Annotated in this window: 46 protein-coding genes (1 of these 46 running past the window's edge); 14 read left to right on the top strand and 32 right to left on the bottom strand. The window is 65.4% G+C overall.

What is annotated here, in order from left to right:
- Window positions 1-593: the 3' portion of an N-acetyl-gamma-glutamyl-phosphate reductase gene (gene argC, locus G486_RS0119295; RefSeq protein ID WP_027017010.1), read on the top strand. 340 nt of this gene lie to the left of the window's left edge; 593 of the gene's 933 nt are visible here — the last part of the coding sequence; its start codon lies off the left edge, out of view; the stop codon is at window positions 591-593.
- A gap of 328 nt (window positions 594-921) precedes the next feature.
- A complete protein-coding gene (gene cycA / locus G486_RS0119290; RefSeq protein WP_027017009.1) occupies window positions 922-2,337 on the top strand; it encodes a D-serine/D-alanine/glycine transporter in 1,416 nt (471 codons plus the stop codon).
- Window positions 2,338-2,619: 282 nt separating this feature from the next.
- Here cycA and G486_RS0119285 read toward each other — a convergent pair whose 3' ends face one another.
- The 4 genes from G486_RS0119285 to G486_RS0119270 all read right to left on the bottom strand — a co-directional run bounded on the left by G486_RS0119285 (window position 2,620) and on the right by G486_RS0119270 (window position 5,864).
- Complete coding sequence (locus G486_RS0119285) at window positions 2,620-3,090, bottom strand: FKBP-type peptidyl-prolyl cis-trans isomerase (RefSeq protein WP_027017008.1); 471 nt, start codon at window positions 3,088-3,090, stop codon at window positions 2,620-2,622.
- A gap of 113 nt (window positions 3,091-3,203) precedes the next feature.
- The gene (locus G486_RS0119280) at window positions 3,204-4,277 is read right to left on the bottom strand and encodes a pirin family protein (RefSeq protein ID WP_027017007.1); all 1,074 of its coding nucleotides are present in this window, start codon (window positions 4,275-4,277) and stop codon (window positions 3,204-3,206) included.
- Window positions 4,278-4,415: 138 nt separating this feature from the next.
- Window positions 4,416-5,138, bottom strand: a complete 723-nt coding sequence (locus tag G486_RS0119275; protein ID WP_027017006.1) for a glutathione S-transferase C-terminal domain-containing protein — start codon at window positions 5,136-5,138, stop codon at window positions 4,416-4,418.
- Window positions 5,139-5,294: 156 nt separating this feature from the next.
- Entirely contained in the window at window positions 5,295-5,864 is a 570-nt protein-coding gene (locus G486_RS0119270) for a DUF1439 domain-containing protein (RefSeq protein WP_051303696.1), read from the bottom strand.
- 287 nt (window positions 5,865-6,151) lie between these two features.
- Between G486_RS0119270 and G486_RS0119265 the strand changes: the two genes are divergently transcribed.
- Window positions 6,152-6,784, top strand: a complete 633-nt coding sequence (locus G486_RS0119265) for a DUF924 family protein (RefSeq protein WP_027017004.1) — start codon at window positions 6,152-6,154, stop codon at window positions 6,782-6,784.
- A gap of 33 nt (window positions 6,785-6,817) precedes the next feature.
- Here G486_RS0119265 and G486_RS0119260 read toward each other — a convergent pair whose 3' ends face one another.
- From G486_RS0119260 to G486_RS0119250, 3 genes are all read right to left on the bottom strand, one after another.
- Window positions 6,818-7,894 carry an acyltransferase family protein gene (locus G486_RS0119260; RefSeq protein WP_027017003.1) on the bottom strand — a complete coding sequence of 359 codons (1,077 nt, stop codon included), beginning with the start codon at window positions 7,892-7,894 and terminating at the stop codon, window positions 6,818-6,820.
- A 435-nt stretch (window positions 7,895-8,329) separates the two neighbouring features.
- Complete coding sequence (locus G486_RS22865; protein ID WP_034388494.1) at window positions 8,330-9,133, bottom strand: tRNA-uridine aminocarboxypropyltransferase; 804 nt, start codon at window positions 9,131-9,133, stop codon at window positions 8,330-8,332.
- 66 nt (window positions 9,134-9,199) lie between these two features.
- Window positions 9,200-9,805 carry a class I SAM-dependent methyltransferase gene (locus tag G486_RS0119250; RefSeq protein ID WP_027017002.1) on the bottom strand — a complete coding sequence of 202 codons (606 nt, stop codon included), beginning with the start codon at window positions 9,803-9,805 and terminating at the stop codon, window positions 9,200-9,202.
- A gap of 197 nt (window positions 9,806-10,002) precedes the next feature.
- Here G486_RS0119250 and sbcD point away from each other — a divergent pair, with 197 nt between their 5' ends.
- Window positions 10,003-11,289: an exonuclease subunit SbcD gene (sbcD, locus tag G486_RS0119245; RefSeq protein ID WP_027017001.1), complete on the top strand. Its 1,287-nt coding sequence runs from the start codon at window positions 10,003-10,005 to the stop codon at window positions 11,287-11,289.
- A complete protein-coding gene (locus G486_RS24735) occupies window positions 11,286-14,735 on the top strand; it encodes an AAA family ATPase (protein WP_027017000.1) in 3,450 nt (1,149 codons plus the stop codon). Before sbcD ends, G486_RS24735 begins: the two co-directional genes overlap by 4 nt.
- Window positions 14,736-14,905: 170 nt before the next feature.
- Here the strand turns inward: G486_RS24735 and G486_RS0119235 are convergent, their stop codons facing one another.
- From G486_RS0119235 to G486_RS0119215, 4 genes are all read right to left on the bottom strand, one after another.
- Window positions 14,906-15,295 (bottom strand): VOC family protein, encoded by a 390-nt coding sequence (locus G486_RS0119235; protein ID WP_027016999.1) that lies wholly within the window; start codon window positions 15,293-15,295, stop codon window positions 14,906-14,908.
- Between the two features lie 270 nt (window positions 15,296-15,565).
- The gene (locus tag G486_RS22860; RefSeq protein WP_211233817.1) at window positions 15,566-17,377 is read right to left on the bottom strand and encodes a DEAD/DEAH box helicase; all 1,812 of its coding nucleotides are present in this window, start codon (window positions 17,375-17,377) and stop codon (window positions 15,566-15,568) included.
- Between the two features lie 473 nt (window positions 17,378-17,850).
- Complete coding sequence (ycaC, locus tag G486_RS0119220; protein ID WP_027016997.1) at window positions 17,851-18,480, bottom strand: isochorismate family cysteine hydrolase YcaC; 630 nt, start codon at window positions 18,478-18,480, stop codon at window positions 17,851-17,853.
- A gap of 67 nt (window positions 18,481-18,547) precedes the next feature.
- Window positions 18,548-19,453, bottom strand: coding sequence for a pirin family protein (locus G486_RS0119215; RefSeq protein WP_027016996.1), 906 nt, complete (start codon window positions 19,451-19,453; stop codon window positions 18,548-18,550).
- Between the two features lie 122 nt (window positions 19,454-19,575).
- Between G486_RS0119215 and G486_RS0119210 the strand changes: the two genes are divergently transcribed.
- Window positions 19,576-20,487 (top strand): LysR family transcriptional regulator, encoded by a 912-nt coding sequence (locus G486_RS0119210; RefSeq protein ID WP_084455451.1) that lies wholly within the window; start codon window positions 19,576-19,578, stop codon window positions 20,485-20,487.
- Here G486_RS0119210 and G486_RS0119205 read toward each other — a convergent pair.
- On the bottom strand, window positions 20,465-20,986 hold the full coding sequence (locus tag G486_RS0119205; RefSeq protein ID WP_027016994.1) for a glutathione peroxidase: 522 nt from the start codon (window positions 20,984-20,986) through the stop codon (window positions 20,465-20,467). The two genes, G486_RS0119210 and G486_RS0119205, sit on opposite strands and share 23 nt — an antisense overlap.
- Before the next feature lie 214 nt (window positions 20,987-21,200).
- Between G486_RS0119205 and G486_RS22855 the strand changes: the two genes are divergently transcribed.
- Window positions 21,201-23,675 (top strand): transglycosylase domain-containing protein, encoded by a 2,475-nt coding sequence (locus tag G486_RS22855; RefSeq protein WP_051303695.1) that lies wholly within the window; start codon window positions 21,201-21,203, stop codon window positions 23,673-23,675.
- Between the two features lie 505 nt (window positions 23,676-24,180).
- Here the strand turns inward: G486_RS22855 and G486_RS0119190 are convergent.
- The 12 genes from G486_RS0119190 to G486_RS0119130 all read right to left on the bottom strand — a co-directional run bounded on the left by G486_RS0119190 (window position 24,181) and on the right by G486_RS0119130 (window position 36,925).
- On the bottom strand, window positions 24,181-24,903 hold the full coding sequence (locus tag G486_RS0119190; protein WP_027016993.1) for a type 1 glutamine amidotransferase: 723 nt from the start codon (window positions 24,901-24,903) through the stop codon (window positions 24,181-24,183).
- A complete protein-coding gene (locus tag G486_RS22850; RefSeq protein WP_084455449.1) occupies window positions 24,900-26,321 on the bottom strand; it encodes an amidase family protein in 1,422 nt (473 codons plus the stop codon). Before G486_RS22850 ends, G486_RS0119190 begins: the two co-directional genes overlap by 4 nt.
- Window positions 26,318-27,484, bottom strand: coding sequence for an ABC transporter substrate-binding protein (locus G486_RS0119180; protein ID WP_027016992.1), 1,167 nt, complete (start codon window positions 27,482-27,484; stop codon window positions 26,318-26,320). Before G486_RS0119180 ends, G486_RS22850 begins: the two co-directional genes overlap by 4 nt.
- A gap of 210 nt (window positions 27,485-27,694) precedes the next feature.
- On the bottom strand, window positions 27,695-28,405 hold the full coding sequence (locus tag G486_RS0119175; protein WP_027016991.1) for an ABC transporter ATP-binding protein: 711 nt from the start codon (window positions 28,403-28,405) through the stop codon (window positions 27,695-27,697).
- Entirely contained in the window at window positions 28,398-29,177 is a 780-nt protein-coding gene (locus tag G486_RS0119170) for an ABC transporter ATP-binding protein (RefSeq protein WP_027016990.1), read from the bottom strand. Before G486_RS0119170 ends, G486_RS0119175 begins: the two co-directional genes overlap by 8 nt.
- Entirely contained in the window at window positions 29,174-30,133 is a 960-nt protein-coding gene (locus G486_RS0119165; RefSeq protein WP_027016989.1) for a branched-chain amino acid ABC transporter permease, read from the bottom strand. Before G486_RS0119165 ends, G486_RS0119170 begins: the two co-directional genes overlap by 4 nt.
- Window positions 30,134-30,376: 243 nt before the next feature.
- Window positions 30,377-31,234, bottom strand: coding sequence for a branched-chain amino acid ABC transporter permease (locus tag G486_RS0119155; RefSeq protein ID WP_027016988.1), 858 nt, complete (start codon window positions 31,232-31,234; stop codon window positions 30,377-30,379).
- 72 nt (window positions 31,235-31,306) lie between these two features.
- A complete protein-coding gene (locus G486_RS0119150; RefSeq protein WP_027016987.1) occupies window positions 31,307-32,485 on the bottom strand; it encodes an ABC transporter substrate-binding protein in 1,179 nt (392 codons plus the stop codon).
- A 51-nt stretch (window positions 32,486-32,536) separates the two neighbouring features.
- On the bottom strand, window positions 32,537-33,790 hold the full coding sequence (locus tag G486_RS0119145) for an NAD(P)/FAD-dependent oxidoreductase (RefSeq protein WP_034388482.1): 1,254 nt from the start codon (window positions 33,788-33,790) through the stop codon (window positions 32,537-32,539).
- A 14-nt stretch (window positions 33,791-33,804) separates the two neighbouring features.
- Window positions 33,805-34,128 carry a 2Fe-2S iron-sulfur cluster-binding protein gene (locus G486_RS0119140; RefSeq protein ID WP_027016985.1) on the bottom strand — a complete coding sequence of 108 codons (324 nt, stop codon included), beginning with the start codon at window positions 34,126-34,128 and terminating at the stop codon, window positions 33,805-33,807.
- Between the two features lie 17 nt (window positions 34,129-34,145).
- Window positions 34,146-35,585, bottom strand: a complete 1,440-nt coding sequence (locus G486_RS0119135) for a glutamine synthetase family protein (protein ID WP_027016984.1) — start codon at window positions 35,583-35,585, stop codon at window positions 34,146-34,148.
- Between the two features lie 11 nt (window positions 35,586-35,596).
- A complete protein-coding gene (locus G486_RS0119130; RefSeq protein WP_027016983.1) occupies window positions 35,597-36,925 on the bottom strand; it encodes an aromatic ring-hydroxylating dioxygenase subunit alpha in 1,329 nt (442 codons plus the stop codon).
- Between the two features lie 307 nt (window positions 36,926-37,232).
- On the opposite strand from G486_RS0119130, the gene G486_RS0119125 reads away from it, so the two are divergent.
- Window positions 37,233-37,988 carry a GntR family transcriptional regulator gene (locus tag G486_RS0119125; protein ID WP_034388479.1) on the top strand — a complete coding sequence of 252 codons (756 nt, stop codon included), beginning with the start codon at window positions 37,233-37,235 and terminating at the stop codon, window positions 37,986-37,988.
- A 136-nt stretch (window positions 37,989-38,124) separates the two neighbouring features.
- Here the strand turns inward: G486_RS0119125 and G486_RS24370 are convergent, their stop codons facing one another.
- From G486_RS24370 to G486_RS0119100, 5 genes are all read right to left on the bottom strand, one after another.
- On the bottom strand, window positions 38,125-38,295 hold the full coding sequence (locus G486_RS24370; RefSeq protein ID WP_169728627.1) for a hypothetical protein: 171 nt from the start codon (window positions 38,293-38,295) through the stop codon (window positions 38,125-38,127).
- A 361-nt stretch (window positions 38,296-38,656) separates the two neighbouring features.
- Entirely contained in the window at window positions 38,657-39,412 is a 756-nt protein-coding gene (locus G486_RS0119115; RefSeq protein WP_027016981.1) for a tyrosine-protein phosphatase, read from the bottom strand.
- 84 nt (window positions 39,413-39,496) lie between these two features.
- Window positions 39,497-41,134, bottom strand: coding sequence for an acyl-CoA dehydrogenase family protein (locus G486_RS0119110; RefSeq protein ID WP_027016980.1), 1,638 nt, complete (start codon window positions 41,132-41,134; stop codon window positions 39,497-39,499).
- 208 nt (window positions 41,135-41,342) lie between these two features.
- Window positions 41,343-42,587: a branched-chain amino acid ABC transporter substrate-binding protein gene (locus tag G486_RS0119105; protein WP_027016979.1), complete on the bottom strand. Its 1,245-nt coding sequence runs from the start codon at window positions 42,585-42,587 to the stop codon at window positions 41,343-41,345.
- A gap of 348 nt (window positions 42,588-42,935) precedes the next feature.
- Window positions 42,936-45,863, bottom strand: a complete 2,928-nt coding sequence (locus tag G486_RS0119100; protein WP_027016978.1) for a DNA topoisomerase III — start codon at window positions 45,861-45,863, stop codon at window positions 42,936-42,938.
- A gap of 120 nt (window positions 45,864-45,983) precedes the next feature.
- On the opposite strand from G486_RS0119100, the gene G486_RS0119095 reads away from it, so the two are divergent.
- From G486_RS0119095 to G486_RS0119085, 3 genes are read left to right on the top strand one after another with little or no spacing between them, the layout of a single operon-like run.
- Window positions 45,984-46,532 (top strand): SET domain-containing protein, encoded by a 549-nt coding sequence (locus G486_RS0119095; protein ID WP_027016977.1) that lies wholly within the window; start codon window positions 45,984-45,986, stop codon window positions 46,530-46,532.
- On the top strand, window positions 46,529-47,353 hold the full coding sequence (locus G486_RS0119090) for a biotin--[acetyl-CoA-carboxylase] ligase (RefSeq protein WP_027016976.1): 825 nt from the start codon (window positions 46,529-46,531) through the stop codon (window positions 47,351-47,353). Before G486_RS0119095 ends, G486_RS0119090 begins: the two co-directional genes overlap by 4 nt.
- 27 nt (window positions 47,354-47,380) lie before the next feature.
- Window positions 47,381-48,109: an SPOR domain-containing protein gene (locus tag G486_RS0119085; RefSeq protein ID WP_027016975.1), complete on the top strand. Its 729-nt coding sequence runs from the start codon at window positions 47,381-47,383 to the stop codon at window positions 48,107-48,109.
- A 134-nt stretch (window positions 48,110-48,243) separates the two neighbouring features.
- Here the strand turns inward: G486_RS0119085 and G486_RS0119080 are convergent, their stop codons facing one another.
- The 3 genes from G486_RS0119080 to G486_RS0119070 all read right to left on the bottom strand — a co-directional run bounded on the left by G486_RS0119080 (window position 48,244) and on the right by G486_RS0119070 (window position 51,258).
- The gene (locus G486_RS0119080; protein WP_027016974.1) at window positions 48,244-49,701 is read right to left on the bottom strand and encodes a sensor histidine kinase; all 1,458 of its coding nucleotides are present in this window, start codon (window positions 49,699-49,701) and stop codon (window positions 48,244-48,246) included.
- A 288-nt stretch (window positions 49,702-49,989) separates the two neighbouring features.
- Window positions 49,990-50,664 (bottom strand): response regulator, encoded by a 675-nt coding sequence (locus G486_RS0119075; protein WP_027016973.1) that lies wholly within the window; start codon window positions 50,662-50,664, stop codon window positions 49,990-49,992.
- A gap of 96 nt (window positions 50,665-50,760) precedes the next feature.
- The gene (locus G486_RS0119070; protein WP_027016972.1) at window positions 50,761-51,258 is read right to left on the bottom strand and encodes a MarR family winged helix-turn-helix transcriptional regulator; all 498 of its coding nucleotides are present in this window, start codon (window positions 51,256-51,258) and stop codon (window positions 50,761-50,763) included.
- Between the two features lie 148 nt (window positions 51,259-51,406).
- Between G486_RS0119070 and recA the strand changes: the two genes are divergently transcribed.
- The 3 genes from recA to G486_RS0119055 form a co-directional block, all read left to right on the top strand.
- Window positions 51,407-52,522 carry a recombinase RecA gene (gene recA / locus G486_RS0119065; RefSeq protein ID WP_027016971.1) on the top strand — a complete coding sequence of 372 codons (1,116 nt, stop codon included), beginning with the start codon at window positions 51,407-51,409 and terminating at the stop codon, window positions 52,520-52,522.
- 191 nt (window positions 52,523-52,713) lie between these two features.
- The gene (gene recX / locus G486_RS0119060; protein WP_027016970.1) at window positions 52,714-53,190 is read left to right on the top strand and encodes a recombination regulator RecX; all 477 of its coding nucleotides are present in this window, start codon (window positions 52,714-52,716) and stop codon (window positions 53,188-53,190) included.
- Between the two features lie 530 nt (window positions 53,191-53,720).
- Window positions 53,721-57,671, top strand: a 3,951-nt coding sequence (locus G486_RS0119055) for a two-partner secretion domain-containing protein (RefSeq protein ID WP_027016969.1), incomplete at its 3' end; no start/stop codon positions are given.

The raw sequence follows: 57,671 nt of genomic DNA, 5'->3' as shown, positions 1-57,671 counted from the left end.
CCCGCGTGAGCAACCCTGGCTGCTATGCCACGGGCGCCATCGCTCTGCTGGCGCCGCTGGTGGCCGCCGGCTTGCTGCCCGCCGACTACCCGGTGAGCCTGCCCTCGGTGTCGGGCTATTCCGGTGGGGGCCGTCCCATGATGGAAGCCTATGAGGCCGGTACGGCTGCGCCTTACGAGGCCTATGCCCTGGGCCTGTCGCACAAGCACATCCCCGAAATCCTGCACTACACCGGCATGACGCGGCGCCCGGTGTTCATCCCGGCCGTGGGCAATTTTGCCCAGGGCATGCTGGTGCAACTGCCGTTGCACCTGGACCTGCTGCCCGGTGCGCCCAAGGCCGCCGACTTGCATGACGCCCTGGCCAGCCACTATGCCAAGACCAATACCGCCGCCCACTGGGTCAAGGTGCTGCCACCTACCGACGACCTGAAGCTGGCCGCCGACACGCTGGCGGGCACCAACCAGCTGGAGCTGCGAGTGTTTGCCAACGAGCAGCACCGCCAGGCCGTGCTGATTGCCCGCCTGGACAATCTGGGCAAGGGTGCCAGCGGCGCTGCGGTGCAGAACCTGCAATTGATGCTGGGCTTGTAAGCCACAGTCCGGCCCTGTTCCAGGCCAACGCAAAAGGGGGCTCCGCTCCCTTTTTTGCTATCTATTGCGCAGCTGCATATGTAGACGCTGCCTGCATGTGCGCAGAAAATCACCACAGCGGCCCCGCCTGGCTGTCCCGCCGCAGTGCTGCGCATGACTTCTGATGCGGTGCCAGGCATGTTGCGTTGCTGTGGTCTGAGATTCGCCGGCCTGGTTTATGCTGGCGGACTTTTTCGGATTTCAGGTTTTTCGTCCGCCTTCGCGGTCCGGCACCGCAACGGCGGTGTGCTGGGCCGTGGTGGAGCGGCTTTTGCAAAGGTTTCCCCAGATGACTCGCAAGGCATCAGGCACGCCGGGCCCCGATGGCCATGACGACCTGCAACGCAATCTCACCAACCGCCACATTCAACTGATCGCCATTGGCGGCGCCATAGGCACGGGCCTGTTCATGGGCTCGGGCAAAACCATCAGCCTGGCGGGGCCCTCCATCATCTTTGTCTACATGGCCATCGGCGTCATGCTGTTCTTTGTGATGCGGGCCATGGGCGAGTTGCTGCTGTCCAATCTGCAGTACAAATCTTTCATCGATTTCTCGGCCGATCTGCTGGGGCCCTGGGCGGGCTTTTTCACCGGATGGACCTACTGGTTCTGCTGGATCGTCACCGGCATTGCCGATGTAATCGCCATCTCGGCCTATGCCCAGTTCTGGTGGCCGGATCTGCCGCAGTGGGCCCCGGCCATTGCCTGTGTGCTGGTGCTGCTGGGCTTGAATCTGCTGACCGTCAAGTTGTTCGGGGAGACCGAGTTCTGGTTTGCCATGATCAAGATCGTGGCCATCGTGGGCCTGATCGCCACAGGCCTGTACATGGTGGTGGGCGGCTTTGTGTCGCCGGCCGGGCGTGCGGCCTCGCTGTCGAATCTGTGGAACGACGGGGGTATGTTCCCCAACGGTCTGCTGGGCTTTTTCGCGGGCTTCCAGATTGCGGTGTTTGCCTTTGTCGGCATCGAGCTGGTGGGCACCACGGCAGCCGAAGCCAAGGACCCCGAGCGCACGCTGCCGCGCGCCATCAACTCGATTCCGGTGCGCATCATCGTTTTCTACGTGCTGGCGCTGATCGCCATCATGGCCGTTACGCCCTGGCGTGATGTGGTGCCGGACAAAAGTCCTTTTGTGGAGCTGTTTGTGCTGGCCGGCCTGCCTGCTGCGGCCGGCGTGATCAACTTCGTGGTGCTGACCTCGGCGGCTTCTTCGGCCAATAGCGGCGTGTTCTCCACCAGCCGCATGCTTTACGGCCTGGCGCTCAAGGGCGATGCGCCCAAGGCTTTTTATCGTCTGTCTCCGCGCAGCGTTCCTTCGCGCGGCCTGCTGTTCTCCTGCATTTGCCTGCTGCTGGGCGCTTTTCTGATGTGGGTGGTTCCTGACCTGGTCACCGCCTTCACGTTGGTGACCACGGTGTCGGCCATCTTGTTCATGTTTGTCTGGTCGCTGATTTTGCTGTCGTACATGGTCTATCGCCACCAGCGTGCGGCCCTGCATGCGGCCTCGCGCTTCAAAATGCCCGGTGGCGTGGCCATGTGCGTGGCCTGCCTGGCATTTTTTGCCGGCATTCTGCTGCTGCTGACCCTCAAAGACGACACGCGCCAGGCTCTGGTGGTGACACCGCTGTGGTTTGTGCTGCTGGCCGTGGCCTACCTGTTTGTGCGCCGCCGCGTGGCGGCCGTCAGCAAGCTCTCACAAGGCTGAAGCGCCTGGTTTGGGCACCATCCGAGGTCTTTGGGTCGCGATGGCGGAAAGGGACGCACGGATGCTCTGTGTCAGAGACCGGGCGAAGTGGCCTCAACTTTGAAGGGTGTTGCACTTCAGATTTGAGGCCGCCGACACTTCAGATAGAAAAACATCTGAAGTCAAGGAATGAAGGGCGCTGGCAGCTCACTTTTTAGATGAATTCTGAGATCGTAAACACGTTCTGAGGCCTTGGCTGGCCTCGTCAAAGTCCCGGTTCCCAAAGGAGCGAGGGGGCCAGGCTCAATGGTGGTGTCCATGTCCGCCATGCACATGGCGGTGCTCGATTTCCACAGCCGTGGCCGCACGCACTTCGTTGATCTTGCAGGAAAAGCGCAGCTCCTGGCCGGCCAGGGGGTGGTTGCCGTCAAGGAGCACGACCGGGCCCTTGATCTTGACCACGTGGTAGATCTGGGGTTCGCCCTGGTCATTGGTGCCGCGCAACTGGCCGCCCACCTTCACGCCCGGGGGAAACTCGCCCTTTGGGATGCTGCGCTTGAGGCTTTCGTCACGCGCGCCAAAGGCCTCGTCCACGGCCAGATCCACGGTCTGGGTGTCGCCCACGGTCTTGCCGTCCAGCGCGGCTTCGACCTTGGCGAAGATGTTGTCGTAGCCGCCATGCAGATAGGCCACATCGCCCTGGTCCAGCAGCTTGCCCAGCTTGTCGGTGATCTTGTAGCGGATGGTGACGGCGCAGTCTTGGGTGATGTTCATGGCATGAAAACTCGATGGGACCTGCGCAAGCAGCAGTTCCGGCCTGGTGCCGGACTCGCGCAGGTCGTGGTCAGAAAAGGCGCTGCGATCGCAGCGCCCCGACCCGCATTGTCTCAGCCTTGGCGTGCGGCTGCGAAAGCCGGCTCCTCATCCTCGGTCCGGCCCGGGTAGCGTGCAAAGCGCCGGTACTGTGCGCCGTGCACGGGTGCCTGGTCGGACCAGGGCCAGCCGCCGAACTGGGTGCGGCGGTAATCCTGCAGGGTTTGCATGATCTGCTCCTGGCTGTTCATCACGAACGGGCCGTACTGGACCACGGGCTCGCCGATCGGCCGGCCTTGCAGCAGCAGGCATTCGATGGGCGCATTGCCGCCGTTGAACAACTCCCAGTCGTGCTGGGCATTGACTTGCAGGGCCGCATGCGCATGCACGGCCTTGCCGCCGATCCGCAGGCCCGCGCCCGCAAAGAAGTAGAGCATGCGCTGCGTGGCCTCGCCGGCCGCGCGCGGCAGGGTCCAGCGTGCGCCAGGCGCGAGCTTCAAGGTCCAGATCGCGACATCGGCCCCGGGATCGGCGGCCCAGGATTCGGGTGGCGGCGCCAGCGGCCTGGCCTGCGGCTGCTCGCCGGTGGCGGGCAGGGCGCCCGCAATCACCGTGATCTCGGTCTCGCGTCCCTGGGCATCGTGCTGTGTGATGCGCGGAATGCGCTCGTGCCAGAACATGGTGAAGTGCGGCTCCACCATCTTGGAGCGTGCAGGCAGGTTGAGCCAGATCTGGAACAGCTCCAGCGGGTTGGCCTGTCCGGTCTCCAGCAGCGGAAACATCTCCGCATGCTGGATGCCCCGGCCTGCGGTCAGCCACTGCACATCGCCGCCGCCGTAGCGCGCCGCAGCACCCAGGGAGTCGGAGTGATCGATCAGGCCCTTGCGCACCAGGGTCACGGTCTCGAAGCCGCGATGCGGATGGCCGGGAAAGCCCGGGACCGGCTCGCCGTGGTACATGGAAAAGCCGTCGCGGCGGCTGAAGTCGCTGCCCATGTGCCGACCCTCGAACTCCACGGCCTCTACGCCCATCTGCCCGTTGCTGGCCGGATAGGCGTCGTCGTGGTGGGCGCAGAACAGAAACGGGTCCATGGTCGGCCAAAGAGGCCCCAGGGGCTGGACTTGCAGAATGGGAGTGGCTTGGGTCATGTGGCTGTCCTTGTGAGTGCGCGCCATCCAGGCGCGTCAAGCACTCACATGCGGGCTGGAGCCGCGTTTGAAAGCCACCGTGGGCGCAACAGTCCGGCCCAGGCATGCAACAGTGTGCTGCCGCAAGCGGCGCCGGGCTCAGCCGCGTGGCGGAATCTGCAAGCCCTTTTGCACGGCCGGGCGCTGCTCGAAGGCCGCAAGCACGCGCTGCAGCTCGGTGCACTCGCTCCAGCCGACCAGGCTTGCGGCGTTGTAGCCGCTCTCCGTGACCATGTTGCGCACCCAGGGCCAGATGGCGATGTCGGCAATCGTGTAGGTCTCGCCCATGATCCAGGTGCGGCCCTGCATGCGCTGCTCCAGCACGCGCAGCAGGCGTGCCGCTTCGTTGACGTAGCGGTCGCGCGGGCGCTTGTCCTCGAAGCTCTTGCCCGCGTATTTGTGGAAGAAGCCGACCTGGCCGAACATCGGGCCCACGCCGCCCATCTGGAACATCAGCCACTGCAGGGTTTCATAGCGCGCAGCCGGCTCGACGGGCAGCAAGGGGCTGGCGCACTTCTCGGCCAGATAGATCAGGATGGCGCCTGATTCGAACAGCACCAGCGGTTTGCCGTGCGGACCCTGGGGGTCGATGATGGCCGGAATCTTGTTGTTGGGAAAGGTGCCCACGAACTCGGGCGTGAGCTGGTCGTTGGTCTCGAAGCTGACCAGGTGCGCCTCATAGGGCAGTTGCATCTCTTCCAGCGCAATCGAGATCTTGACGCCGTTGGGCGTGGGCAGCGAATAAAGCTGCAGGCGCTCGGGGTGGGCCGCAGGCCATTTGCGCGTGACGGAAAAAGTGGAAAGCGGGTTCTGGGAAGTCATCAAACACCTCGAAGAAAGGGTTGGAACAGCAAGCAAGGCATCCTAACCCCAACATCCGGCCGGTGCAGATGCAGGCTCAGCGCCGTATCCGCCCGCAGTGTTTTTGCAGTCTCAGCTTCGCGCTTTCCGAGTCTGTGTTCAGGCAGGGCAGACCGCTCAATGCGCGGCCGGCTTTTTCTGCACCAGAGTGATGTTCAATCCCTGAGGCGTTACCGTGATCGCGCCGGGTTCGATATTCAGCGAGTCGGCCAGCGCCAGGTCCTTTTCCTGCAGCTGGTAGAGCACGACCTGGCCCAGGGCCTGCTCGGCGAGCACGCTCGCATAGGTGGTCAGCATGTCGCTCAGGGCCGGAGTCAGGCCTTCTAGATGCAAGGTGTTGACCTTGATCTGGTGGGCGCGCAGCGTGCGGTCCGTGGACTCGTAGCGCAGCGCAAAGTCCACATCCATCCTGCCCGCATAGACCTGCTTGAGCACGGGCCCCGAGAGCTCGGCCGGCAGCATGGCATTGAGCATGTTGCGCTCGGGTTGCAGATTCAGCGCAGGGGGGGCGAGCTTGAACTGCAGCATGCCGGCCACGGGAAACTGTTTTGGGAAACGCTGGGCCACCATGTCCTGCAGCTTTTGCCGCGATACCGTGACGCTGCCAGGCACCTGGCCCGAGCACCCGCTGGCTGCAACGGCCAGACCACTGGCCAGAACCCATAAGCAAGAACGACGATTGAGCACGGAAACCAACTTCCAGAAAAATGGCAGCCAGCTGCCAGGGCGCCTCTACGGCATGTAGATCAGGCAATGTTTTGTGATGAGCCGGGACCCGCTTTCCCAGGGATCCGGTGACTGTACAAGCATTGGGAAAAGATGTGCATAAATCTGTGTGGACCCATGGGGGATGCCTGTGGGTAACGAGCTCCCTTCTTACAGAACCAGGGTTTTGAGCAGCCTGTGGCTGCAAAAGTTCAGCGCCGTCACACAATACAAGCCCTCTCACAAGAACGCCTGAGTGCGCCAAACCGATGACAGAGCGACAATCTTTTGCCAACGCCCCCGACATGCAGCTGGACCAGATCCTCGAGTACTGGTTTGGCTCGGCCCAGCCCGAGGATACGCAGGCCCTGGAGCGCAAGACCCTGTGGTTCACCAAGTCCGAAGCCACGGACCGGGAGATGCGCGAACGCTTTGGCCCCTGGGTGGAGCGCGCCCTCGCAGGCGAGCTCGATGCATGGGCTGCCACGCCCAGAGGCCGCCTGGGTCTGTTGCTGCTGCTGGACCAGTTCACCCGCAACATCTACCGCGCCACGCCGCGCAGCTTTGCAGGCGACGCGCGTGCGCTGGCCCTGGCACTCGAAGGCATGGCCCTGGGCCATGACCGGCAACTGCCCCTGGTGACCCGGATTTTTTGCTACCTGCCGCTGGAGCATGCCGAAGATCTGAGCCTGCAGGAGCGCAGTGTGGCCGCCTTCGCTGCCCTGGCCGAGCAGGCCACGCCCGAGACCCGGGACTTTCTCGAGGGCACGCTGGACTACGCCCACAAGCACCGCGAAGTCATCGCAGACTATGGTCGCTTTCCGCATCGCAACGCGATTCTCGGGCGCGAAAGCACGGCCAAGGAGAAAGAGTACCTGGCCCAGCCGGGAGCCGGCTTTTAAGCCTGCAGCCCCCGTTCCGGGCCTGCCAATGGATCAAGGCGTATTCACCGACAGGCCCTGTGGCTCTCTTTGGGGCTTGGACGGGCGATCGCGCCAGCGCAGCGCCCAGCGCTCCACCGTGTAGAACGACAGGGCCGACAGGGCGACTGAAATGGCCAAGCCCAGGACCACGACCACGGGCCAGGAAAACTCGACACGCAGATAGCGCACCACCGGGTAATGCCATAGATAGACGCCATAGGACAGCTTGCCCAGACGCACCAGCATGGGCGATGTCAGCATGTCATACACCAGACCATGGCCTTGCTGCACGGCGATCAGCACCACGATGGCCGCGCACTCGACCACGGTAATGCCCCAGAGCATGGCGTCCTGGTTGTCCCAGGAGAGGGCCATCAGCAAAGGCACGGCCAGCGGCAGCCACATGGCATGGTGCATGCGTGCCTGCACGCCCTGGGCAAAGCCCGGCTTGCCTGCCATGAGCGCGGCCAGCAAAGAGCCTGCGACCAGGCCCGAGGCCCGCGTGTCGAAGCGAAAGAAGATTTCGTAGAAATGCTGGCCCTGCTCGACCCAGAACACGCGCCACAGCCAGCTCAGCAGCCACAGCATGAGCAGCGGACGCCACAGGCGCTCCCGCCCCGTGCGACGCAGCAGCAGCATGAGCAGCGGCGGCCAGATCAGGTAGAAGTGCTCCTCCACCGAGAGCGACCACATGTGCAGCAAGGTGTCGGGACTGTCGAAGAAGGCAATGCCGTAATCGGCAAGATAAAGAACCGAGACCAGGGCATCCGAGTAGATGTCGGTCAGGTCCGGCCACAGATAGGGCGCGACCAGACAGTAGACGCCGAGAAACAGGACCAGGGCCGGCATGAGGCGGAAAAAGCGCCGCCGGTAAAAACGCCAGTAATCCAGGCGCTGGGTGGTATCGAACTCGATGAGCAGCAGCGAGGTGATCAAAAACCCGCTGAGCACGAAGAACAAATCCACACCGAAGAACGCTCCATCGAACAGTGGAGCATGAGCATGCGAAAGAATCACCAGAAGGATTGCCACGCCCCTCAAGCCATCGAGGGCTGGGTTGTAGCTCAGCTTGTAGACCTTATCCACCAAAACCGGGCACCTTTCCTTTCGCCCGGGCTATGGCCAGGCTTGCAAACAAAGAGCACAACCTGGCAAGAGCCTGGCAGCGCAGTATGTGAAGGCTGAAAAAGGGCGTGCGTAACAGGGCATTGCGCATCACAAGCCATGTGCATGCAGCGACTGCAAGCCTTGGGCGGTGAACCGTCCCTAGGCAGGCCATGCAACAGTGCAGAAGTCGAGATGGGGGCAGACCCGACTTCTGCTGCATGGACCTTCAGACGCTGCGAGCACATGGGGAAAACTGCAAGCTTGCCGTCAGCCTCGGGCGATTTAAACAGATTTTTGCAGTCGCAAAAGCGCCGTTACCCCCTTCGCGGGGTCATAAGGCGTGCGAAGCCCGTTTTTGTAACAACTTCGATCAACTGTAAAGCAGCCCCAAAGCCTGCGGGCGGACGGGAAAGGCATTCACGATTCAGGCCGCATGGCCGAGCACAGCGCCTGCATTGCCACGCTGTGCACCTCGGGCGGCTTCTGGTTCTTGGCCTGCAGATAGCGCTCGGAAAACACCTGCAGATAGCTCTCCAGCACGCGGCCTGCCTGCGCATCGTGCGTATCGCCCGTGAGCTCCAGGCACAGCGCCGCCACCTCGCTGGTGCAAAAGTGGTCGCTGCGCTGGCTGCGGCGCAGCCTGTAGCCCGAGACCTGCTCGGGCCGCAGGCTCAGCACAGGAAAGCGGTCCAGATAAGGGCTCTTGCGGAACATCTTGCGCGCCTCGGGCCAGGTCGCATCCAGCAGGATGAACAAGGGGCGCGCGCCGGGCCTGGCCCCCTCGTGCGGCGCCAGGTCATGCACCACCCGCCCGGGCGGGCTCACGAACTCGCCGGGAAACACCACATACGGCTGCCAGCGCGCATCTTCGAGCAGGGCCAGCAGCGCCGCGTCGGGCTCGGTGCGCGACCAGCCGAAGGCCCAGGTGTCGCACACCACATCGGCAATCAGCCAGCCCGTGTTGCTGGGCTTGAGCGGCTCGGCATCGTGCATGACCAGACAAAACCCCGCACCGGTCTCCAGCATGGGGCGCAGCGCGCACAGGCAGTGCGAAGGCCGCAGCCGGCAGCCTTCGCAGCGCTCGCCCCTGGGTCCGCCACGCGAGAGAAACGGCCGCGTGCTGCGCGCCAGCCGCTGCGTGCGCAGCCGCGAGACCGCGTGCGGCGGCAGGCCCGGGTCCACGGAGGTCAGAAAGGACAGAGGAAGTTGCGGCGAGTGCATGAGGCGGGACGCGCCGGACCGGGCGGCGAAGGAACAGGGCCCGCTATTGTGCGCGCCTGCCCGGGCTCATTCCCCCAGGCACTCAAGCTCGAACAGCGGCAGGCTGCAGCCCCGGCTCAGCCACAGGCCTCCGCCCAGCTGCTTGAAATGTGCGCCCAGGCCGCGCCGGTAAACGCTGGCGCGGTGGCGCAACAGCCGGGCATCGGTGAGGTCCTCGTCGATGATGTCGCGCTCGTAGTCTTCGCGCGTCACGGCCTCCAGATACAGCGCGCCGCGCGACAGTCGGCCCAGATTGTCCATGGCCAGGCGCAGATCGCCAGGGCTCAGATAAGGCAGCACGCCCTGGCAGATCACCAGATCGAACGGCTCGGCCGCCGCATAGTCCACGACCGAGCCGCGCTGCCAGCCGAAACGCCCGCAAAGGTATTCGCTGAACTCCACGCCCTGGTAGCTGGCCGCGGGAAAGTGGCTCTGCACGGCCTCGCGCCACAGGCCTATGCCGCAGCCTATGTCGAGCACGCGCAGCACGGGCAGGCGCAGATAGTCAAGATAGGAGCAGATGAACGTGCCCAGCCGCTGCACATGCATGGGATCGGCCACGCTGGTCTTCTTGTCGAAATAAAAGCGCTGGTAATACGCTTCGTCGAACCACTGCTCGCTTGCTGACTGCACTCATGCTCCTGTGAACATGCGAGACCCCATGGCCTCGCCAAGCCCGCAGTATGGCCCAAGCATGGCTTGAGGTCACAGGCCTTGGGAATTAGCCTTTTTAGCGCTGCAGCACTTGCTGGTAAAGCGCTTGCAGCTATCAAATTCATAACGGCAGAACCAGCGGCGACAATGTGCGCGTTCCCGGCCAAATCCCTACCATGCGCATACTCCACACTTCCGACTGGCATCTGGGCCAGCACTTCATGGGCAAGAGCCGTCAGGCCGAGCACGCGGCCCTGATCGCCTGGCTGCTGGAGCAGGTCGAGGAGCACGCGGTCGATGCAGTGCTGATCGCGGGCGACATCTTCGACACCGGCGCCCCGCCCAGCTATGCGCGCGAGCTCTACAGTCAGCTCGTCGTGGGCCTGCATGGCGCGGGCATCTCCCTGCTGCTGCTGGGCGGCAACCACGACTCCGTGGCCACGCTGGGCGAAAGCCGCGCACTGCTGGCCCGCCTGAATACCCAGGTGCTCGCCCAGTGGAGCGGTCATGCCGGTCAGCATGTGCTGGAGCTGCCGCTGCGCCGCACCGGCACGCAGCAGGCCGGGCCCGGTTGCCTGGTCTGCGCCCTGCCCTTTCTGCGCCCGCGCGATCTGGTGCAAAGCCAGGCCGGGCAAAGCGCCCAGGACAAGCAGCAAGCCCTGCAGACCGCCATCCAGGACTGCTACCAGCAGGTCTATGCGGCCGCACTGCAGCGCCGCGAAACCCTGGCCGCCGAGCTGGGCCGGCACCTGCCCATCATCGCCACCGGCCATCTGACCACGGTGGGTGCGAGCAGCAGCGAATCCGTGCGCGAAATCTATGTGGGATCGCTCGAGGCCTTTCCCAGCAATGCCTTCCCGCCCGTGGACTACCTGGCGCTGGGCCATATCCACAAGCCGCAGAAAGTCGGCGGCCAGGAGCACATGCGCTACAGCGGCTCGCCGATTGCGCTGAGCTTTGACGAAGCCGGCCAGGCCAAGCAGATGCTGCTCGTCGATCTCGCGGACACGCCAGACACCAGCCCTCGCGTCACGCCGCTGCCCGTGCCCTGCTTTCAGCCCATGGCCTCGGTCCAGGGCACCTTGGCCGAGCTGGGCGCCTGCATCCAGGCCGCAGCAGCAGCCGGCACCGCCAGTGCACCAGTGTGGCTGGAAGTCACGGTCGCCGAGAACGACTACCTGCCCGACCTCACCGAGCGTGTACAGACCCTGTGCCAGGGCCAGCCCGTGGAGCTGCTGCGCGTCAAACGCCTGCGCGGCAAGAGCGCTAGCGCCCTGCAGGCCCAGGCCGGCGAATCCCTGCACGAGCTCGATCCCGCGCAGGTGTTTGCGCGCCGCCTGGCGCTCGAAGAGATCGACGCTGCGCTGGCCCTGAGCCTGGGTCAGTGCCATGCGGAAATTCTGGACAGCCTCGCAAAGGAGGGGGATGGTGGCGGCGATGCCGCCGGAAAGGCCCACGCATGAAGATCCTCACGCTCAGGCTGAAGAACCTCAACTCGCTCAAGGGCGAGTGGCGCCTGGACTTCACCCAGCCACCGTTTGCCGACAACGGCCTGTTCGCCATCACCGGCCCCACGGGCGCGGGCAAGTCCACGCTGCTCGATGCCATCTGCCTGGCGCTCTATCACCAGACCCCCCGGCTGGACAGCATTACGTCGACCAGCAACGACATCATGACGCGCCACACGGCCGACTGCCTGGCCGAGGTGGAGTTCGAGGCCCAGGGCCAGGCCTACCGTGCGTTCTGGAGCCAGCGCCGCGCGCGCGACAAGGCCGATGGCGCCCTGCAGGCGCCCAAGGTCGAGCTTGCGCGCGCAGACGGCACGGTGCTCAGCACGCAGACCCGCTCCATGCGCGAACTCGTCGCCGAGATCACGGGCCTGGACTTCGAGCGCTTCACCAAGTCCATGCTGCTCGCTCAGGGCGGTTTTGCGGCCTTTCTGCAGGCGAATGCGAGCGAGCGCGCAGGCCTGCTCGAAGAGCTCACGGGCACGGCCATCTACGGCCAGATCTCGATCAAGGTATTCGAGCGCGCCCGCCATGAGCGCCAGCTGCTCGACCAGCTCAAGGCCCAGGCCCATGGCGTGGAGCTGCTGGCGCCCGAACAGCGCCAGGCCCTGGAAGCCGAACAGCAGGACCTGCAGCACCAGTGGCAGCACACACAGGCCCAGCACCAGAGCGCACAGGCCCAGCTGCAGTGGCTGGAGCAGTTGCAGCAATCCGCCCAGGACCTGCAGACCGCCGAAGCCGGTCATGCGCAGGACGCACAGGCGCTGGAGCAGGCGCAGCCCGAGCTGCAGCGCCTGGCCGCCCACCAGCCTGCCCAGACCCTGCGCCCTCTGCACCAGGCCTGGCAGCAGGCCTGCAGCGCACACCAGCAAGGCCTGCAGCAATGGCAGGCGCTGCAGGAGCAGCATGGCCAGACCCAAGTGCGGCTGCAGCAGCAACAGGGCCAGGCACAGGCGTTGGCACAGGCCCTGGCACAGGCCGCAGCACAAGAGCTCGCGGCGCTGGAGCAGGAAGAGCAAGACCTGCAGCAGCGCTGCCAGACCCAGGCCGCCCACGGCCGCCTCGGCGAGTGGCTGGGCAGCTGGCGCCAGCAGTTCGAGCTGCGCGAAACACAAGAGCGCCAGATCAGCCACCAGCAGCAAGCGCTGCAGCAGCTGGACGAGCAAAAAACCGCCTTGGCGCAGCAGCTTCAGGCGCAAACAACCCAGGCCGATGCGGCGGCGCAAGCACTCGTTCAGGCCCAGGCCCGGATGGCGCAGGCCAGCGATGCCCAGACCCGGCGGCTGGCCGCCTTGTCGGCCCCCGGCCTGGCCCAGCTGCGCGAGCGCGGCCGCGAACTGCAGGCCCAGCTGCATGGCTGGCAGCAGATACAGGACCAGGCCCGACAAAGACGCGAGCTGGCCGAGCAACAGGCCCGGCTGGAGCAGCAGGAACGCGAAGCCGGGCAGCAGATCGAGGCCGGCAGCCAGGCCCTGGCCGCACTGCGCGAGCAGTACAAAAACCTCAAGGAGCAGGTCGCGGACAAGCAAAAGCTGCTGGCCCAGGAGCAGCGCATACAGGATCTTTCCGCGCATCGTGAGCACCTGCAGCCGGGCCAGGCCTGCCCCCTGTGCGGCGCGCGCGAGCACCCGGCGGTTGCGGCCTATGAGGCGCTCGACCTCTCCGCCACGCAGCAGGCCCTGCAGGCCCGGCAGCAGGAGCTGGAGGCGGTTCAGCAGCGCGGCGAAGCCGCCAGCGCAGCGCTTGCCGCCTTGCAGGCCGGACAGGCCGGCAACCAGCGCCAGCTCGCCGAGCTGCACCAGGCACTGGAGCGCTGGAATGCTCACTGGCTCGGCCTTCTGGCCCAGGCCACCGGCCCTGCAGACTGCGACTGGCAACAGCCCCAGGCGCTGGCAGACCTGCAGGCCGCCAGCCAGCAAGGTCTGGACGGCTTCACCCAATCCCTGCAGGAGGCTGAAGCCGGCGAGCAGGCCGTGCAGCAAGCCCGGGACGCGACCCACCTGGCCATGCAGCAGGCCCAGGCCGAGCACAGCCGGCTCGAGCGCCTGCAACAGACCCTGACCGATAACGCCCACCGCCAGCAAGAGCAGCAGCAGGCTCTGGCCGCGCTGCAGGCCGGCAGGACAAGCCTGCTGCAAAGCCTGGAGGCCTCGCTGGCCGAAGCCGGCCATGCCCTGCCCGATCCCGCGCAGGCGCTTCCCTGGCTTGCACAGCGCCAGGAGGAATGGCAGCAGTGGCAGCAAGCCCAGGCCCGCCTGCAAAAGCTGGGGCCGGCGCTGGCCTTGCAGCGCCAGGAATGCAGGACCGCACAGGCCAGGGCCCAGCACTGGAGCGCGCAATGCCAAGCCGCAGCCGCACAGCCGCCCCATGATCCGGCCCTGCCTGCACTTGCGCAGCTGCCCCAGGCCCTAGAGCAATGCGAGACCGAAGTCCAGGCCCTGCGTCAGGACCTGGCCCAGCTCCAGGGCCAGCAGCAGCAGACACAGGCCCAGATCGAGGAACAGGCAGCGCATGCACAGCACCGTGCCGAGCAATGGCAGGCGGCGCTGGACGCCAGCCCGTTTGGTGACCTGGCCGCCTATGCGCAGGCCCTGCTGCCCGAGGCCGAGCACCTGCGTCTGAGCGCGCTGCAGCAGCGGCTGCAGGCAGCCCTGGAGCGCGCCACCGCCTTGCTGCAGGCCGCGCAGGCACGGCACGCAGCGCTCGCGGCCCAGAACCTCAGCCCATGGCCTCTGGCCCGGATCCAGGAGCAGTTGCAGGACCTGCAGCAGCAGCGCGATGCGCTGAGCCAGCAGATCGGCGGTATCAAAAGCCGGCTGGCCGAGGACGAGCGCCGCCGCCAGAGCCAGCAAGCCCTGTTCGCCAGGATCGAGGTCCAGACCAGGGAGGCCGACCTCTGGCAGCATCTGAACGGCTTGATCGGCTCGGCCCAGGGTGACAAATACCGCAAGTTCGCCCAGGGCCTGACGCTGGACCACTTGCTGCACCTGGCCAACCGCCACCTGCAGCGCCTGCACGGGCGCTACACGCTCAGGCGCAAAAGCAGCGGCGAGCTGGAGCTTGAAATCGTCGATGCCTGGCAGGGCGATGCCGCGCGCGACACGCGCACGCTATCGGGCGGCGAGAGTTTTCTGGTCAGCCTGGCGCTGGCGCTGGCACTGTCCGACCTGGTCAGCCACAAGGCCTCGATCGACTGCCTGTTCCTCGACGAGGGCTTTGGCACGCTGGATGCCGACACGCTGGAAGTTGCGCTCTCGGCGCTGGATGCGCTCAACGCCAGCGGCAAGATGATCGGCATCATCAGCCATGTGGATGCGCTCAAGGAGCGCATTCCCGCGCAGATCCGTGTGGAGAAGGGCGGCGGCGTGGGCCACTCACGCCTGGTCGTGCAGACAGGCTAGCGTCGGAGCCGAAATGGCAAGCCCAGGCTTCCCGCAAGCATGGGCACAGGAAAAACCTGAATCGGGGGCTCTGCGGGCGCTGCACGCCGAGCCCTGTTTTTTGACTGTTTTTGGCCTCTAGCGCTTATGCAGCAAGCGCTAGCAGCTATCAAAATACAAGTCGATGCGACTCAAGCCCCTTTCGGCGGGCGATGCAGCAGGCACAGCTTGTTGCCTGCAGGATCGCGCACATAGGCCAGGTACAGGCGGCCGCCCGGCGAATCGCCGCGCCAGCCCGGAGGATCCTCGCAATCCACGCCACCGGCGGCCAGGGCCGCTGCATGGGCCTTGTCCACCAGCTCGGGCGACTCTGCGGCAAAACCCGTGGTGGCACCGTTGCCATGGCTGGCTGGCTCGCCGTTGATGGGGGTGGACACCGAGAACGTGCCCCCGGCATTGCGCCAGAAATAGCGGTTCTTGTTGGCAACACCGGGCGCTGCACCCAGAACACCGAGAAAAGCATCGTAGAACTGCCTGGATTTTTCCAGGTCGCTGGCACCCAGCATGACGTGACTGAACATGTCGTCTCCATAATTGATTGATCACCGGCCCGCCCATGGAGCCGACCGGCGCGTAGCAGCATATACAAGAAACGAAAAATCCGAATCAAGCTGCACCGCCAGGCTGTCGCCAGCGTTCACCCGCAACCTGTGCGGCATCCGCAGGATGACGGCCCAGAGCCCCAGCCGCAGAGCGGGCACCGGTCTAGGCGTTGGCTGGCGGCACGGCTTCACAAGAATTTTGGCGCTAGCGCTTGCCCATCAAGCGCTGCCTGCTATCAAAAATGTAGGTCATCCAATGCTGATCAGCCGGTTCACGGCTCTGGTTGCGGCCACATAGAACAGCCGTGCCTCCAGCTCGGCGTCCTTTTGTCCATCCTTGCTGCGCCGCTCTTCCTCGGAAGAGATCACGGCCACCACAGGCCACTCCAGCCCCTTGCTCACATGCATGGTCATGAGCTTGATCGCGTCTTCCTCGGGCCGGAAGTGGCCCGACTTCTTGCGCATGCGAAAAGGCAGGCCCTTGCGCTGCAGCGCATGGGCGCAGATCTCCATCTCGTCATGGTGGCGGCAGAGCACGGCCATCTCCCCCCAGGCATGGCCCTGGGCATGCTGGTCTGCGAGCAGCTCGGCCATGCGCGCAGCACGTTCGGGCAGGGTCGGCAGGTCGACGAGGATGGGGTCCGGGCCTTCGCGGCCGCAGCTCAGGGGTTTGAGCAGGGGGATGCCGTCCTCGTCCTGGGCATCGGCAGGCGTGAGCAGGTCGCCCGCCAGGCGATGGGCCAGCTGCAGGATCTGGCGCGTGTTGCGGTAGTTGATCTTGAGAATCGTGGTGCGGCCCTGGGCCTGTATGCCCACGCTTTTGAGGCTGAAGTTGCGCTTCTGGCCCCGGTCGTAAAGGCTTTGCGCATCGTCGTAGAGCAGCAGCAGGCTGTTGGTCTCGGGGTCCACCATCTGCGTGACCAGCCTCAGCCAATCGGGTGCGAAGTCGTGGCCTTCGTCGATGAGAACCGCCTGGTACTGGCCCGAGGGAATGGCTTGGCTCTCCAGCCCTTCGGTGACACGCTGCACGAAGGCGGCCATCTTCTGGCTCACGCCCATGCGCTCCAGGTCGGGCGTGAGCAGGCCATGGGCGGCCAGTTGGGAGCGCGTCCATTTGTCCCAGTGCATGACGTGCACGCGCTCGGACAGGCCCTTGGCCGCCATGTCGGCCGCGAGCTTGACGCCCAGCGGCTCGTTGTAGCAAAGCACCAGGATCGGCTTGCTGCCCGGCGCTTGCGCGGCCCGGGCCAGATGCTCGGCGCGGTAGCCGAGGATCATGGTCTTGCCCGAGCCCGCCACGCCGTGGATCACGCGGTGGCCGTCGCCCAGGCTGCGCGCCAGCTGCTCCTGCTGCAAGTCCATGACCTGCATGATGCCCGGCAGCTCGTCCCCATCTTCATCCGCCTGGCCGTCGCCGAAAAGGCTTTGCTGCCGGGGCACGCGGATTTCGGGGAACAGTATCCAGCGTATGCGGTCAAGTTGAGATCCTGTGATGACGCGGCGAAAAGTATAGGGAAGCATAGCCAACAGCCGCTGTTCAAAAACCTCTGGCCGAACATCCGCGAGCATCTCGTCTTTGCAGATCACCAAATGAGCAGGAATCGCTGCGGCTAGTCCTGCATCGGTGAATTGCTGGCGTGTAATGCGCGTCAGCACCACGCCATGGCCCCAGGGAAAGGACAATTTGCCTTGATAAGGCCCGTCGACTTGTACCAACTGAGAGTCGGCCTCTAGGGCATTCACCACTCGAATGGCCCCGTGTCTCGCCTGCGTGAGAGGGTTATAAGTAACAGTCAGACGACCACCAGGAGCAATTTCAAAGCGCTGTGGAGTTGCGCTATGAATGGTTTCCAGATGCCAATCCTTGGTTTCCAGAATCAGTGCACCGTGGCTCGGGTGGATTACGATGAAGTCAGGCCGTGTCTGTAGCGGCCCAACAGGCACATCCCACCACAGCAGGTAATCGGCCCCCAGCTTTTGCTGCAGGCGCTCGGCCAGTCGTTTCTCTCCGGAAGTCATGCGCGCGGCACAGTTGCCCAGCGCAGGAATCAGCTCTGCCATCGCCTCTCCATGATGTTTCATTATGTTTCTACAGCGCCGTTTATAGCGCAGAGCACCCAGAGGCCTGGAAAACGCTCTTAAGGCAGAGCTACTGCTTTCATAGCTGGTAGCGCCTTTCTCTTCTGAAACTCAAGCATAAAAAGGCTTGAAACCCATTGAAAACAAGCGCTAGCAGCTCCTTTATCAAGAGCGATCCTGATTTGCGTACTCTGCAGGCGCGGCGGCCGCAGCGCAGAGGGGGCTTGGTAGGTCAGGCAGATCTTGCCAACGTGCCGGCTGCTGGTGCGCAAACGCCTCGGTGATCTGCGCCAGCGGATAGCTGCTGTCGATCACCGGGCGCCAGTCCAGGTCAGCGAGCGCGCGCACCGTGCATGCCGAGGTGCCGCCGCGCGTGGACTATGCGCGGATCGGACTCGGCCTGTCGTTCAAGCCCCGCCGGCCTAGAGGGCTTGGGCGGGGATTTCTTCACGGGCTTACCTGGCCGCAGTCAGCGTGGCATGGCTGTGCATGAGGTTGCGGTAGTCGGGAATGTGGCTGCTGAACAGGGCGCCCAGGCCTTGCACATCGTTGCGCCAGTCGCGGTGCAGCTCGCAGGCCGCGCCGAACCAGGTCATGAGCTGGGCGCCGGCCTGCTCCATGCGGCTCCAGGCGGCCTGCTGGGTCATGGCGTTGAAGGTGCCCGAGGCATCGGCGATCACGAACACCTCATAGCCTTCGGCCAGGGCCGAGAGCACGGGGAAGGCCACGCAGACCTCGGTGACCACGCCGGCCACGATGAGCTGTTTCTTGCCCGTGGCCTGGATGGCCTTGACGAAGTCCTCGTTGTCCCAGGCATTGATCTGGCCGGGGCGCGCGATATAGGGCGCGTCCGGGAATTTTTCCTTCAGCTCGGGCACCAGCGGGCCGTTGGGGCCGTCCTCGAAGCTGGTGGTCAGGATGGTGGGCAGCTTGAAGTACTCGGCCATGTCGGCCAGGGCCAGCACATTGTTCTTGAACTTGTCGGGATCGATGTCGCGCACCAGGGACAGAAGGCCGGTCTGGTGATCGACCAGCAGCACGGCGGCATTGTCTTTGTCCAGGCGTACATAGGGCTTGTTGCTCATGGTTTTCTCCTTGGCAGGGTTGGGTAAAAAGGGGGCGGTGCCGGGCGGCCCAGCCGCCCGGCAGGCGTCAATGCGCGGGTGCGGACGCGCTGGCGCCCATGGCGCCAAAGCGGCCGGCGCGCAAGTCGTGCATGGCCTGCGCGATCTGCGCCTCGCTGTTCATGACGAAGGGCCCATGGCCGACCACGGGTTCGTCAATGGGCTCGCCCGACAGCCACAGCAGCGTGACCTCGCCGTTGGCCTCCAGGTGCACGCTCTGGCCCTCGCGGTCCAGGTGCACCAGCTGGCCCTGGCGCGCAATCTGCTGGCCGTTGACGAGCAGCGTGCCGTGCAGCACGACCAGGGCCAGCGTGCGGCCGGGGTGGGCCCTGAGCTCGGCCGTGGCCGAGGCCTTGAGCCTCACGTCCCAGACATCGACGGGCGTGAAGGTGCGCGCCGGGCCCAGGGCCTTTGCGCCATCGGCGCCCTCATAGCAGCCTGCGATCACGCGCACCCGGCCCGCTGCATTCGGCAGCTGCGCCCGGCCCATGTCCTGATCCAGCAGCGTCTGGTAGGCCGGCGCGGCCATCTTGTGCGCGGCCGGCAGGTTCACCCACAGCTGCACCATCTCGAAGTTGCCGCCCGTGCGCGCATAGGCTTCGGAGTGGTATTCCTCGTGCAGGATGCCCGAGGCCGCCGTCATCCACTGCACATCGCCGGGGCCGATCACGCCGCCCGCACCCGTGGAGTCCTTGTGGGCCACCTCGCCCTCGTAGACGATGGTCACGGTCTCGAAGCCGCGGTGCGGGTGCGCACCCACGCCGCGTCGCTCCTCGGTGGGCGTGAAATGGTGAGGGCCTGCATGGTCGAGCAGCAAGAACGGGCTCAGCGCCCGGCCATGGTCGCCATAGCTGAACAGCGAGCGCACGGGAAAGCCATTGCCGACCCAGTGCCCGGCGGGCTCGTCGTAAACACCGAGAATTTTCTTGAGCATGGTCTTTCTCCTTGCATTGGCCCGGTTTTCAACCAGGCCGTTGAACATGGAGAAATTATTGATTTGGAACGATGATCTGAATAGACTGCAAAATTTCGCCTCATAGTTCTAAAAATAAAACGATGAAACTGCCCGACCTCAATGAGCTCTGCTTTTTTGTCCAGGTGGTGGAGCACGGCGGCTTTGCCCCGGCCGGCCGCGCCCTGGGCCTGCCCAAGTCCAAGCTCAGCCGCCGTGTGGCCCAGCTGGAGCAGCGGCTGGGCGTGCAGCTTTTGCTGCGCTCCACGCGCAGCTTTGCGGTCACCGAGATCGGCAAGCGCTACTACCAGCATTGCCGCGCCATGCTCACCGAGGCCGAGGCCGCCGAGGAGTCCGTGGCCCTGAGCCATGCCGAGCCCTGTGGCCTGGTGCGCCTGAGCTGCCCCGGCGCCCTGCTGGCCGCGCGCGTAGGCCCCATGCTGGCCGAATTCATGGCCTTGCACCCGCGTGTGCAGCTGCATGTGGACGAGACCAACCGCCGCGTGGATGTCATAGGCGAGGGCCTGGACCTGGCGATTCGCGTGCGCCCGCCGCCGCTGCAGGACAGCGACCTGGTGCTGCTGCCCCTGGCCGAGCGGCGTCAGCACCTGCTGGCCAGCCCCGCGCTGCTGCAGCGCATGGGCACGCCCTCGGGGCCCATGGACCTTGCGTCCTGGCCCAGCCTGGACATGGGCCAGGCGCAGGAAACGCACCGCTGGCTGCTCTACGGCCCCACAGGCCAGCGCGCCGAGGTGCGCCACCAGCCGCGCTTTGTGACCCAGTCCATGCAGGCCTTGCGCGCTGCGGCCGAGAGCGGCGCCGGCCTGGTTCAGCTACCGGGCATGTTCGCCAGAGAGCAGTTGCACAGCGGCGCCCTGGTGCAGGTGCTGGAAGACTGGGAGCCCCGGCCCGAGATCGTGCATGCGGTCTATGCCTCGCGCCGGGGGCAGCTGCCCTCGGTGCGTGCGCTGCTCGACCATCTGGCCCAGGGCTTCAAGGCGCTGCAGGAGGAGTAGCAAAGGCGCGGCCCAGGGCCTTTTCTATGTCCGCCGCGATATTTCCGGGCTTGCTCTGGGGTGCATAGCGGCGCATGACCTGGCCGTCACGGCCCGTGAGGAACTTGGTGAAGTTCCATTTGATGGCCCGGGTGCCCAGGATTCCCGGAGCCTGAGCGGTCAGCCAGCGGTACAGCGGATGGGCGTCCTTGCCCTTGACTGCGACCTTGGCCATGAGCGCAAAGCTCACGCCGAAGTTGTGCTCGCAAAAGCTGGCGATCTCGTCCTCGCTGCCCTGCTCCTGGGCGCCGAACTGGTTGCAGGGAAAGCCCAGAACCACGAGCCCGCGCCCGCCGTACTGCTCGTGCAAGGCCTGCAGGCCCGCGTACTGGGGCGTGAAGCCGCAGGCACTGGCCGTGTTGACGATGAGCAGGGCCTGGCCCCGGTAGCGGCACAGGTCCACGCACTCGCCCGTGATCGAGCGGGCCTTGAAGTCATAAGCGCTGCAGACAGTCGTCATAAATGCAAAAGCAGTGGCTGGAGCAGGCATTCTGCCCAGCTCCCGCGCCCAATGGTCAAGAATCCCGCCTGGCCCGCGAGCATCTGCATGCAGAAACCTTTCTTGCCAGCAGACTCTCCACAATTTGGGCATTCTTGGCGGTTTTGCCATTTCGCGGTTTTGTCGACCGCCATGCAACGTGCACTCTTTCTTCAAGGATTTCAAAGCGCAAGCCATGAGCCGCCTGTCAGCGCTCTGGGCAGGGCTGCGCGCCTCGGCCCTGGGGCAGCGCATCGCAGTCCTGCCCTGGTGGCATCGCTGGCCCACGTGGCGCGAGTGGCTGATGCTGGCTGCGGCCCTGCCGCTGCTGTTCACGCTCTATGTGCTGTGCCTGATTCCTTTCACGCCCGGCATTCGCGACATACGCAAGGAAAAGCAGGAGATCCCGGCCCGGATCCTGAGCGCCGACGGCAAGGAGCTCGCCCAGTTCAGGCGCAGCAATCGCGAGTGGGTGGGGCTGGCGCAGATCTCGCCCAATGTGATCAAGGCACTGATCGCCACCGAGGACCACCGCTTCTACAGCCACCATGGCATGGACTTCACGCGCACCGTGGGCTCGGTCATCCATACGCTGGGCGGCCGGCCCCAGGGCGGCTCCACGCTGACCCAGCAGCTCGCGCGCAATCTCTACCCCGAGGAGATCGGGCGCGCACCCACGCTCAACCGCAAGCTCAAGGAGGCGATCACGGCCTTCAAGATCGAGGCGCTCTACACCAAGGACGAGATCCTCGAGACCTATCTCAACACCGTGCCCTTTCTCTACAACGCCTACGGCATAGAGATGGCCGCGCGCACTTATTTCGACAAGAGCGCGGCCAGGCTCTCGGTGCTCGAAGGCGCGACCCTGGTGGGCATGCTCAAGGGCACCAGCTATTACAACCCCGTGCTCAACCCCGGGCGCGCGCTGGACCGGCGCAACACCGTGCTGTCGCAGATGGCCAAGCGCGGCGAGCTCTCGCGCGAGGAGTTTGCGCAGCTCAGGAAGCGCCCCATGCGCCTCAACTTCGAGCGCCAGGAAGAGCCCCAGGGCATGGCCCCGCATTTCGCCCAGCAACTGCGCAAATGGCTGATCGCCTGGGCCGACAGCAACGACTACAACATCCATACCGACGGCCTGGTGGTGCACACCACGCTGGACTCGCGCCTGCAGTCCTGGGCCAACCAGGCCGTGGCACGCCAGACGCGCCAGCTGCAAGGCATAGCCAACAGCGCCTGGAGCCAGCGCGACGGCTGGAGCGCGGGCAACCCGCTGGTGCAGCAATTGCTGCGCGAAACCCCGGACTGGCAGCAACTGCGCGCCAAGGGCGAGAGCGAGGAGGCCGCGCTCAAGACCCTGCTGGCCGACAAGCGCCTCATGGCCCGGCTGCGCGAGGACAAGACGCGCGTACAGGCCGGCTTCGTGGCGCTGGACACGCGCAGCTCCCACATCCTGGCCTGGGTGGGCAGCAGCGATTTCGCGCGCGATGCCTATGACCATGTGCAGCAGGCCAGGCGCCAGCCCGGCTCGACCTTCAAGCCCTTCGTCTATGGCGCGGCCCTGCAGCAGGGCATGCAGCCCGGCGACATGCGCATCGATCAGGCCGTGGAGATCCACCTGCCCGGTGGCGAGATCTGGAGTCCCACGGACGCTGGCCCGCCCACGGGCCAGGATATGACGCTGGCCGATGCGCTGGCCTATTCCAAGAACACGATTACCGCCGCGCTCATGCAGCAGGTCGGCCCGCAGCGCGTGGCACGGCTTGCGCGCGCCCTGGGCGTGCGCCAGAGCCCGTTGCAGGAAGTGCCGGCCCTGGCCCTGGGCAGCAGCCCCGTTTCCCTGTTGGAGATGGTCAACGCCTATGCGAGCCTGGCCCGCGGCGGCCAGTACCTGGCGCCGCTCATGGTCACGCGCATAGAGGACCGCGAAGGCCGGCTGCTGGCAGAGTTCCAGTCCAGGCCCGAGCGCGCGCTCGACGAGGCGCTGAGCTACGAGCTCGTGGACATGCTGCGCGGCGTGGTCGACAAGGGCACGGGCGTCGCCATACGCAGCCGCCACGGCATACGCGCCGATGTGGCCGGCAAGACCGGCACCACCCAGGGCAATGCCGACGGCTGGTTCATCCTGATGCACCCCGACATCGTGGCCGGCGCCTGGGCAGGCTTTAACGATGCACGCATCACGCTGCGCAGCGACCGCTGGGGCCAGGGCTCGCGCAGCGCCCTGCCCATGGTCGGCAATTTCATGGCGCGTGCGCTGCAAAGCCCGCTGGCCGACGCCAAGGCCCGCTTTGAGCCGCCCAGGCAGGAGAGCTGGTGGGGCGACCTCACCGATCGCCTGCGCCAGCGTGTGCAGGACTGGTGGGGCAGCGACATGCCGACTGCGCCGGACCAGCCCGCACGGCCGGCGCCTGAATCTGCGCCCGACCTGGAGCCCGCGACGGACCCGGGCCCCGCGCTCTCGCCCGGCGAGGAAATCATCGAGAGCACGCCGGCCCTGCCCCCCTCCGTGATACCTGAGCCGGTAGCCGCCGAGACTGCATCAGAAGAAGCGCTGCAGCCCGAACCTTCTGCCGCCGCCCCTGGGCCACAACCTGTGCCGCAACCAGCCCCGGACTTCGGCGCACAGGATGCGCCTCTGGGCGAAGGGGTGCAGGTCATGCCTGTGCGTTAGCCCATGTGAAAACGCCCCAAAGGCGCCTGGGCAGGTATCGGGCCTGCTGCAAGACCATAAATTTATGGATAAAAAGGCCCTCAGCGCTTACCTGATAAGCGCTTGCAGCTACAAAATTGCAAGCAATCTCAGGATGGGCGCAGGGCCATCGTCTCTCAGAACGTGTTTACGATCTCCTTGGTGCCGCGCCAGTGTCTGTGCGGGATGGGATACAAGGCGCGATACCGCAGCAATAGCCGTGCTATTGCGAGGATTCGCAACGCTGTAGACCGCCCGCAAAGGCACTGGCCCGAAGGGTTGGAGCGAAATCGGGCTATTTTTTCGCGCTGTGGCTTGCTTGCACCCCGGTGCAAGCTGCGCCCCATCGCTTTGAACTCATCCCGATTGCGCTCCAACGCGGCAGCGTAGAGATCGTAAACACGTTCTCAGAACCGATGCCACCAAAGCCCACCCCTTCGCGGGAAGAGGCCATGCCGGCAAGCGCTGGGGTAGGGCGTGCAAGCGTTCAGAGCGCCAGGCCCTCCACCCAGCGCCCATAAAGCGTCTTCAGCGTGGCGTGCATTTCCTGGGTACGTGCCTGCAATGCGTTGAGCACGTCGGCACGCGGGCTGCAGGCGGGGTTGCCAGCGGCTTCCTGATTTTCCATCTGGTGGCCGTTGCGCTCCACGCTCAGGGCCACGAGCTCGGGCGTCATCTCCAGGTGGGACTGAATGCCCAGATGCAGGCCATCGGCCACAAAGCCCTGGTTGTCGCAGTAGGCGCTGCGCGCAATGCGCGTCGCGCCTTCGGGTATCGCAAACGTATCGCCATGCCATTGAAAGGTCAGCAGCTCCTGACCACCCGGCCGGCCAAACCATTGCCTGGCCACGGCATTGTCTTCGACGGCCAGGCGCGCCCAGCCGATTTCGCTGCGCTCGTGGCGCCTGACTTCGGCGCCCAGGGCTGCGGCCAGCAACTGGCTGCCCAGGCAGTGGCCCACAACGGGTATGCGGGCCGCGACGGCCTTGCGGATCAGGGCCAGCTCCTGGGCAATCCAGGGCCAGTCGTCATGCACGCCCATATGGCCGCCCATGAAGACCAGGCCGCAAAAGGCCGAGGGGTCCTCGGGAACGGCCTCGCCGTCGAGCACGCGCACCAGCTGGACGGGCCTGCCCAGCTCGGCGAGCAGGTCGGGAATGGCGCCGGGCGCGCCGACTTCGGTGTGCTGAAAAATGGCAATGGGTTTCATGAGTCACTCTCCTTGAGCCAGCCCTCCAGGGCCATGCCGAAGCTCAGCACCTGGGCATCGGCATGGCGCCTTCCCACGAGCTGCAGGCCGAACGGCAGACCTTGCCGGTTCAGGCCCCAGGGCAGGCCCAGCGCGGGCTGCTGGGTCAGGTTGAAGGGATGGGAAAACGGCGTGGCCGTCAGCCAGTTGCCGCTGGTCCGCAGCTCGCCGGCCCTGGGATGGCTGTCATGCACAAAGTCTCCCGCAGGCGGCGCAACACCTGGCGTGCTGGGTGTGAGCAGCAGGTCCAGGCCGCAGAACAGCTGGTGCAGCTGCTGGGCTCCTTCGCGCAGCACACGCCGCGCGGCCGCGAGTTGCAAGCCGGTTTGCTCCAGGCCTTGCAGCCGCTGGCGCCGCAGGTCCGGGCCCAGGCATTCGATCTGTGCCTCGTCCAGATGCAGACAGGATTCGAGCACGCGCGAGCACCAGGTCTGCCACAGCGCATCGCCGACATCGAGACCGCCGAGGTCCACCGGCACAAGCTCCAGGGGCTGGCCGCGCCAGCTGCGGCCCTGCAGCCGCGTGACCAGGGCCTGCATGGCCGGCGCCACGGCCTCATCCAGCCCGGCGCCCAGATCCGCCCCGATCTGCAGGCAGTAACCAATGCGCAGCGGTACGCCGCGCACGGCCGAGGCCTGCAGCCAGGCGCGCCAGAACAGGGAGCTCGGATCGCGCACATCGGGCTGCCCCAGTACCTGCATGGCCAGGGCCAGATCTCCCACGCTGCGGCCCATGGGGCCCAGATGGGCAAACTCCGCAAAGGCGCTGGCCGGCCCCATGGGAATCTGGCCGAAGCTCGGCTTGAAGGCCACCAGCCCCGCATAGGAGGCCGGGATGCGCACCGATCCTCCGGCATCGCTGCCCAGGGCCAGCGGACCCCAGCCTGCGGCCAGCTGGGCGGCTGCGCCGCAGCTGGAGCCGCCTATCGAAAGCGATGCATCCAGCGGGTTCAGGCTGCGCCCATGCACCGGGCTGTCGCCATGAATGGCGCAGCCCATCTCCGTGGTCGCGGTCTTGCCCAGCAGCAGGGCACCGCTGGCGCGCAAATGGCTCACGCAGGGTGCATCCCCGGGCGAGGGCTCGCCCGCAGACAGCAGGCTGCCGCGCCGGATAGGCCAGTCCTTGACCGTGACCAGATCCTTGATCGACACCGGCACCCCGTCCAGCGCCCCTATCGGGCTGTGCCGGCTCCAGCGTTCGGCCGAGGCCTGCGCATCCCTGAGAAAGTCATCGCGCCCCAGGAACACAAAGGCATTGAAGGCATCATCACCAATCGCCTCGAGCACGGCCCGGGCAATCTCCACGGGCGTGAACAAGCCCTTGGCATAGCCTTCTATCATCCGCCGCGCAGAGAGCGTTGCAAGCTCCATCCTGCTCATGGGGCAACCTTGTCGATCTCCACATTCGCAAAACCCGTCCCCTGCTTTTCATAGCGCCGGATGTAGTTGGTCTGCATGATGTCCCGGCTCTGTGCATCCAGGCGCACGCTGCCGCGCGGGCTTTCCCAGGAAAGATTCCTGAAGGCCTCCATGAGCGTGGCTCCGTCGGCCTTGCCGCCGGTCTTTTGCAGGGCTGCGTACAGGGCCGCCATGGCGTCATAGGCGGATACGGCCATGATCGTGGGGCGGCTGCTGCCCACGGCCATCTGTTTGAAGCCCTGGACGAACTGCTGGTTCAGCGTGGAGACATGGCTCATGGAATAAGGGTAGGACGTGACCACGCCCAGGCCCTTGTCGCCGATCGCATCGAAGGCCGACTCGAACACGATGTCGCCCGTGCCTATGAGCTTGATGCCGGCCTCGTGCAGGCCCTTTTCGCGAAACTCCTTCATCAGGGCCGGCGCCACATCGCCGGCGTTCACGAAGGTGAACACCGCATCGGGCTTCGCGTCCTTGATGCGCTGCATGTAGGCTGCGAAGTCCACGGTCATCACGGGCGTGCGCAGCTTGCCCACGATCTCGCCGCCCGCCTCGGTAAAGGCCTTGATGAAGGCCTGCTCGGCATCGTGGCCTGGCGCATAGTCGGCCACCAGCACATAGGCCTTGCGCACGCCCTGGCGATAAGACCATTGCGCGATCGGCGGCACGATGTGCTCATAGCTGAACGAGGTGCGCAGCATATAGGGCGACTTGGCGGTCAGGCCCGAAGCCGCGGCATTCATGACCAGCATGGGCAGCTTGGCCTGGGTCGCCAGGGGCGCGACCGACAAGGCATTGGGCGTGAAGCCGAAGCCTGCGAGCACCTGCACCTTGTCGCGCACGATGAGCTCGGTTGCCACGCGCTTGGCAAGCTCGGGGTTGGGCCCGCCCACGTCCTTGGTCAGCACTACGACCTTCTTGCCTGCCACCGTGTCGCCATGGTGCTTCTGGTAGAGCTTGATGCCGGCTTCCATCTGCTTGCCGAACTCCGAGAACGGCCCCGACATCTCGGCCACAAGGCCGACCTTGATGGTGTCCTCAGCCCAGGCGGGGGCGGCCTGTAAAGCAGCCATGGCACAGGTTGCGATCATGGCAAAACGGCGGTTCAACGGATTCACGGTCATCTCCTTGCGCTGCGCGCATCTTGGTATTTCTGAGTCAGACGACCCATCGAGGAACATGTCCGCGATCTCCTCGGCGTCGCCCAAAGATCGTAAACATTTTCTAACAATTGCCTGACTGGCGCCCACTGAATAACTGGCTCGGCCTGCCGTCAGGTACAGCGGGCAACGGCTCCCTCCCGAGCCGCGCCGTCAGCCCCCGCATGCCGCGGCTCAGTGGGCCATCTCCACCCCCAGCAGGCGCTCAAGCAGGGCCGCGTCCTGAGCTAGCTCGCGGCTCGCTCCCTGGTGCACGACCACGCCGCGCTCCAGCACAATGGCCTGATCGGTCATGGACAGGGTCAGCACCGGGTGCTGCTCGACCACGATGGAGGCCAGGCCCTGCTGCGTGCACATGCGGCGTATGGCCTCGGCCAGCTCCTCGACGATGATGGGCGCCAGACCCTCCATGGGCTCATCGAGCAGCAGCAGACTGGGGTTGGTCATCAGCGCCCGGCCCACGGCCAGCATCTGCTGCTCCCCGCCCGAGAGCTGGTTGCCGTAGTTGCCCGCGCGCTCCTTGAGCCGGGGAAACAGCTCGTACACGCGTTGCAGGTTCCAGGGCCCCTTGCGCGCGACCACACTGAGGTTTTCGGCCACGGTCAGCGAGGGAAAGACCTCGCGCTCCTGCGGCACCCAGCCCAGGCCCGCATGGACGCGATGGTGGGAGGGCCAGCGCGTGATGTTCTGGCCGCGCCAGCGCAGACTGCCGGCCATGACGCGGGTATTGCCCATCAGCGTCTCGAGCAGCGTGGTCTTGCCTACGCCGTTGCGCCCCAGAATCGCCAGGCTCTTGCCCTCGTCCAGGCTCAGGCTCAACTGGTCGAGCACCACGGCTTCGCCATAGCCTGCGCTGACGCCGTCGAATGCGAGAAGTTCAGCCATGGTGGCCTCCTATGTGCGTGCTCTTGCCCAGATATACCTCGCGTACCCTGGGGTCGGTGCCGACTTCTGCGGCATTGCCTTCCATGAGGATTTTTCCGGCCACCAGCACCGAGATGCGCTGCGAGAAGCGGAACACCAGGTTCATGTCGTGCTCGATGAAGAGCACGCCAATGTGGCTGGGCAGCTCGGCCACGGCCTCGAACAGCTCGCCGCTCTCGCCCTGGGGCACACCGGCCGCAGGCTCATCCAGCAAGAGAATGCGTGGCCTGGCCGCCATGGCCAGGGCGATCTCCAGCAGGCGCTGCTTGCCGTAGGCCAGCGTGGCCACGGGCAACTGGGCCAGGGTGTCGAGCTTCAGGCGGCGCAGGATTTCATGCGCTTCCTCGTGCACCTGGGTGTAGCGCCTCACGGGCTTCCACCAGCAGGAGCCCAGGCCCTCGCGCTCGCAGATCGCCAGCACCACGGACTCCAGCGGCGTGAGGCTGGGAAACAAGGTGTTGATCTGGAAGGTGCGCACCAGGCCCAGACGCGCGCGCTGGTCGCAGCTCAGATCGGTGATGTCCTGGCCATCGAGATAGATGCGGCCGCTGCTGGGCTTGTAGACCCCGGTCAGCAGATTGATCAGCGTGGTCTTGCCCGCACCGTTGGGGCCGATCAGCGCCTGGCGTGCGCCGGGCTCCAGATGGAGCGAGACATCGCCCACGGCCTGAAAGGAGCCAAAGCGTATGCCCAGGCCTTCGGTCTTGAGGAAAGAGGAATGGGGCCTGCTCATCGTGCCTTCTCCACCTTGAAAATACGCGCCAGCAGGCCCATGAGGCCGCCGCCGCCAAGCATCACCACGGCGATCAGGAAACACCCTATCCAGAACATCCAGTATTCGGGGTTCATGTCGGCAAACCAGTCGTGCACCACCATGTAGACGATGGCACCCAGCAGGCCGCCATAGAGGCGGCCCGCACCGCCGAGCACGAGGATGATGAGGATTTCGGCCGAACGGTTGATGCCCAGCGACTCTATGCCCACGAACTGCGTGGACTGGGCCATGAGAGCCCCGGCCAGGCCCGCGATCGCGGCCGAGAAGCAATAGGCCATGCGCAGGCGCGCAGCCACGGGTGAGCCTATGGCCTGCATGCGCTTGCTGCTGTCGTGGATGCCGCGCAGGGCCAGGCCGAAGGGCGAGCCCAGCATGCGCCGTGCCACGAGAAAGACCAGCAACACCATTGCAAGGCTGTAGACGAAGCCGGTCTTGCCGAACAGGTCGAACTCGAACAGGCCCAGCACGGGCGCCATCTCTATGCCTTGCAGGCCGTCGGTGCCGCCCGTGATGCCGGCCAGCCGGTTGGCCAGCTCGCCCAGCAGCATGCACACGCCAATGGTGATCATGAGCCGCGTGAGGTCGGCACCGCGCACCACGAGATAGCTGAGCAGATAGCCCAGGACCGCGCAGACCAAGAGGGCCACGACGAGCCCCGAGAAGGGCTCGTTCCAGGCATGCTTGGCCCACAGCCCGGCCGCATAGGCGCCCATGCCGAAGAAGGCCGCATGGCCCACAGTCAGAATGCCCGCATAGCCCAGGGCCATGTCCAGCGACACGGCGAACAGGCCCATGATCAGGATCTGGCTCAGCAGCGTGAGGTGGTCGGGCAGCAGCCAGTACATGCCGGCCAGCGCCAGCCAGAACAAGGCTTCCACCCAGGGCAGCCGTGCCGAAGAAATGGAAATTTTCATATCAGTCATCCATGGCGCAGCGCGCCAACCTGTGAAACTGGCGAGACCCAGGCCCGGAGGCCGCCAGCAAGAGACGCTCCACGACAAGACTGCCGCAGCCCATCCCCGGGAAAGCCGCGAAACGCGCACGGCTTCTGAAACTGGCAGGCCCCAGGCCGGGGACAGCGAGCAAGGGCCGCGCCGCAGCGAGGCTGTCGTCCCCCTTCCAGGGGGAAGCCGTAAAGCGGCTCAGGGGGTGGCCCATCACAACCCCTTGCGCGGTATCAGGCCATGGGGGCGCAGCAGCAGCGTCACGACCATGAAGACATAGATCAGAAAGGCGCCGGCCTCGGGCAGGTAGTACTTGCCTGCCATGTCCACGATGCCCACCAGCAGGGCCGCCACGAAGGGGCCGACCACGGTGCCCGCGCCGCCCACGCAGACCACGATCAAAAACAGCACCAGGTACTTGAGCGGGAACGTGGGCTCCAGCCCCAGCATGCCCAGGCTCAGGGCGCCGCCCAGGCCGGCCAGGCCGCAGCCCAGCACAAAGGTCGCAAAGAACAGCAACTGCACGGGAATGCCCGTGCCGCGTGCCACGCGCTGGTTGTCCACCGAGGCCCGCACCATGGCGCCAAAGCGCGTCTTGTTGAGCAGCAGCAGCAAGCCGCCGAGCACCAGCGCGCCGCAGACGATGAGAAACAGGCGATAGCGCCCCACTTCCATGCCCGCGATGGCGATGCGGCCGTCGAGCATGGGCGGCAGCGTGAACGGCTGCATGGAAGGGCCGAAGAAATAGGTGAATGCCGCAATCGAGACGAACACCAGGCCGATCGACAGCAGTACCTGGTCCAGCGGATGGGAGCGGTAAAGCCGCCGGTACAGCGTGAATTCGAGCACTGCGCCCACGGCGGCCGCGACCACGAAGCTCAGCACCAGCGCCGGGAAAAATCCCCAGCCGTAGCTGTTCATGGCCACGGCCGCCGCATAACCACCGGCCATGGCGAAAGCGCCATGGGCGAGGTTCACGAAGTTCATCAGGCCCATCGTGATCGACAGGCCTACGGCAATAAGAAACAACAGCATGCCGTAGGCCACGCCGTCAAAAATCACGATGCCCATATGGGGCCTCCTTGCTGACTGAACCGCCGCAGCGGGCGCATGCATGAGGATCATGCGCCCAGGGCTGCGGACTTACTTGGCGGGCTTGGCCGGGTCCTTGACGCGTTCGAACTTGTCGAACTCGACGTTCACCCATTTGCCATTCTTGAGCTCAGTCTTGCGCACGTACACGGTCTGCACGATGTCGCGCGTGGCCGCATCGATCTCTATGGGGCCGCGCGGGCTCTCGAACTGCAGGCCCTTGAGGGCTGCCATCACGGCATCGCCGGCCGTGTTGCCGCCGGTCTTCCTGAGCGCCAGGTCCATGGCGGCCATGGCGTCATAGGCGGCCACCGCAAAGTAGCTGGGGCGCATCTTGGTGCCGAACTCCTTTTCGAAATCTGCCACGAACTTGCGGTTCTTGGCCGAGTCATGGTCGTAGGAGTAGTGGTGGCTGGTCACCAGATCCTTGGCCACGTCGCCCGTGACCTCCATGTAGCTGTCATCCGTGGCCTCGCCCGTGGCGAACAGCTGTATGCCGGCCTGGGCCATGCCGCGCTCCTTCCAGACCTTGAGAAAGGCCGGCGGCATGACGCCCGAGGGAAAGAAGAAGAACACGGCCTTGGGCTTGGCGTCCTTGATGCGCTGCACATAGGCGGAGAAGTCGGGGTTGTTCATGGGCGTGCGCACGCTGCCCACGATCTTGCCGCCGCCTTCGGTGAAGGCCTTCTCGAAGGCCGTGTACGAGTCCGTGCCCGAGGCATAGTCGGCCACCACGGTATAGGCCTCGTTGATGCCCTTGGCCAGCATCCAGCGTGCCATCGGGTCCGAGACCTGCTGTACCGTGAACGACAGGCGCGCGATATAGGGCGAGCTGGTGGTGATGGCCGAGGAAGAGGCATTCATCACCAGCGTCGGGATCCTGGCCTGGGTGACCAGCGGTGCGACCGCATAGGCATTGGGGCTGAAGTCCAGGCCCGTGAGAAATTGCACCTTCTCGCGCACGATGAGCTCCTGGGCCATGCGCTTGCTCGCATCGGGGGCAGCACCGCCCGTGTCCTTCTTGATGATCTCCGCCTTCCTGCCCCCCAGAAGCCCGCCGCTTTCCTTGAGGTAGAGCGCCATGCCGGCATCGAACTGCCGGCCATAGTCGGCATACGGGCCGGAGTAGGTCGCAATCATGCCGACCCGCACGGTCTCTGCGGCCAGAGCCGGGGCCGCACTGGCCGCGCCAAGCAGCGCAAGTGCTGCAATCAATCGATGGGGTTTCATGGGGTTTTCTTTCTTGGTGTGTGTGAGGCAGGGAAAATCAGTCGATAGGCATCATGCAGGCGCTGCCGCCACGGCGGTCAGCAGGTTCTTGAGAACGAAATCCGGGTCGGCAAGCTGCTCGGGCAAGGCCTGGACACGGGCCTCGATGAGCTTGCGCGCCAGCAGGTGTTCGGCCGGCCGGCTCACGCTGTGCACGCAGACCACGCGGCCCTCGCGCAGCAGGAACAGGCTGAACTTGCCGCTCTCCAGACTGCCGCGCAGCACGCGCTGGTCGCCGCTGTGGCCAAGGCCTGCGATCTGCAGCTTGCTGTCGTACTGGTCGCTCCAGAACCAGGGCACGGCCTTGTAGGGCTCGGGCCGGCCTGCGATCACGCTGGCTGCGGCACGGGCCAGGTCGTTGGCGGCCTGTATGGACTCCAGGCGCAGGCTTTGCTGCGGATCGATGCCAAACGGGTTCGGAAAGCAGGCGCAGTCGCCGGCCGCCAGAATGCGCTCGTCCGCCGTGCGCCCGCAGGCATCGACGAGCACGCCCTGGTCGCAGGCCAGGCCTGCAGCGCGTGCAAGTTCGTCATTCGCCTGCACGCCAATGCCCAGCACCACGGCATCGCAGTCCAGGGCCCGGCCATCGGCAAGCAGCACCTGGGCCACGCGGCCGTCGGCGCCGGCCTTCAGGGCCTGCACGCCGACCTGCATGTGCAGCACCACGCCGCGCTGCGTGTGCAGCTCCGTGAAATAGGCCGCCACCTCGGGCGGCACCACGCGGCCCATGAGCTGGGCCGAAGCCTCGATCACATGGACTTCCAGCCCCTGGGTGCGCAGGGCGCTGGCCGTCTCCAGGCCAATGAAGCCGCCACCGATCACGCAGACGCGCCGGGCCGTGGCCGCCATGCGCTCTATGGCCAGCGCGTCGTCGAGGCTGCGCAGGCTGTGCACGCCCGGCAGCTCGCCGCCGGGCACGGGCAAGGGCCGGCAGCGCGCGCCCGTGGTCAATGCCAGCCATTCATAGGCCAGCTCCTCGCCGCTGGCCAGCCGGACGCGGCGCGCCTGGCGGTCCAGGCACGTGACCCTGGAGTCCAGGCGCAGCGCAATGCCCTGCTCCTCGAAATAGGCGGGGGCGCGAATCGTCAGACCCTCGGCCGTCTGCTTGCCCAGCAGCAAGCCCTTGGACAGGGGCGGGCGCTGGTAGGGAGGCCGCGCCTCCTCGCCCACGATGGTGATCGGGCCCGAATAGCCCTTGGCGCGCGCGGCGTCGGCAAGCTGCATGCCTGCGTAGGAGGCGCCGATGATGAGCAGGCCTGCTGTCATGGTCTTGCCCCGGCTCAGATCTGGCTGGCCGGCACTTGCACGGTCAGGCCGTCCAGCGTGGCGTCGAGCACGATCTGGCAGCTCAGGCGGCTGCCGGCGCGGCGCTCGCTGGCCACGCCGTCGAGCAGTTCGGACTCCATCTCGTCAGGGGGGGCGAGCCGGTCCGCAAAGGCCTCGTCCACATAGACATGGCAGGTCGCGCAGGAGCAGCAGCCACCGCACTCGGCATCGATGCCGCGCACATTGTTGAGAATGGCCACCTCCATCACGCTGCGCCCTGCAGGCGCATCAATGGTGCGGGTGCTGCCGTCTTGCAGCAGATAGTGAACAACAGGCATGGGGCAATCGCTTTTTCTTAGAACAGGTTGAAGTATTCGCGGTGTTCCCACTCGCTGACTTCAAGGTTGAAGCGCTCGAGCTCGGCGTTCTTGATGCGGCAGTAGTAGTCGATGAAGCGCCGGCCCATGGACTCGCACAGATAGCTGTCGGCCTTGAGCCTTTCCATGGCATCGGGCAGGGAGCGCGGCAGGATCTCGGCATCGGTCTCGTAGGGCACGTCGGCCGAGGCGCCGGGATCGAGCTGGCGGCGTATGCCGTCCAGGCCCGAGAACACCTGCGAGGCCAGGTACAGATAGGGGTTGGCCGTGGGCTCGCCCACGCGGTTCTCGATGCGGCTGCCGTTGTCGCCCACACCGCCGAGCACGCGCAGCATGGCGCCGCGGTTGTCCCGGCCCCAGGCCGCGCGGTCGGGCGCCAGCGAGTGGGAGCGAAAGCGCCGGTAGCCGTTGACCGTGGGGCTGGCGAGCATGGTCGAGGCCGCGCCATGGGCCAGCAGGCCGCCCAGATAGTGCATGCCCAGCGGGCTCAGGCTCTGGCCCTCCTGCTCGGGGATGAAGGCATTGCGCCCCGTGGTGCGCGAGCGCAGCGACTGGTGCAGATGCCAGCCGCTGGAGCAGACATTGGGAATGCGCGGGCGGCACATGAAGGTGGCGTGCAGGCCGTTGCGCGCGCAGACCTGTTTCACCGCGCTGCGCAACAGCATCATGAGATCGGCCGGCATCACGCCCTGCGTGGGGCCGAAGGTCAGCTCCAGCTGGCTGGGGCCCATTTCGACTTCCAGCGAGCGCAGCGGCAGGCCCAGCTCGACCAGGGTGGAGCGCAGCAGCTCCATGGTGCTGTCCAGCGCATCGTAGCGATCCTCGGTCAGGTACTGGTAGCCGTGGGACAGCAGGCTGACCTCGGGCGGCAGACCGGGCTGGCCCGAGTGGGCCAGGTCCATGTTGGGCACCTCGGTGCGAAACACATGGAACTCGACCTCCAGGCCTGCGACGAAGTCATAGCCCAGCTGCCCGAGATCGGCGATGGCGCGCTGCAGGATCTGGCGCGTGCCCAGCGGCGAGGGGCTGCCGTCGGCCAGATAGGTATCGCACAGCAGCCAGCCCGTCTTGCGCGCCCAGGGCAGGACGCGAAAGGTCGCGGGGTCGGCCACCATGGTGAAATCGGCACCGCCCTGCATGCCGTCGAAGTCGAAGCCGCCGCCCGCACTGAAGACCGGAAACACCGTCTTGTGCGAGGTGTCCTTGGCCAGCAGGGTGCTGGTCATGTTGACGCCCGAGTGCAGGGCCGAGATGGCCTCGCTGGCCACCAGGGTCTTGCCGCGCAGCACGCCGTGCTGGTCGGCGAAGGCAAACCTCACCAGCTCCAGCTGCTCGGCCTCGATGCGCCGGGCGACCTCGCGCGCACAGCTTTCCTGCTCGGCCGTGAACAGGCCGAATCGCTCCACAAAACTCGCCATGGTGCTGCTCTTTACTGCTGGCTCAGGCGTGCGCTCGCCCAGTCCGAACCCTGGCGGCGCTTGAGATCGGCGTCCTCGCAATAGGTCGCGACCTGGGCCTTTTCGCTGATGCCGTCGATCGAGGGCGGGCCGCTGAAGCTGCCGGCCTGCCCGGCCGTGACCATCATGGGCAGCTCGCCTTCGCCGGCAAGATTGGCCTCTATGGCTTTGACCAGCATGCGGCGGTAGGCAATGATGCCCTTGTCGGTCGTGCCCAGGTGCTCGCGCGTGCGGTCCTGGATCGCGCCCTGCGACTCTATGGCCCACTGGTCGTGGACGTTGATGTCCATGCCCATGCCGGTATAGGTCTGGTTGTTCTGCTCGGTCACGCTGTAGCCGTAGTTGTTGCCCTTGTTCTTGCGCGAGGTGTAGTCAGGCAGCTCGTAGAGCTCCAGGCGCTGCTCGCGCATCTGCTGCTTGTCCACGGGACCGGTAAAGCTCGTGAAGATCGCATACCAGTAGCAGTTCTCGTCGTCCACGGGCACATGCCATTGCGAGATCGTCATCTCGGCGCTCATGGGAATCACGAAGGCCTGGGGGAAGACCACATTCGTCACGCGCACATGGGTCTGCTCTTCATTGAGCTCGCGCAGCGCGGTCAGGCGCAGGCCGAACTCGGCGGGTTGCACATCGATGCTGGGGCGGTCGTACTCGCGCAGCACCTTGGTGATGGGCATGTGCGAGTCGGCCGAGGCGCCGCGGAACTGCTTGCCATAGCTCTCGGAGGTGTCCTCGTCCTCGAAGAAGCGGTGCAGGTAGGACGCATGGGCCGGGTCCATGCCGACTTCCAGCGCCTGCAGCCAGTTGCACTCGAACAAGCCCTTGAACGCGAAGGTGTGGCTGTCGGGGGCGACGAAGCAGTCGAATTCCGGGAAGGCCGGGGGCTCGCCCTCGCCCAGGTAGGCAAAGATGATGCCGCTGCGCTCGACCACGGGATAGGCGCTTTGGCGTATGCGCGAGCACAGCTTGCTGCCCACGGGCTCGGCCGGGGTCTCCAGGCAAGTGCCCTTGGTGTCGAACAGCCAGCCGTGGAAGGGGCAGCGCAGGCCGCCATCTTCGAGACGGCCATAGGCCAGGTCGGCGCCACGGTGCGGGCAGTCGCGGTCCAGCATGCCCAGCTCGCCCTTTTCATCACGGAACAGCACAAAGTCCTGCCCCATGAGGCGCACGGCGCGCACCGGGCGCTCGCCCGCGAGCTCGTCCGTGAGGGCCACGGGCTGCCAGTAGCGGCGCAGCAGCTTGCCTGCTGGCGCCTGAGGACCGACACGGGTTATCAAATCGTTTTGTTCTGCACTGATCATGGGGCTCACCTTTCTGCAACCCTGCATCCGATTGCATGCAATCAAAACCCAAAACAACAAATCCTGTCGTCAAGAGCGCGATGGCAGTGGATGCAGATGGAACACTTCACAAACAACACCAATAAATGGCGCTTGAAAGTGAAATAAATGTCACTTTTATTGGATGAAGCGAAATTTATTGCAGCAGATCAAAGACGCAAACAGGGTTAACCATGAAAAGTGCATTTAATTGCATGCAATCAAAAACATCTTTCAAAAACCTGCCTGCCGCCCCTGTGGCACACTGCGCCGATCCAAGGAGAAACACATGTTGAGTCCCGCCGAATCCCAGCAAGCCCGCGTTCTGATCCAGCTGCGGGATCTGATCCTCAAAGGGGTTTTCGGGCCTGGCGAGCGCTTGGCCGAGATCCCGCTGGCCGAGCGCCTGCAGACCTCGCGCACGCCCGTGCGCCTGGCCCTGGGCACGCTGGAGTACGAAGGCCTGATCGAGCCCTGCGTCTCGGGCGGCTACCAGATGCGCGGCTATACGGCCAAGGAGGTCGTGGACGCCATCCACTCACGCGGCGTGCTGGAAGGCTTTGCGGCCCGCACCCTGGCCGAGCAGGGCGCTTCACGCTCGCTGCTGCGCGAGCTCAAGGACTGCCTGGACGAAGGCGACAAGGCCGTGAACAAGCCCGTCATGGATCTGGACGACTACGCGATCTATGTGGACATGAATGTGCGCCTGCACACCCTGATTCTCGAAGGCTGCGGCAATGCCTCCATCCTGCGGCTCATGGAGCGCATCAACTCGCTGCCGTTCGCGGGCCCCAGCGCCATGCTGCCCATGCAGTCCTCGATTGCCGAAGGCTCGCAGTGGATGCAGCTCGCGCATTACCAGCACCACAGCCTGGTTCAGGCCATAGAGCGCGGGCAGGGCGCGCGCGCCCAGTCCCTGGGCGAGGAGCATGTGGAGATCGCCTGCCGCAATCTCGAATACGCGGTCGACCGCCCCGAACAGGCGGCCAAGGTGTTGCCCGCGATCCGCCTGGTCACAGATGCGAGCCGCAAGCTCGGGAGCTGACGGCTGCTACACAAAAAAAGAGCTGCTAGCGCTTGTCCCACAAGCATTTCAGATGTGAAGGCATCTGAAACATCCATGGGGCAAGCGCTAGCAGCTCTCTTATTGGGAGCGCCCGTTCGGCTGGCGCCGCCGGCAGTCAGCGCGTATGGCTGACGTTGGTATCCACGGTGCCGAAGACCGTGACGCCGCCCGCCTGTCCGGCCGTTGCGCCGTCATCCGTGCGCGGTGTGCTGCCCGCGCAGGCGCTGAGCGCCGCACAGGCCGCGAGCAGTGCGCCAGCGGCCAGGCCGCGTAGTCCTTGTTTCATGCGATCTCCTGCAAAGCTCCGGCCCGGGCCGGCATGAGGGCATGGTAGCGGCCCCTGCAAACCCTCGCGAAGCTGCAGTTTTAGCCTGTTCACAGAACGTGTTTACGATCTCCTCGGTGCCGCGCCAGTGTCTTTGCGGGATGGGATACAAGGCGCGACACCGCAGCAATAGCCGTGCTATTGCGAGGATTCGCAACGCTGTAGACCGCCCGCAAAGGCACTGGCCCCAAGGGTTGGAGCGAAATCGGGCTATTTTCTAGCGCTGGCGCTTGCTTGCACACGAGTGCAAGCTGCAGCCCATCGACTCGAACTCATCCCGATTGCGCTCCAACGCGGCAGCGTAGAGATCGTAAACACGTTCTCAGCCTTCGAGATACAGCTCGGCCAGGCGCTGGCGTGCGGCCGCATCCAGGCCCATGGCCTGGCTCAGATAGGCCTGCATGCCGCCGAACTCCTTGTGCACGAGCTCGGTGGCCGCCGCAAGATACGACTCCTGCACGCGCCACAGCACGTCGAGCACGGCCGGGTCCGCGTCCCAGAGGCCGGCATCGGGGCGGCGGTAGAGCGCATTCGTGAGCAGATAGTCCTGCATCACGGTCTGCTCATCCACGCCCAGGGCCGTGAGCAGCAGGGCGGCCGCCCAGCCCGTGCGGTCCTTGCCGGCCGTGCAGTGGAACACCAGCGGCCCCTGGCCTGCGAGCAGCATCTGAAAGAGCTGGGCAAAGCGCGGCGCGTACTCGACCACGAAGCTGCGATAGGTGTCCTGCATGAGGCCTACGGTATCGGCCTCGGTGAGCTGGCGGCCGGCCTGCAGGATGGCCTGGCTGCGCTGCACCACCGAGGGCTCGACGACCAGCGCATGGCGCTCCAGACCCGGCCAGGCGTAGGCGAGCTGGGCGCTTTCCTGGACGCCACGAAAGTCGGCGCTGCTCACCACGCCCATGCCGCCCAGGGTCTGCAAGTCCTGCTGCGAGAGCTTGGCCAGATGGTCGGAGCGGAACAGCTGGCGCCAGCGCACGGATCGCCCGTCCAGGCCCTGGTAGCCGCCAAGATCGCGGAAGTTGGAGGCACCTTCGAGCGCAATGCTGCGAGAAAGCGTGGTCGGGGAGGGGGTCATGAGTTCTGCATCCATGCCCCGAGGTTAGCCTATCTGCATGACTTCATTGCGCCGACCCTTTGGCGGGTCGGGCATGGGCCCGCCTCATGCCTGCCATGCAGCATCCAGCAGCGCCTGGGGCGCATCCGTGCCGCAGGCCGCGCCCGTCACCGTGCCCCAGTCCGCATCGAAGCGGCTGGCGATGAAGGCCGAGGCCGCTGCATCGTCGGCATGCCTGAGCATGAGGCAGGCCTGCACCGTCAGCGCCAGGCGCTGGGTGAATCTGCGCGCCTGGCGCTCCAGCGCCTGTGGCGGCTCCATGATGGTCATGCGCAGCCCATGCACCTGGGCGGCCAGCAAGGGCTCCTGGGAGGCGCTGTCCTGCAGGTGGTCGAGCAGCAGGTGGGCGTCGTCGGGGCTGCGCGCAATCGCCCGCAGCACGTCCAGGCACATCACGTTGCCCGAGCCTTCCCAGATGGAGTTCACCGGCGCTTCGCGGAACAGCCGCCCCATGGGGCCGGTCTCCACATAGCCATTGCCGCCAAAGACTTCCATGGCCTCGGCGGTCAGCCCCACGGCGCGCTTGCAGTTCCAGAACTTGGCGGCGGGCGTGACGATGCGCCTCCAGGCCTGATCCAGGGCGTCGTCGGAGCCGAAGCGCGCCGCCAGGTCCATGGCCAGCCAGGTCGCGGCCTGGGACTCCAGGGCCATGTCGGCCAGCAGCGAGGTCATCACCGGCTGCTCGGCCAGCGCCAGGCCGAACACGTGACGGTTGCGGCTGTAGTGCAGCGCCTGCACGAAAGCCTGGCGCATGAAGCCTGCACTGGACAGTGCGCAATCGAGCCGCGTATGGGTCGCCATCTCGATGATGGTGGAGATGCCCCGACCCTCCTCGCCCATGAGCACGCCCCAGGCCTGCTGGAACTCGACCTCGCTGCTGCTGTTGGAGCGGTTGCCGACCTTGTCCTTGAGCCGCTGTATGTGGATGGCGTTCTTGCTGCCGTCGGGCCGCCAGCGCGGCACGAAAAAGCAGCTCGGCCCGCGCTCCTGGGTCTTGGCCAGCACCAGGTGCCCGTCGCACATGGGCGCCGAGAAAAACCACTTGTGGCCGGTGATCAGGTATTCCTCTCCCCAGGGGCCGCTGCCATGGTGTACGGCGGAGGTGGTGTTGGTACGCACGTCGCTGCCGCCCTGGCGCTCGGTCATGCCCATGCCCACGGAGATGGAGGTCTTGCCTTCCATGGGCAGATCGCGTGCATCGTGCTCAAAGCTGGACAGCAGCGGGCCGAGCTGGGCATACAGCGCGGGGCTGCGCCTGAGCAGCGGAATGCTGGCCTTGGTCATGGTCGTGGGGCAGGTCGAGCCCGACTCGATCTGGCAGTGCATGTACAGCGAGGCACCATAGGCCGCCCAGGCCGAGGACCTGTCATCGGTGAAAGGCAGGTTGGCAATGCCATTGCGTCGTGCAATCGCCATCATCTGATGCCATGCCGGGTGAAAGCGCACCTGGTCAATGCGCTCGCCTCCTGGCGAATGGGTGTGCAGCTCGGGGAGGTAGCGGTTCGCGTCCTCGGCGGCGCGCAGTGTGGCCTCGGCACCGTATTCCGCGCCCTGCCGGACCAGCTCCTGCCCGCGCCACTGGGCTGCGCCTCGCGCCACCGCACGGCCCAGCACCGGATCGCTGGTATAGAGGTTGTAGTCCTTGAGTTCGGGAACCTGGTTGTGAGGATGGATACCTGTCATAGCCCATGTTTTTCGCAAGCGCACCTCGGGGGCAAGATGCCCTGCAGAAAGAATGCGCGGTTTTTGGAAATCCCCATGGCCAGGCTCGGCGCTGTCGCTGGCAGGCCCGCCAGGGGATGGTTGGAGACCGGGCCTGATGCCCGGTCACGGTCATGCGGGCCCGCACCTTGAGGCGGCACCGACATGCTCTGATCAGCCTGGATCAGGCTCAGCCCGGCATCTTCATGCGGCAATTGCTGGGCAGGCTGGCCTCCTTGGCGCTGATTTCGGCCATGGGCTTCCAGCCCAGGCCCGTGCCTTCCTGGTCATGGACCACGCTCTTGCCATCGACCTTCTCCCAGCTGAGGATGTACAGCGGCTGCTGGGCCTGGTGGTCGGACTTGCGCATCTCCACCGGGCCGTTGATGCCGTCAAAGCGCAGGCCCGCCATTTTTGCGGCGACCGCCCCGGGCTCCACGGACTGGGCTTCGCGCATGGCCTTGGCCAGCATCAGCAGGGCGTTGTGCCCCAGCCCGTTGATGAAGTCCTCGTTGAACTGGCTCTTGAAGCCGGGCAGCAAGGGCTGCGCTGCGAGCTCGGGGGCATTCGGGCTGAAGGCCGAGACCAGCTTGACGCGTCCCTCTCCCGCAGCGCCCATGGCACTGGGCACGCCGAAATTGTTGCCGTTGAGGGTATAGAAATGGGCTTGCAGGCCTGCATCGCGCGCCGCCCGCACGATGAGCGCCAGGTCTGCGCCGAAGTCGGCCGTGATCACCGCATCCGCGCCCGACTGCTTGATCTTGGCGATATAGGGCGCATAGTCCTTGACCTGGCCCAGCGGGTGGAAGTCGTCGCCCACGATCTTCAGGTCCGGGCGCTTGCGCGCCAGCATGTCGCGCGCCGCGCGCGACACCTCCTGCCCATACGCGTAGTTGGGGTTGAGCAGATACACCTGGCGCACATCCTTTTGCTGGGCCAGGTAGGTGGTCATGGCCGCGATCTTCATGTCCGAGTGCGCATCGGTGCGAAAGTGCCAGTAGCTGCACTTGGACTCGGTCATCTGCGGGGCCTGGGCCGCATAGTTCAGGTAGACGATTTCCTTGCCCGGATTGCGGCTGTTGTGCTTTTCTATGGCCTCCTGCAGCGCCAGGCCCACGGCCGACGAACTCGCGCCCTGGACCACATAGCGTATGTTCTGGCCGATGATGGAGTTGAGCTGGCTCAGCGCCTCCTGGGCCGAGAGCCGGTTGTCGAAGGCCACGATCTCGAACTTCACCGGGCCCGCCCAGGCCTGCTCGTTGGCCAGCTTGGCGCTGTACTGAAAGCTCTTGAGCACATTCAGCCCCAGTCCGGCCATGGGGCCGGACATGGCATCCAGCGATGCGATCTTGACCGTGGTTGCCGGCTGGGCCGAGACGGCGGCAGCACAGGCCAGCGCGATGGCGCCCAGGGGCGCAGCAAACATCTTCCTCATTTTGTCTCCATCCTCGTTTTATTAATGTGTGGTTGGGCACGCCGGCACGGCATTGCGCAATGTCGTGTCGGTGTAAGGAAATTCTAGGAAGTCATGCGCCTTGGGGTGTTCGGATTAAGGCTGCCGTACAGGCGTGCGCTCGCCAGCCGTCAGCCACGGGGCCCGGGTGCTCCCAGAAGCCGCGCACCAGCAAGCCTCCCGGAGCTTGCAGGATGGACTTGTTCGCTTTCGCAATGGTGCCGCGCAGGGCCGCGCGAGTGTCTTTGCAAATGGGATGCGAGGCCGTGCGCTCCGCAATCACAGTCGCCAAGGGCCTGGCTCTGCTGCGCTGCAGAACCAGGCGCCGGATCAGGTCACGTGTTTGCCGACGATGCCCGCGAGCTCGAACATGCTGACCTGCTCCTTGCCGAACACGGCGCGCAGCTTGGCATCGGCATTGATGGCGCGCTTGTTGGTCGCATCCTGCAGGCCGTTGGCCTTGATGTATTCCCAAAGCTTTTTGATGACTTCGGGGCGCGAGGTCGGCGCGTCGCCGATCACGGCTGCAAGCTCGGCGCTGGGCTTCAGGGTGGCGCTCACGGTGCGCGGCTTCTTGGCAGCCGGCGCCTTGGCGGTTTTTACTGCAGTCTTTTTGGCTGCAGCGCTTGTCCTGCCTGCGCTGGCAGCTGCTTTTTTGGTAGCAGTCGTCTTGGCGGCAGCCGTTTTGCGCGGTGGATATTTGCTGTCGCGCTGCTCGAACTCAAAGTTGACCTTGCCGGCCGCACCGTCCCAGACCAGAAAGGCCTTGAAGTTGCGGCGCGTGCGATTGGAGACGAACTTCTCCAGCAAGTCGGTCTTGCCGGTCTGCAAAAGCTTGCTCATCTGCTCGCGCTCTATGGGCTGCTGCAGGATGATCTGGCCGCTCTTGAAGTCGCAGCTGGGCGTGGCCTGGGCCAGCGTGGGCACGGCCTTGGCGCAGACGTAGTTGGCGCCATGCTCGAACACCGGCGAGCCGCACTTGGGGCAGGGCCCCAGGGGCTGCTGGCTCGCAAAGTCCACGAGTTCGCCGGACTCATCGGATGCCGCATCGTCGCCGAAATCGAACTCCAGCTTGTAGTTGCTGTTTTCCTCGTCGCGCACGATGGCAACCTCGGCCGTGAACGGCCAGCCGGCCTTGGAGCGAAAGCCCTCCAGCGGCCCGAGACGGCGCTCGCGCAGCAAGGTCTCGGCCTCGGCAGGCTCGAAAGTGCGGCCTGCAGGCGACTTGGTGAACGAGAAGCCGCAACCCGCATCCTGCTCGCGGGCGCCCGTGCAGCTGTAGCGGCGGTAGTTTTCCTTGACCACGCCACCGCAATTGGGACACGGCGTCTGCAGCACGGCGTAGTCGCCGGGAATACTGTCGCGGTCGTACTCCTTGGCCTTCTTGACCAGCTTCTCGGTCATGGCCTGGATCTGCTGCATGAAGGCCTCGCGCGAGAGCTGGCCCTTTTCCATCTGTGCGAGCTTGTATTCCCATTCGCCCGTGAGCTCGGCACGCGAGAGCTCGTGCACGCCCAGGCCGCGCAGCAGCGTCATGAGCTGAAAGGCCTTGGCCGTGGGAATCAGCTCGCGGCCTTCGCGCAGCATGTATTTCTCGGTCAGCAGGCCTTCGATGATGGCTGCGCGCGTGGCTGGCGTGCCCAGGCCTTTTTCCTGCATGGCAGAGCGCAGTTCGTCATCGTCGATCTGCTTGCCCGCGCTTTCCATGGCGCCCAGCAGCGTGGCTTCGGAGTAGCGTGCGGGTGGCTTGGTCTTGAGGCCCTTGACCTCGGCATCGCGCATGAGCGGCTGCTCCCCGGGGCGCACGGCCACCAGGGGCTGGCCTTTTTCTCCGGCCTTGCCGTCCTCGACCTCGTTCGCCGCCTCCTTGCCGTAGATGGCAAGCCAGCCGGGCTTGACCAGCACCTTGCCCTCGGTCTTGAAGCTGTGTTGCTCCACCTTGCTGATGCGGGTGGTCACCTGGTATTCGGCATTCGGGAAGAACACGGCCATGAAGCGGCGCACGACCAGGTCATAGAGCTTTTGCTCGGCCTCGGACAGGCCGGCGGGCGCCTGCGTGGTCGGGATGATCGCAAAGTGATCGCTGACCTTGCTGTTGTCGAAGACCTTCTTCGTGGCCCGCACATAGCCCTCGTCCAGTGCCTGCTGGGCAAAGGGCGAGAGGTGGCGCATGGGGCTGGTGGCCAGCATGGCAAAGGTCTCGCGCGCCACGGGCAGATAGTCCTCGGGCAGGGCGCGCGAGTCGGTACGCGGATAGGTCAACGCCTTGTGGCGCTCGTACAGGCTTTGCGCAAGGGCCAGCGTGGTCTTGGCCGAGAAGCCGAACTTGCCGTTGGCCTCGCGCTGCAGGCTGGTCAGATCGAACAGCGCAGGCGAGGTCTGGGTCGTGGGCTTGCTCTCCTCGGTCACTGTCGCGGGCTTGCCGCGCACGGCCGCAGCAATGGCCTCGGCCTCGGCCTTGTTCCAGAGGCGGTCGGCCTTGGCCTCGGCGTCCTCGCTCTTCTTCCACTGCGGGTTGAACCACTTGCCCAGGTACTGGCCGGCCTGGGCATCAAAGGCGCCATGCACCTCCCAGTAATCGCGGCTCACGAACTTGCGGATCTTCTCCTCGCGCTCCACGACCAGGGACAGGGTCGGCGTCTGCACGCGGCCCACGGTGGTCAGGAAAAAGCCGCCGTCGCGCGAGTTGAAGGCCGTCATGGCGCGCGTGCCGTTGATGCCCACCAGCCAGTCGGCCTCGGAGCGGCTGCGCGCAGCATTCGCCAGGCCCTGCATTTGCGCATCGCTGCGCAGATTGCCGAAGCCGTCGCGAATCGCCTGCGGCGTCATGGACTGCAGCCACAGGCGCGAGATGGGCTTGCTTAAGGTCCCCTTGGCGCCGCCGGCGTACTGCTCGATCAGGCGGAAGATCAGCTCGCCTTCGCGGCCCGCGTCGCAGGCATTGATGAGCTGGGTCACGTCCTTGCGCTTGGCCTGCTTGACCACGGCGTTCAGCCGGCTCTTGGTCTTGTCCACGGGCTTGAGGTCAAAACGCGGTGGAATCACCGGCAGATTGGCAAAACTCCATTTGCCGCGCTTGACGTCGAACTCTTCCGGCGCCTGGATTTCCACCAGGTGACCCACGGCGCTGGTCACCACATATTGCTCGTTCTCGAAATATTCATCGTGCTTGTCGAACTTGCCGGAAACCGGCGTCAGTGCACGGACGATGTCTTGTGCGACCGATGGTTTTTCAGCAATCACCAAAGTCTTTGTCATTGTGTGTGCTCGTCATTCTGGGCCTGGGACCACGCTTTGCGCCCCAGGCTCCTACAATCCAATATTCACGCATGCACGCGCACGCGCATGTGTGCATGTTCAAGTTAACACAGAGAAAACATGCCCCGACCCGCTTTGCCCTCTTTTGCCGGCCGCCGAATTCAGACACGTCGCTCGGGCGTCCACGGCAAGGGCGTTTTCGCCCTGCAGGATATTGCCGAGGGCGAAATCATTATTGAATACGTGGGCGAAATCATAGGTTGGCAAGAGGCGCAGGATCGCCACCCCCATGATCCCAGCCAGCCCAACCACACGTTTTATTTTCATATAGACGAGGACCGCGTCATAGATGCCAACCATGGCGGAAACTCCTCGCGCTGGATCAACCACAGCTGTGCGCCCAACTGCTATGCCGATGAGGTTGATGGCCGGATCTTCATCACGGCGCTGCGCAATATCGCGGCCGGTGAAGAACTCAATTATGACTACGGCCTGATCATCGACGAGCCCTATACCAAGAAGCTCAAGGCCGACTACCCGTGCTGGTGCGATGCGCCCGAGTGCCGTGGCACCCTGCTCGCGCCCAAGCGCGGCTGGCGCCCGCCCATGCCCGGCGACGACAAGAACAGCGCCGGCAAAAAGAAAAAAAGCGGGAAGGCCAGGGCATGAGGGTCGACACCAGCATCCACTGGCCCGCCGAGTCCCTGTGGCAGGCCGTGGAGCCCTTGCTGCCGGGCTTCTCCGTGGAAATCCTGCCCAGCCTGGACTCGACCAACACCGAGCTCATGCGCCGTGCACGCCAGGGCCTCTGCGACCCGGTGCTGCTCGTGACCGAGCTGCAGACCGCAGGCCGTGGCCGCCTGGGCCGGCAGTGGACCAGTGGCGCCGGCGATTCGCTGACCTTTTCCCTGGGCCTGCCCCTCACGCCCGGCGACTGGTCCGGCCTGTCCCTGGCCGTGGGCCTGAGCGTGGCCCAGAGCCTGCAGCCCCGCTTGCCCGAACCCGGCAGTGGCCGCCCGCGCATAGGGCTCAAGTGGCCCAACGACCTCTGGATAGACGGCGACCGCAAGCTCGGCGGCATTCTCATAGAGACCGCCAGCTTTGTGGGCGGCAGCCACGATACGGGCTCAGGCCGCTATGTGGTCATAGGCATAGGCCTGAACATCCGGTCGCGCCCCGGTGAAGGCATGCGCACCCCGCCAGCCAGCCTGCTCGATATGGACGAACGCCTGGATGCGCCCACGGCCCTGGCCTGCGTGCTGCCCCCGCTGGTGGCCGACATACAGAGCTTTGCACGCCAGGGTTTTGCACCGCTGCTCGAACGCTTCGCCCAGCGCGACATACTGCGCGACCGGGCCGTGACCCTGAGCGACGGCCGCCACGGCCAGGCCCAGGGCCTGGGGACCGACGGGGCCTTGCTGGTACGCACGGCCACGGGAGTCGAGGCAGTGACCAGCTCCGAGATCAGCGTACGCCCCAGCGCGCAATAAGAGCGTGGACACGCTCTAAGATAGGGCATGCTGCGAATCACCTTTCTGCTGCTGGTCCTTGCCAATGCCGGCTATTACTTCTGGAGCCATGGCCACCTGGCCGGACTGGGCCTTGCCCCTCAGAGCCAGAACGAACCCGAAAGACTGCAAAGGCAGATCCGGCCCGAGGCCCTGAGTCTGGCCATTGCGGACAGCCCGCCTCCGCCCAGCGACCCGCAAGCAGTGGCCGCGCCATCACCTGCGGTGCCTGCCGAAACGCCTTCTGCGCCCGCGCCAGAGCACTCCGCTCCCCAGGCCTCTGCTGAGCCCAGCATCTGCCTGCAGGCCACGGGACTTGACGAGCTGCAGGCCCGCACCCTGCAACGTGACCTGGGGGCCCAACTGAACGACAAGCAATGGGACATGCAGAGCACGCATCAGCCAGGTCGCTGGATGGTCTACATGGGCAAGTTCCCCGACACGGATTTTCTGGAGCGCAAGCGCGCCGAACTGCGCGCGCGCAACATCGATTTTGACCGTGCAGGCGGCACGCTCGAACCCGGCCTCTCGCTGGGCCGTTTCTCCAGCGAGGACGCTGCCACGCGCCAGCTCACCCAGCTCACGCGCCAGGGCGTGCGCTCGGCGCGCGTAGTGCAGGAGCGCCCCGAGATCACCAGCTACACCCTGCGCCTGCCCCGCGCCACACCCGCGCTGCGCAGTCAGATCCAGGCCCTGGGCGGCAAGGCGCTAGAGGCCAGACCTTTAAAGCCTTGCTGACCCGGCCCGCAAAGGCGCCAGGGGCCGCTTCTTAGAGCGTGTTCACGATCTCCTCGCGGCGCGCCGGCGTAGAGATCGTGAACACGCTCTTACGCTGAGGCTGCCGTCCCCTCAGGGGGAAGGCGCGCAGCGACTCAGGGGGGATCTATTTTCGACCGCAAGGCCTTGAAGCGCACGCCAAAGCATGCACCCGGTGGCTGCTGGCCCGCGTGGGCATCTTCGAGCACAACCTGGGCGCCATGCTGGCGTGCAATTTCCATGACGATGGGCAGGCCCAGGCCCGAGCCATCGGCCTCCGAGCCCAGGGCCCGATAAAAAGGCTGAAAGACGAGCTCGCGCTCGGACTCGGGCACGCCCGGGCCCGAGTCCTCGACCTGCAGCAGCACGGTGCCTGCAAACACATCGGCAAGCACGCGCGCCGTCACCATGCCTGGCTGGCTGCTGCTCGAAGGCGTGTAGTTGATGGCGTTGTCCACGAGGTTGCGCACCAGTTCCGTGAGCAGCGTGGCATTGCCTTGAAGCCAGACGCCGGCAGCCGAAGAGTCTGCGCCGTCATAGCCCAGATCCACATGCTTGTCCATGGCGCGCGGCAGGCAGTCTCTGACCACGTCGGTGACCAGACGCACCAGATTGCAGGGCTGCATGGCAAGGCCGCGCCCCCCTCCTTCGGCCCGGGCCAGGGCCAGCAACTGGTTCACGGTGTGCGTGGCACGGATGCTGGAGCGCGCGATCTGGGCCAGGGATTGCTTGCGCTCGTGCGTGCTCATGTCGTCACGCTGGGCCAGCTCGGCCTGCATGCGCAGGCCTGCGAGCGGCGTCTTGAGCTGATGGGCCGCATCGGCGAGAAAGCGCTTCTGGGTGGCCAGCGAATCACCGAGCCGGCCCAGCAGATCGTTTACCGAATCCACCAGAGGCACGACCTCCAGCGGCACATCCTTGTGCGCGATAGGGGACAGGTCTTCGGGCCGGCGCGCGCGTATGCGCACCTCCAGCCGGTGCAATGGCTTGATGCCGCGCGCCAGCGCCAACCAGACCAGCAACGCGGCCAGCGGCAGAATCACGAACTGGGGCAGCATCACGCCCTTGATGATTTCCGTGGCCAGCACGCTGCGCTTCTCGCGTGTCTCTGCGACCTGCACCAGCGCCAGCGGCTCGTCGGGCAAGGGCATGCGCACCCAGACATGGGCCACACGCAGATCGATGCCGCGAAACTCGGCATCGCGCAACTGCACCGCGCCGCTGGCCGGCGGCTCGTCGGGCAGGGCAGGGCGCGGCAGGTCGCGCTCGCCGGCCAGAAACTCGCCGCTCACGCCCAGAACCTGGAAGTACACGGTGTCCGACTCGTCGGCGCGCAGGATTTCGCTGGCCGATTGCGGCAGGCTGAACAAGACCTTGCCATGCTGGACCAGCACCAGCTGGGCCAGGGCTTGCGCGTTGTATTCCAGCGCGCGATCGAAAGGCTTGTTGGCTAGCCCCTGGGCCACCAGCCAGGTCAGGGCCAGGCTCACGGGCCACAGCAGCAGCAGCGGCGTGAGCATCCAGTCCAGGATTTCACCGAACAAGGAGCGCTGCTCCCCCTGGAACAGCCTCATGCGAATGCTCCGCCCCTGGGCTTCATGGCAGACGTCGCTCTGTTCGTACGCCGCTGCGTAAAGGCAAGGCCCGAGGCACAGCGCACGGCAAGCGAGGGCCGCCTCTTGAGCGCAGACTGTCGCCACCCTGAGGGACAGGCGGCTCGAAGGGAATCACCAAGAGGACACGACACATGGAACTGGCGCCACCCAAAGCCTGGGACTGCGAGCAAGGGCCGCCCCGCAGCGGGGTTGTCGTCCCTCCTTTGGGGGGGAAGGGGCCGAAGGCGGCTCAGGGGGGCGCCCATACTACCCAGGGATGCGCTCCAGGCAATACCCTAGGCCGCGCACTGTGGCAATGCGTACCGGGCCGCGCTCTATCTTCTTGCGCAGCCTGTGGATATAGACCTCGATGGCATTGTTGCTGACCTCTTCGCCCCATTCGCAAAGCCTGTCCACCAACTGATCCTTGCTGACCAGCCGGCCCGCGCGCTGCAGCAGCACCTCGAGCAGGCCCAGCTCACGCGCCGAGAGTTCGACCATTTTTCCATCCATGGTGGCCACGCGGCCGGCCTGGTCATAGACCAGGGGGCCATGCTTGATGGTGGAGCTGGCCCCGCCCATGCCACGGCGCGTGAGGGCGCGCACACGCGCTTCCAGCTCGGACAGTGCAAACGGCTTGGCCATGTAGTCGTCTGCTCCAAAATCCAGGCCCTGGACGCGTTCATCCACGCTGTCGGCGGCCGTGAGAATCAACACCGGCAAGGCATCTCCACGTCCGCGCAACTTTTTGAGCACCTCAAGTCCATGCATGCGGGGCAGGCCCAGGTCCAGAATCAGCAGATCGAATTCGCTGCTGGTCATCAAGGCCGCATCGGCCTCGCTGCCGCTGGCCACATGGCTGACCACGGCGCCCGAGCCGCGCAGGCTGCGCAGCAAGCCATCGGCCAATACCTGATCGTCTTCGGCAATCAAAATACGCATGGTTTGTCTCCTTGCGAGCGGCACGTGGGTTTTTTGGATATAGCGGTGCTGCGCCCAGATGCTTATTGTAGGTAGAGGGCATACAGGCAGTCAGATTCAGCCCATGCCGCCGCCTGCATAAACCTCCAGCCCCAGGGCGACCACGGCAGCCACATCCTGCCCCACCTCTTCGCGAAACTCGGCCTCGGCCTGGGCCACGGCATTGCGAAACGCCTGCAGCCAGGCCAGACCTGCAGCCGTGAAGCACACGCGGCGGGTGCGTGCATCGCGGGCATCGTTCTCGCGCGTGACCAGCCCCCAGGCCTCGCACTGCTTGACCAGATCGGCCATGGACTGCTTGGTCATGCCCGCACGCTCGGCCAGGTCGGTCAGCCGGTCTCCGGCCAGGGACAGATGCCGTGTGATGTGAATATGGGCGGCGCCGACCTTGTCGCGGGCAGCCAGGTTGGACAGGCCCAGCGGCACCTCCACATCGCGTGCCATGAGCTGCAGCACGCGCGCATCGAAGCGGCGCATGCTGTGGCCCAGCAAGCGCCCCAGATGGGTTTGACGCCAGGCATCGGAAGGCGGCGTCACCGCAAGAAGTTCACTCATGCAGGCATTGTGCCTGCGTGGAAAACAAGTCAGGAAAACTGACCAAATAAATCAACAAATCGATGAGGCAAGCACATAAACTACTGTTCAAGCATCCAGCCTGAATGCAAGCACATAGTCATCAATCCAGATTTCTGAGGAGTCCGTCATGAGCACAGCCGCTACCCCCGCAAACAGTGAAAAAGCCAAGGCCCTGGCCGCCGCCCTGGCCCAGATCGAAAAGCAGTTCGGCAAGGGCACCATCATGAAGCTGGGCGAAGGCGAGGCTCCCCAAGACATACAGGTCGTCTCCACAGGCTCGCTGGGCCTGGACATCGCCCTGGGAGTCGGCGGCCTGCCGCGCGGTCGCGTGATCGAAATCTACGGTCCGGAATCCTCGGGCAAGACCACGCTGACCCTGCAGGTCATTGCCGAGATGCAGAAGCTGGGCGGCACCTGCGCCTTCATCGATGCCGAGCACGCCCTCGACACCCAGTACGCGCAGAAGCTGGGCGTGAACCTCAATGACATCCTGATCAGCCAGCCCGACACCGGTGAGCAGGCCCTGGAAATCTGCGACAGCCTGGTGCGCTCCGGCGCTGTGGATCTGATCGTCATCGACTCCGTGGCCGCCCTCACGCCCAAGGCCGAAATCGAAGGCGAAATGGGTGACCAGTTGCCTGGCCTGCAGGCTCGCCTCATGAGCCAGGCATTGCGCAAGCTCACGGCCACCATCAAGAAGACCAATTGCATGGTCATCTTCATCAACCAGATTCGCATGAAGATCGGCGTGATGTTCGGCAGCCCCGAAACCACCACCGGCGGCAACGCGCTCAAGTTCTACGCCTCGGTGCGCCTCGACATCCGCCGCACGGGCTCGATCAAGAAGGGCGACGAGGTGATTGGCAACGAGACCAAGGTCAAGGTCGTGAAGAACAAGGTCTCGCCCCCGTTCAAGACGGCCGAGTTCGACATCATGTTCGGCGAAGGCATCTCGCGTGAGGGCGAAATCCTGGACATGGGCGTGAACGCCAAGATCCTCGACAAGTCCGGCGCCTGGTATGCCTACAACGGCGAGAAGATCGGCCAGGGCCGAGACAACTCGCGCGAGTTCCTGCGCGAAAACCCGACGCTGGCCATCGAGATCGAAAACAAGGTGCGCGACAGCCTGGGCATCTCCCTTTTGCCCGTGGCCGCCAGCGAAGAGGCTGCCAAGCCCGCCCCCAAAGGCAAGAAAGGCGACAAGAACGCCGCCGTCGATGAAGACGGCGTGATCCAGGCCTGATGCCCTGCATCCGCTGAAGAGGCCAAGCCCAGATCCGCAGCGCCCCGGCTGGCGCTGCCCTTCTGTTCAGGCTGTCCCCGAAGGACGATGCGAAGCGGCGCGAAAAATATCTGTTTTGCCATCTTTGCGCAGGTTCGCCCTGCGCTTTTTTTCATGTTGCATGCACATCATGCGCAAGGAGAGATCAAGCCATGGGGTTTGCGAAGCTATCGCTCAAAGGCCGGGCCCTCAAATTGCTGGCTCAGCGCGAACATTCGCGGCGGGAGCTGGAACGCAAGCTGGCCCCCCATGTACAAGAAGGCGAAGATCTGGCCGCCGTGCTCGATGCGCTGGAGCAGCGCGGCTTCATCAGCGAGCAGCGCGTGGCCGAGTCCATCGTCCACAGCAAGGCTGCACGCTTTGGCACGGCTCGCCTGACCCAGGAGCTGCGCAACAAGGGGCTGGACGACGAGCTGGTGCGCGCCACGGCCGAGCAACTGCGCGCCACCGAGCTGGAGCGCGCACACGCGGTATGGCGCCAGCGCTTCGGTACCCTTCCTGGTGATGCCAAGGAAAAGGCCAGGCAATTGCGCTTCATGGCCTCACGAGGATTCGCCCTTTCCGACGCCTCACGCATTCTGCGCGAGGCGATGGACGCCGCGTCCGACGACAGCGTGGACCCCATCTGAAGCCCGCCCCTCCCCCTGGCTCCACAACCTGCGCGCGTCCGTCCAGCGCTTGTGAAGGAGTAGGGCGCCCAGCACATTGCCAAGGCCTGGGCGCTTCTTGCCAGGTCGCAACGCCAGACAAAAGGCAAGGCGCGCCCCAGCCGACGCCCGTAGCGAGCCGTCGGCAAAAACTGCAGCAACACGATATTTGAATGTTTTTGGGCTCTAGCGCTTGTCCAGAAAGCGCTGGCTGCTATCAATTCAGGATAAATGCCAGGCAAGGCAGAGAGATGCGCATGCTTGCCTCGCTGCATGCGCAACAGGCCTCGTCCCCGGAACCAGGATGTACTGGTTGCAAATACCCAATTTCAGGGATACGCGCAAGACACAATTTTTTGCAAAATGCACAAATTGGTATACCACCCCAGCTTCCCGTGAGTCAGTCGGCGTTGACTATGCGCGCACTGGGGGCTCTCCAGGAACCTTGGCCTTGACAGAGGCCTCCGCCGTCACGGCCTACCCACAGGCAACGCCCATTTGCCCAAGTCCTCATGAACCACATCTTCAGCTCTCTCTGGAACCACAGCCTGGGCGCCTGGGTTGCTGCCAGCGAGCACACGCGGCGCGGCCGCCAGCGCGGGGGCTCGGCCTCACGCAGCCGTGGCCGCAAGGCCAGCGCGCCGCAGATGACCATCGGTGCGCTGCAGGCGGCCGTGCTGCTGGCCTGCGGCTGGCTTTTGACCGCAGGCACACAGGCCACGGCTCAGAGCCTGCCGCAGAACGGCAACATCGTGTCGGGTTCCGCGTCGATCAACTTCAACGGTAACGTGATGACGATCGACCAGACCAGCCGGGCAGCGCTGATCAACTGGAGCAGCTTCAACATCGGCGCTGCCAATACGGTCCAGTTCAACCAGCTGCAGGGCTCACAGGCAACGGCGGTCAACCTGGTCACCGGCAGCTCGGCCAGCCTCATCAGCGGTGAGCTGACGTCCATCGGCCAGGTGTTCCTGATCAATCCGGCCGGCATCACCTTCAATGCCGGCGCCAGCGTGAACGTCGGCGGCCTGCTGGCCAGCACGCTGTCGCCCGGCACGCCCGGGCTGCTGAATGCCAATGGCGTTGCGTCCACCTTCGAGCTGGCCGGCGGCGGCACCGGCGCCGTGGTCAGCAACAACGGCGGGACCCTGAGTGCTGCTTCCGGCGGCATCAGCCTGATCGGTGGCGCGGTATCCAACATCGGCATCATCTCGGCGGCCAATGGCAGCATCAACCTGGTCGCGGCCGGCGCCGCCAGGGTCACCAATGACGTGTCGTCCTCGGGAATGTCGCAGTTGACGTTCTTGCCGACGGCAGCCGGTACGTTCGCCGGCACCGGCATCAACAACACCGGCGTCCTCAGTGCGCGCAACATCAGCATGAACGCGCTGATGGGGCCTGGTCTTTCCAGCACCGGCATCAACACCGGCGGAACCATCATCGCCAATGCCATCGACGCCGGAGAGGGCAGCCTCACCATCCGCAGCACGGCGCCGGTAGCGATCAACGCAGCGACGATCACCGCCGAAACGGTGGCGGTGGCCGGCGTGGGGGCGAGCGGTCCGGTTGCGATCCAGATGACCGACGGCAGCATCCAGGCCGGCACGGTCGCGTTCGATAGCGGGCCTTCTGGAAACGTGATGCTGGGCGGCGACATCAAGGCCGACACGATCGGCATTGCGGCGAACAATGCCGTGCAGACCGGCGGCTCGCTGGAGGGGGCGCTGAGCCTGGCCACCCAGGGCGGTGTGATCCTGGGGCAGAGTGGCAACCGCATCGGCAGCGTCGGCGGCAGCGTGGGCTCGGACCTGACATTGGCCACGTCCACCGACCTGTCCAATGGCGGCGCCCTGTCGGTCGGTGGTTCCAGCGTGATCGAGGCCGGCAGCGCCAACATCACGCTGACCAATGCCGGGAACAGCTTCGGCAACGGGGTCAGTGCCAACGGCGGTGACATCACGCTGGTCAGCAATGGCGTACTGGGGCTGGGCAACATCAATGCCCGCAGCCTGGCCGCGCAGGCCGGCAGCATTGATCTGAGCGGCACGGTTACCACCACCGGCGACCAGACCTACCAGTCCGCGGTGACACTGCGTGGCAATTCGGCGCTGCAGGGCAGGGCGATCCAGTTCAACGACACGATTGACGGCAGCTACCGGCTGGCCGTCGACTCCAGCGGAATGACCACGTTCTCCGGTGCCGTGGGGGGCAGCACCGCACTGCAGGCCTTGAATGTCACCAGCGGCACCGGCACGCGGCTGGCCGGTGACATCACCACCAGCGGTGCCATCGACCTGCAGGACAACCTGCTTCTGGGTACCAACGTGGCGCTGACTAGCACCGGCAACCAGGGCATCACCCTGGGCGGCAGCGTGGACAGCACCGGCGGCGCACGTTCACTCACGCTCACAACCAATGGACTGGCGACGTTGGGCGGAAGCGTTGGCGGCAGCAGTGCGCTGTCCTCGCTGCAGCGCACAGGCACCGGCAGCACCCAACTGGGCGGCAGCATCACCACCACCGGCGATATCGTGCTGCAGGGCGGACTGCAGGCCACGGGTTCGACCGCCATCTCGAGCACCGGCAATGGGCGCATCGATGTAGGTGGATCCATCCTGGCCAACGGCGGCGTGGCCCTGTCCGGCGGTGACATCATCGTGGGCGGCGACATCAGCGCCGCCAGCGCCGCCAGCGTGGGCATCGACGGTGCCACGTTCTCCGGGGCAGGCATCACCAGCAACGGCACACTGGACATCAACGTGCGCAATGGCGCGCTGCTGCAGAACGGTGCCTACCTCGCAGGTGGCACTGCATCGTTCAGCGTGGCCGGTGACATCGTCCTGACCAATGCCCAGAACCAGCTGGGCGGCACGGTGTCGCTGCACGGCGAGGATGTCACCCTGGCCAACCAGGGCAACCTGCGGCTCGGCAGCGTCGATGCGCAGACGCTGCAGGTGAACAGCACCGGGTCGATCAGCCAGACGAACAACACCCACCTGGATGTCACCGGCACCAGCAGCTTCACCAGCACAGGCGGCATCTCGCTGCTGGACACCGGCAACGCATTGGCCGGGGCCGTTTCCCTGAGCGGCGGCGCCGCCCAGATCACGGCCAGCGGTGACCTGCGCTTCGGTGCCCTCAACGTGGATTCGCTGATTGCCAGCGCGGATACGGTCTACCTGCCACAATTGCTGACCACCCTCGGTGGCCAGTCCTACAGCGGCAGGCTGGTGCTGGAAGGCGATACCGCCCTCAGCAGTACCCTGGGAGCGCTGGCGTTCACCGGCACGCTGGAAGGCCCGCATGCACTTTCGCTGCATGCCAGTGGCACGGTCTCGCTGGGTGCTACGGCAGACATCGGCTCGCTGGGCTCCACCGCCACCGAAACACAGCTGGCGGCCGATCTCACCACCGTCGGTGACATCAGCCTGGCCAACACCCGCGTGGTCGGCGACGTCGCCCTGACCAGCACGGCCGGTTCGGTGCAGATCAACGGCGTCGTCAATGGGCTGCAGGACAACAGCGATTCGCTGTCCATCGCCGCCGATGGGCAGATCGCGCTGCTGGGCGCGGTCGGCAATGCCGAGCGCCTGCACGACCTTTCACTGTCCGCCGCAACGGTGTCGACGGTCGCGGTGGATGTGGGCAACCGCCTTGCCATAGACAGTACCGCCAGCATCAACCAGGGCGGCCGCTACGGCGTCGGCGGAACGGCCCGCTTCGCTTCGGGCGGCGACATCACGCTGCTGAACACCGCCAACGCGTTCGGCGGTGATGTGGAGCTCATTGGCAACAAGGTGCAGATCGCGGCGCAGGGCCCGTTGTCCCTGTCGGGCGTGGATGCAGATGTGCTGCACGCGACGGCGGGCGGCCTGCTCACCGTGCGCAATGCCGACGTCGTCTCGTCGACTACCTTGACCGGCAACGCGGTGGCGCTGGACGGCGTTGCACTGGGCCTGAGCGCCGAGGTCGCTGCCTTGGGCGGGAACATCACTCAGCAGGGCAGCGTGCGTGTCGACGGGCCAAGCAGCTGGAGCTCTTCAGGCAATGTCCTGCTCGGGAACGCTGCCAACCAGCTCGACGGTGCTGTTACCGCACAAGGCAACATGGTGTCCCTGGCTACGGACGGCACGCTGGACATCGCCAGCGTACAGGCATCGGGTCAGGCCAATCTGCGTGGTGAGGGCGTGCATCTGGATTCTGTGCAGGCGACGGGGCTACAGGTGGACAGCAGCGCCGGCATCACCCAGGGCAGTGCCCTCAATGTGGGAGGCAGCAGCCGCTTCAGTGCGGCGGGCGACATTGCATTGGGCCATGCGGGCAACCAATTCGGCGGCAGCGTGGCACTGAACGGGGCCAATGTAGCCATCGCCAGCGCCAGCGGGCTGCTGCTCGATACGGTGCAGGCCTCTGGCGATCTGAGCGTGGCGGCTGGCAACGCCGGTATCCGCCAGAACGCAGCC

The organism is Comamonas composti DSM 21721, assembly GCF_000429845.1.
Lineage (GTDB): Bacteria > Pseudomonadota > Gammaproteobacteria > Burkholderiales > Burkholderiaceae_C > Comamonas > Comamonas composti.
This window is presented reverse-complemented; position numbering and strand designations above follow the sequence as displayed.

Bases quoted from the DNA above. Each gene is read 5' to 3' on its own strand.
- G486_RS0119095 (WP_027016977.1), top strand. From the start codon at position 45,984: ATGCCCCGACCCGCTTTGCCCTCTTTTGCCGGCCGCCGAATTCAGACA.
- G486_RS0119130 (WP_027016983.1), bottom strand. From the start codon at position 36,925: ATGATCAGTGCAGAACAAAACGATTTGATAACCCGTGTCGGTCCTCAG.
- G486_RS0119150 (WP_027016987.1), bottom strand. From the start codon at position 32,485: ATGAAACCCCATCGATTGATTGCAGCACTTGCGCTGCTTGGCGCGGCC.
- G486_RS0119085 (WP_027016975.1), top strand. From the start codon at position 47,381: ATGCTGCGAATCACCTTTCTGCTGCTGGTCCTTGCCAATGCCGGCTAT.
- G486_RS0119155 (WP_027016988.1), bottom strand. From the start codon at position 31,234: ATGGGCATCGTGATTTTTGACGGCGTGGCCTACGGCATGCTGTTGTTT.
- G486_RS0119265 (WP_027017004.1), top strand. From the start codon at position 6,152: ATGACAGAGCGACAATCTTTTGCCAACGCCCCCGACATGCAGCTGGAC.
- G486_RS0119080 (WP_027016974.1), bottom strand. From the start codon at position 49,701: ATGAGGCTGTTCCAGGGGGAGCAGCGCTCCTTGTTCGGTGAAATCCTG.
- G486_RS0119180 (WP_027016992.1), bottom strand. From the start codon at position 27,484: ATGACCGTGAATCCGTTGAACCGCCGTTTTGCCATGATCGCAACCTGT.
- ycaC (WP_027016997.1), bottom strand. From the start codon at position 18,480: ATGAGCAACAAGCCCTATGTACGCCTGGACAAAGACAATGCCGCCGTG.
- G486_RS0119165 (WP_027016989.1), bottom strand. From the start codon at position 30,133: ATGAAAATTTCCATTTCTTCGGCACGGCTGCCCTGGGTGGAAGCCTTG.
- G486_RS0119280 (WP_027017007.1), bottom strand. From the start codon at position 4,277: ATGACCCAAGCCACTCCCATTCTGCAAGTCCAGCCCCTGGGGCCTCTT.
- cycA (WP_027017009.1), top strand. From the start codon at position 922: ATGACTCGCAAGGCATCAGGCACGCCGGGCCCCGATGGCCATGACGAC.
- G486_RS0119145 (WP_034388482.1), bottom strand. From the start codon at position 33,790: ATGACAGCAGGCCTGCTCATCATCGGCGCCTCCTACGCAGGCATGCAG.
- G486_RS22865 (WP_034388494.1), bottom strand. From the start codon at position 9,133: ATGCACTCGCCGCAACTTCCTCTGTCCTTTCTGACCTCCGTGGACCCG.
- G486_RS0119075 (WP_027016973.1), bottom strand. From the start codon at position 50,664: ATGCGTATTTTGATTGCCGAAGACGATCAGGTATTGGCCGATGGCTTG.
- G486_RS0119275 (WP_027017006.1), bottom strand. From the start codon at position 5,138: ATGACTTCCCAGAACCCGCTTTCCACTTTTTCCGTCACGCGCAAATGG.
- G486_RS22850 (WP_084455449.1), bottom strand. From the start codon at position 26,321: ATGAGCAGGATGGAGCTTGCAACGCTCTCTGCGCGGCGGATGATAGAA.
- G486_RS0119090 (WP_027016976.1), top strand. From the start codon at position 46,529: ATGAGGGTCGACACCAGCATCCACTGGCCCGCCGAGTCCCTGTGGCAG.
- G486_RS0119235 (WP_027016999.1), bottom strand. From the start codon at position 15,295: ATGTTCAGTCACGTCATGCTGGGTGCCAGCGACCTGGAAAAATCCAGG.
- G486_RS22860 (WP_211233817.1), bottom strand. From the start codon at position 17,377: ATGGCAGAGCTGATTCCTGCGCTGGGCAACTGTGCCGCGCGCATGACT.
- G486_RS0119070 (WP_027016972.1), bottom strand. From the start codon at position 51,258: ATGAGTGAACTTCTTGCGGTGACGCCGCCTTCCGATGCCTGGCGTCAA.
- G486_RS0119210 (WP_084455451.1), top strand. From the start codon at position 19,576: ATGAAACTGCCCGACCTCAATGAGCTCTGCTTTTTTGTCCAGGTGGTG.
- recX (WP_027016970.1), top strand. From the start codon at position 52,714: ATGGGGTTTGCGAAGCTATCGCTCAAAGGCCGGGCCCTCAAATTGCTG.
- G486_RS0119105 (WP_027016979.1), bottom strand. From the start codon at position 42,587: ATGAGGAAGATGTTTGCTGCGCCCCTGGGCGCCATCGCGCTGGCCTGT.
- G486_RS0119190 (WP_027016993.1), bottom strand. From the start codon at position 24,903: ATGAAACCCATTGCCATTTTTCAGCACACCGAAGTCGGCGCGCCCGGC.
- G486_RS22855 (WP_051303695.1), top strand. From the start codon at position 21,201: ATGAGCCGCCTGTCAGCGCTCTGGGCAGGGCTGCGCGCCTCGGCCCTG.
- G486_RS24735 (WP_027017000.1), top strand. From the start codon at position 11,286: ATGAAGATCCTCACGCTCAGGCTGAAGAACCTCAACTCGCTCAAGGGC.
- G486_RS0119215 (WP_027016996.1), bottom strand. From the start codon at position 19,453: ATGCTCAAGAAAATTCTCGGTGTTTACGACGAGCCCGCCGGGCACTGG.
- G486_RS0119115 (WP_027016981.1), bottom strand. From the start codon at position 39,412: ATGACCCCCTCCCCGACCACGCTTTCTCGCAGCATTGCGCTCGAAGGT.
- G486_RS0119125 (WP_034388479.1), top strand. From the start codon at position 37,233: ATGTTGAGTCCCGCCGAATCCCAGCAAGCCCGCGTTCTGATCCAGCTG.
- G486_RS24370 (WP_169728627.1), bottom strand. From the start codon at position 38,295: ATGAAACAAGGACTACGCGGCCTGGCCGCTGGCGCACTGCTCGCGGCC.
- G486_RS0119170 (WP_027016990.1), bottom strand. From the start codon at position 29,177: ATGAGCAGGCCCCATTCCTCTTTCCTCAAGACCGAAGGCCTGGGCATA.
- G486_RS0119100 (WP_027016978.1), bottom strand. From the start codon at position 45,863: ATGACAAAGACTTTGGTGATTGCTGAAAAACCATCGGTCGCACAAGAC.
- G486_RS0119140 (WP_027016985.1), bottom strand. From the start codon at position 34,128: ATGCCTGTTGTTCACTATCTGCTGCAAGACGGCAGCACCCGCACCATT.
- G486_RS0119175 (WP_027016991.1), bottom strand. From the start codon at position 28,405: ATGGCTGAACTTCTCGCATTCGACGGCGTCAGCGCAGGCTATGGCGAA.
- G486_RS0119110 (WP_027016980.1), bottom strand. From the start codon at position 41,134: ATGACAGGTATCCATCCTCACAACCAGGTTCCCGAACTCAAGGACTAC.
- G486_RS0119205 (WP_027016994.1), bottom strand. From the start codon at position 20,986: ATGACGACTGTCTGCAGCGCTTATGACTTCAAGGCCCGCTCGATCACG.
- recA (WP_027016971.1), top strand. From the start codon at position 51,407: ATGAGCACAGCCGCTACCCCCGCAAACAGTGAAAAAGCCAAGGCCCTG.
- G486_RS0119135 (WP_027016984.1), bottom strand. From the start codon at position 35,585: ATGGCGAGTTTTGTGGAGCGATTCGGCCTGTTCACGGCCGAGCAGGAA.
- sbcD (WP_027017001.1), top strand. From the start codon at position 10,003: ATGCGCATACTCCACACTTCCGACTGGCATCTGGGCCAGCACTTCATG.
- G486_RS0119285 (WP_027017008.1), bottom strand. From the start codon at position 3,090: ATGAACATCACCCAAGACTGCGCCGTCACCATCCGCTACAAGATCACC.